Origin of the sequence: Glutamicibacter sp. MCAF14 (assembly GCF_052114325.1) — a bacterium.
GTDB classification, from domain to species: domain Bacteria; phylum Actinomycetota; class Actinomycetes; order Actinomycetales; family Micrococcaceae; genus Glutamicibacter; species Glutamicibacter arilaitensis.
On sequence record NZ_JBFREO010000003.1, the window covers coordinates 283,454 to 341,124 of the forward strand.

Annotated in this window: 43 protein-coding genes, 1 tRNA gene and 2 pseudogenes (2 of these 46 running past the window's edge); 18 read left to right on the top strand and 28 right to left on the bottom strand. The window is 61.1% G+C overall.

All coding sequences use genetic code 11. The annotated features are described in order from the left end of the window. The 9 genes in view from AB4Y71_RS06775 to AB4Y71_RS06815 are tightly spaced (at most 49 nt apart) and all read right to left on the bottom strand, a layout consistent with a single transcriptional unit that may run on beyond the window. A protein-coding gene (locus tag AB4Y71_RS06775; RefSeq protein WP_441718981.1) for a hypothetical protein crosses the window boundary here: on the bottom strand, nucleotides 1-612 show its 5' portion. Its footprint begins 90 nt before the window's first position; the window shows 612 of its 702 coding nt (coding positions 1-612); the start codon lies at nucleotides 610-612; the stop codon falls past the left edge of the window. Nucleotides 613-621: 9 nt separating this feature from the next. Further along, the gene (locus AB4Y71_RS06780) at nucleotides 622-2,181 is read right to left on the bottom strand and encodes a protein kinase domain-containing protein (RefSeq protein ID WP_441718984.1); all 1,560 of its coding nucleotides are present in this window, start codon (nucleotides 2,179-2,181) and stop codon (nucleotides 622-624) included. Further along, the gene (locus AB4Y71_RS06785) at nucleotides 2,178-3,998 is read right to left on the bottom strand and encodes an FHA domain-containing protein (protein ID WP_441718988.1); all 1,821 of its coding nucleotides are present in this window, start codon (nucleotides 3,996-3,998) and stop codon (nucleotides 2,178-2,180) included. Before AB4Y71_RS06785 ends, AB4Y71_RS06780 begins: the two co-directional genes overlap by 4 nt. Beyond that, on the bottom strand, nucleotides 3,995-4,819 hold the full coding sequence (locus tag AB4Y71_RS06790) for a PP2C family protein-serine/threonine phosphatase (protein WP_441718990.1): 825 nt from the start codon (nucleotides 4,817-4,819) through the stop codon (nucleotides 3,995-3,997). The genes AB4Y71_RS06785 and AB4Y71_RS06790 overlap by 4 nt, the downstream gene beginning before the upstream one ends. Beyond that, complete coding sequence (locus AB4Y71_RS06795; RefSeq protein WP_441718993.1) at nucleotides 4,816-5,913, bottom strand: RDD family protein; 1,098 nt, start codon at nucleotides 5,911-5,913, stop codon at nucleotides 4,816-4,818. The genes AB4Y71_RS06790 and AB4Y71_RS06795 overlap by 4 nt, the downstream gene beginning before the upstream one ends. Further along, nucleotides 5,904-8,258 carry a DUF4129 domain-containing transglutaminase family protein gene (locus AB4Y71_RS06800; protein ID WP_441718995.1) on the bottom strand — a complete coding sequence of 785 codons (2,355 nt, stop codon included), beginning with the start codon at nucleotides 8,256-8,258 and terminating at the stop codon, nucleotides 5,904-5,906. The genes AB4Y71_RS06795 and AB4Y71_RS06800 overlap by 10 nt, the downstream gene beginning before the upstream one ends. After that, nucleotides 8,255-9,574 carry a DUF58 domain-containing protein gene (locus tag AB4Y71_RS06805; RefSeq protein ID WP_441718998.1) on the bottom strand — a complete coding sequence of 440 codons (1,320 nt, stop codon included), beginning with the start codon at nucleotides 9,572-9,574 and terminating at the stop codon, nucleotides 8,255-8,257. The genes AB4Y71_RS06800 and AB4Y71_RS06805 overlap by 4 nt, the downstream gene beginning before the upstream one ends. After that, complete coding sequence (locus tag AB4Y71_RS06810) at nucleotides 9,574-10,584, bottom strand: AAA family ATPase (protein ID WP_441719001.1); 1,011 nt, start codon at nucleotides 10,582-10,584, stop codon at nucleotides 9,574-9,576. The genes AB4Y71_RS06805 and AB4Y71_RS06810 overlap by 1 nt, the downstream gene beginning before the upstream one ends. 49 nt (nucleotides 10,585-10,633) lie before the next feature. After that, nucleotides 10,634-16,831: an Ig-like domain-containing protein gene (locus AB4Y71_RS06815; protein WP_441719004.1), complete on the bottom strand. Its 6,198-nt coding sequence runs from the start codon at nucleotides 16,829-16,831 to the stop codon at nucleotides 10,634-10,636. 353 nt (nucleotides 16,832-17,184) lie between these two features. Here AB4Y71_RS06815 and AB4Y71_RS06820 point away from each other — a divergent pair, with 353 nt between their 5' ends. Next, nucleotides 17,185-18,852 carry a DUF885 domain-containing protein gene (locus AB4Y71_RS06820; protein WP_441719007.1) on the top strand — a complete coding sequence of 556 codons (1,668 nt, stop codon included), beginning with the start codon at nucleotides 17,185-17,187 and terminating at the stop codon, nucleotides 18,850-18,852. A 54-nt stretch (nucleotides 18,853-18,906) separates the two neighbouring features. Here the strand turns inward: AB4Y71_RS06820 and AB4Y71_RS06825 are convergent, their stop codons facing one another. Then, complete coding sequence (locus tag AB4Y71_RS06825) at nucleotides 18,907-19,296, bottom strand: VOC family protein (protein ID WP_441719009.1); 390 nt, start codon at nucleotides 19,294-19,296, stop codon at nucleotides 18,907-18,909. Nucleotides 19,297-19,509: 213 nt separating this feature from the next. Between AB4Y71_RS06825 and AB4Y71_RS06830 the strand changes: the two genes are divergently transcribed. The 5 genes from AB4Y71_RS06830 to AB4Y71_RS06850 all read left to right on the top strand — a co-directional run bounded on the left by AB4Y71_RS06830 (nucleotide 19,510) and on the right by AB4Y71_RS06850 (nucleotide 26,532). Next, the gene (locus AB4Y71_RS06830; protein ID WP_441719012.1) at nucleotides 19,510-19,989 is read left to right on the top strand and encodes a DUF2975 domain-containing protein; all 480 of its coding nucleotides are present in this window, start codon (nucleotides 19,510-19,512) and stop codon (nucleotides 19,987-19,989) included. Nucleotides 19,990-20,224: 235 nt separating this feature from the next. Continuing rightward, nucleotides 20,225-21,601 (top strand): dicarboxylate/amino acid:cation symporter, encoded by a 1,377-nt coding sequence (locus AB4Y71_RS06835; RefSeq protein WP_441719015.1) that lies wholly within the window; start codon nucleotides 20,225-20,227, stop codon nucleotides 21,599-21,601. A 113-nt stretch (nucleotides 21,602-21,714) separates the two neighbouring features. Continuing rightward, nucleotides 21,715-22,386, top strand: coding sequence for a TetR family transcriptional regulator (locus tag AB4Y71_RS06840; protein WP_441719017.1), 672 nt, complete (start codon nucleotides 21,715-21,717; stop codon nucleotides 22,384-22,386). Nucleotides 22,387-22,390: 4 nt separating this feature from the next. Then, on the top strand, nucleotides 22,391-25,894 hold the full coding sequence (locus AB4Y71_RS06845) for an MMPL family transporter (RefSeq protein ID WP_441719020.1): 3,504 nt from the start codon (nucleotides 22,391-22,393) through the stop codon (nucleotides 25,892-25,894). Further along, on the top strand, nucleotides 25,891-26,532 hold the full coding sequence (locus tag AB4Y71_RS06850; RefSeq protein WP_441719023.1) for a Maf family protein: 642 nt from the start codon (nucleotides 25,891-25,893) through the stop codon (nucleotides 26,530-26,532). The genes AB4Y71_RS06845 and AB4Y71_RS06850 overlap by 4 nt, the downstream gene beginning before the upstream one ends. Nucleotides 26,533-26,587: 55 nt before the next feature. Here AB4Y71_RS06850 and AB4Y71_RS06855 read toward each other — a convergent pair whose 3' ends face one another. Then, entirely contained in the window at nucleotides 26,588-26,791 is a 204-nt protein-coding gene (locus AB4Y71_RS06855; protein WP_013348206.1) for a hypothetical protein, read from the bottom strand. A 25-nt stretch (nucleotides 26,792-26,816) separates the two neighbouring features. Here AB4Y71_RS06855 and AB4Y71_RS06860 point away from each other — a divergent pair, with 25 nt between their 5' ends. Then, complete coding sequence (locus AB4Y71_RS06860) at nucleotides 26,817-27,335, top strand: CGNR zinc finger domain-containing protein (protein ID WP_102598215.1); 519 nt, start codon at nucleotides 26,817-26,819, stop codon at nucleotides 27,333-27,335. Nucleotides 27,336-27,806: 471 nt separating this feature from the next. On the opposite strand, the gene AB4Y71_RS06865 is transcribed toward AB4Y71_RS06860, so the two are convergent. Further along, a complete protein-coding gene (locus AB4Y71_RS06865; protein ID WP_441719026.1) occupies nucleotides 27,807-28,229 on the bottom strand; it encodes a hypothetical protein in 423 nt (140 codons plus the stop codon). Between the two features lie 296 nt (nucleotides 28,230-28,525). Here AB4Y71_RS06865 and AB4Y71_RS06870 point away from each other — a divergent pair, with 296 nt between their 5' ends. Next, complete coding sequence (locus tag AB4Y71_RS06870; protein WP_441719029.1) at nucleotides 28,526-30,310, top strand: acetyl/propionyl/methylcrotonyl-CoA carboxylase subunit alpha; 1,785 nt, start codon at nucleotides 28,526-28,528, stop codon at nucleotides 30,308-30,310. A gap of 73 nt (nucleotides 30,311-30,383) precedes the next feature. On the opposite strand, the gene AB4Y71_RS06875 is transcribed toward AB4Y71_RS06870, so the two are convergent. From AB4Y71_RS06875 to AB4Y71_RS06890, 4 genes are all read right to left on the bottom strand, one after another. After that, entirely contained in the window at nucleotides 30,384-30,839 is a 456-nt protein-coding gene (locus tag AB4Y71_RS06875) for a DUF6176 family protein (RefSeq protein WP_441719031.1), read from the bottom strand. Between the two features lie 91 nt (nucleotides 30,840-30,930). After that, nucleotides 30,931-31,671 (bottom strand): SDR family oxidoreductase, encoded by a 741-nt coding sequence (locus AB4Y71_RS06880; protein ID WP_441719034.1) that lies wholly within the window; start codon nucleotides 31,669-31,671, stop codon nucleotides 30,931-30,933. 181 nt (nucleotides 31,672-31,852) lie between these two features. Beyond that, nucleotides 31,853-33,241: an MFS transporter gene (locus AB4Y71_RS06885; protein WP_441719037.1), complete on the bottom strand. Its 1,389-nt coding sequence runs from the start codon at nucleotides 33,239-33,241 to the stop codon at nucleotides 31,853-31,855. A 333-nt stretch (nucleotides 33,242-33,574) separates the two neighbouring features. Next, entirely contained in the window at nucleotides 33,575-34,984 is a 1,410-nt protein-coding gene (locus AB4Y71_RS06890) for an NAD(P)H-quinone dehydrogenase (protein WP_441719038.1), read from the bottom strand. Between the two features lie 126 nt (nucleotides 34,985-35,110). On the opposite strand from AB4Y71_RS06890, the gene AB4Y71_RS06895 reads away from it, so the two are divergent. From AB4Y71_RS06895 to AB4Y71_RS06915, 5 genes are all read left to right on the top strand, one after another. Further along, on the top strand, nucleotides 35,111-35,911 hold the full coding sequence (locus AB4Y71_RS06895) for a purine-nucleoside phosphorylase (RefSeq protein WP_041649363.1): 801 nt from the start codon (nucleotides 35,111-35,113) through the stop codon (nucleotides 35,909-35,911). Between the two features lie 53 nt (nucleotides 35,912-35,964). Further along, nucleotides 35,965-37,695, top strand: coding sequence for a phospho-sugar mutase (locus tag AB4Y71_RS06900; RefSeq protein WP_441719040.1), 1,731 nt, complete (start codon nucleotides 35,965-35,967; stop codon nucleotides 37,693-37,695). Between the two features lie 59 nt (nucleotides 37,696-37,754). Continuing rightward, nucleotides 37,755-38,441, top strand: a complete 687-nt coding sequence (gene deoC / locus AB4Y71_RS06905; protein ID WP_013348195.1) for a deoxyribose-phosphate aldolase — start codon at nucleotides 37,755-37,757, stop codon at nucleotides 38,439-38,441. Between the two features lie 35 nt (nucleotides 38,442-38,476). Beyond that, nucleotides 38,477-38,734 (top strand): hypothetical protein, encoded by a 258-nt coding sequence (locus AB4Y71_RS06910; protein ID WP_013348194.1) that lies wholly within the window; start codon nucleotides 38,477-38,479, stop codon nucleotides 38,732-38,734. A gap of 84 nt (nucleotides 38,735-38,818) precedes the next feature. Continuing rightward, complete coding sequence (locus tag AB4Y71_RS06915; protein ID WP_441719042.1) at nucleotides 38,819-39,313, top strand: tetratricopeptide repeat protein; 495 nt, start codon at nucleotides 38,819-38,821, stop codon at nucleotides 39,311-39,313. Nucleotides 39,314-39,382: 69 nt separating this feature from the next. Here AB4Y71_RS06915 and mfd read toward each other — a convergent pair whose 3' ends face one another. Further along, nucleotides 39,383-42,997, bottom strand: coding sequence for a transcription-repair coupling factor (gene mfd, locus AB4Y71_RS06920; protein WP_441719045.1), 3,615 nt, complete (start codon nucleotides 42,995-42,997; stop codon nucleotides 39,383-39,385). 245 nt (nucleotides 42,998-43,242) lie between these two features. Between mfd and AB4Y71_RS06925 the strand changes: the two genes are divergently transcribed. Further along, entirely contained in the window at nucleotides 43,243-43,737 is a 495-nt protein-coding gene (locus AB4Y71_RS06925; RefSeq protein ID WP_441719047.1) for a DUF2505 domain-containing protein, read from the top strand. A gap of 171 nt (nucleotides 43,738-43,908) precedes the next feature. Beyond that, on the top strand, nucleotides 43,909-45,258 hold the full coding sequence (nhaA, locus tag AB4Y71_RS06930) for a Na+/H+ antiporter NhaA (RefSeq protein WP_134780798.1): 1,350 nt from the start codon (nucleotides 43,909-43,911) through the stop codon (nucleotides 45,256-45,258). Between the two features lie 78 nt (nucleotides 45,259-45,336). On the opposite strand, the gene sufU is transcribed toward nhaA, so the two are convergent. From sufU to AB4Y71_RS06950, 4 genes and pseudogenes are all read right to left on the bottom strand, one after another. Then, the gene (gene sufU / locus AB4Y71_RS06935) at nucleotides 45,337-45,789 is read right to left on the bottom strand and encodes a Fe-S cluster assembly sulfur transfer protein SufU (RefSeq protein WP_013348186.1); all 453 of its coding nucleotides are present in this window, start codon (nucleotides 45,787-45,789) and stop codon (nucleotides 45,337-45,339) included. Next, complete coding sequence (locus AB4Y71_RS06940) at nucleotides 45,790-47,082, bottom strand: SufS family cysteine desulfurase (RefSeq protein WP_441719223.1); 1,293 nt, start codon at nucleotides 47,080-47,082, stop codon at nucleotides 45,790-45,792. Nucleotides 47,083-47,339: 257 nt separating this feature from the next. Next, on the bottom strand, nucleotides 47,340-47,921 hold the full coding sequence (pth, locus tag AB4Y71_RS06945; protein WP_441719051.1) for an aminoacyl-tRNA hydrolase: 582 nt from the start codon (nucleotides 47,919-47,921) through the stop codon (nucleotides 47,340-47,342). A 42-nt stretch (nucleotides 47,922-47,963) separates the two neighbouring features. Continuing rightward, nucleotides 47,964-48,236: pseudogene (locus AB4Y71_RS06950) on the bottom strand (50S ribosomal protein L25); the annotation flags it as partial. 760 nt (nucleotides 48,237-48,996) lie between these two features. On the opposite strand from AB4Y71_RS06950, the gene AB4Y71_RS06955 reads away from it, so the two are divergent. Then, a complete protein-coding gene (locus AB4Y71_RS06955; RefSeq protein WP_441719226.1) occupies nucleotides 48,997-49,347 on the top strand; it encodes a DUF2127 domain-containing protein in 351 nt (116 codons plus the stop codon). A gap of 545 nt (nucleotides 49,348-49,892) precedes the next feature. On the opposite strand, the gene AB4Y71_RS06960 is transcribed toward AB4Y71_RS06955, so the two are convergent. From AB4Y71_RS06960 to AB4Y71_RS06970, 3 genes are all read right to left on the bottom strand, one after another. Then, entirely contained in the window at nucleotides 49,893-50,873 is a 981-nt protein-coding gene (locus AB4Y71_RS06960; protein ID WP_013348166.1) for a ribose-phosphate diphosphokinase, read from the bottom strand. A gap of 72 nt (nucleotides 50,874-50,945) precedes the next feature. Beyond that, the gene (gene glmU, locus AB4Y71_RS06965; protein WP_013348165.1) at nucleotides 50,946-52,397 is read right to left on the bottom strand and encodes a bifunctional UDP-N-acetylglucosamine diphosphorylase/glucosamine-1-phosphate N-acetyltransferase GlmU; all 1,452 of its coding nucleotides are present in this window, start codon (nucleotides 52,395-52,397) and stop codon (nucleotides 50,946-50,948) included. Between the two features lie 132 nt (nucleotides 52,398-52,529). Continuing rightward, nucleotides 52,530-52,604 (bottom strand) — tRNA-Gln (locus tag AB4Y71_RS06970). A 197-nt stretch (nucleotides 52,605-52,801) separates the two neighbouring features. Here AB4Y71_RS06970 and AB4Y71_RS06975 point away from each other — a divergent pair. After that, nucleotides 52,802-54,592: an ABC-F family ATP-binding cassette domain-containing protein gene (locus tag AB4Y71_RS06975; protein ID WP_102598242.1), complete on the top strand. Its 1,791-nt coding sequence runs from the start codon at nucleotides 52,802-52,804 to the stop codon at nucleotides 54,590-54,592. 109 nt (nucleotides 54,593-54,701) lie between these two features. Further along, complete coding sequence (locus AB4Y71_RS06980) at nucleotides 54,702-54,980, top strand: putative quinol monooxygenase (protein WP_441719054.1); 279 nt, start codon at nucleotides 54,702-54,704, stop codon at nucleotides 54,978-54,980. A 43-nt stretch (nucleotides 54,981-55,023) separates the two neighbouring features. Here the strand turns inward: AB4Y71_RS06980 and AB4Y71_RS06985 are convergent. The 4 genes and pseudogenes from AB4Y71_RS06985 to AB4Y71_RS07000 all read right to left on the bottom strand — a co-directional run. Then, nucleotides 55,024-55,491: pseudogene (locus tag AB4Y71_RS06985) on the bottom strand (GNAT family N-acetyltransferase); the annotation flags it as partial. Next, the gene (locus AB4Y71_RS06990; RefSeq protein ID WP_013348161.1) at nucleotides 55,484-55,663 is read right to left on the bottom strand and encodes a hypothetical protein; all 180 of its coding nucleotides are present in this window, start codon (nucleotides 55,661-55,663) and stop codon (nucleotides 55,484-55,486) included. The pseudogene AB4Y71_RS06985 and the gene AB4Y71_RS06990, both read right to left, overlap by 8 nt. Nucleotides 55,664-55,694: 31 nt before the next feature. Then, nucleotides 55,695-57,065 carry an NAD(P)/FAD-dependent oxidoreductase gene (locus tag AB4Y71_RS06995; protein WP_441719228.1) on the bottom strand — a complete coding sequence of 457 codons (1,371 nt, stop codon included), beginning with the start codon at nucleotides 57,063-57,065 and terminating at the stop codon, nucleotides 55,695-55,697. A 154-nt stretch (nucleotides 57,066-57,219) separates the two neighbouring features. Then, nucleotides 57,220-57,671 carry the final stretch of a 4-(cytidine 5'-diphospho)-2-C-methyl-D-erythritol kinase gene (locus AB4Y71_RS07000; protein WP_102598244.1) on the bottom strand. It continues 481 nt past the right edge of the window, so only the last 452 of its 933 coding nucleotides appear in the window; the start codon falls outside the window, past its right edge; its stop codon occupies nucleotides 57,220-57,222.

The window sequence follows — 57,671 nt, forward strand, 5'->3', positions numbered from 1 at the left end:
CCGTCGGTTGGTAGCCAGTTTTCCTGGTCCCCCGCGCAGTCCGGCAACGCCGGCCTTGTCCAATTTGTCGCACACGTTATCGAGTTTGCGATTGAACTTCGTGATGCCCCACCCGAGCCGTGCGGCGGCCGCCGCGCTGGTGGGGATCGAACTCAGCCCGGTGCCTTCGCGGCGCAGCATCGGTTCAGCCAAGACCACGACCAAAGCCCGCTGGGAGCTGGTCAGCAGCACCGGGCCAATGGTGGTTTCGCCGCAAGCATCGTATTCCATGTAGTCCTGCCGGAATGCCGGCTGCGCGACATGAACCGACAGCTCATAGGTGGTGGGACCGGCAGTGAACACCACGCCCACCCGATTGAGCACCAGCGGCAGGCTCGATTCTGGCGATAGCCACGCTTGCAGGCCGCCCGTTCGATCAGCAATTGTCGCGGTCAGCCGGCTGCCCACGTTGTTGAGCCACCAGAGCCCGCTGTGCTTGCTAATTGTCAAGAAGTGCCGGTGCAGATACGGATTGTCGTCGATGGCGAGGTCGCCTTCACGTCCGATGGTAAAGGGCTTGTCTTCCTGGACAGGAAAGTACTGCCCGCAGTACTCGATAGTTACTTCGCTCATCGCTTATGCCTACTTTGCTGAACCTGCGCCGGTGCAGAACCGTGCTCCATCCGAGATACGTCCATCATCGCGCACGAGCTTGACCTCGATGCAGGTTTGCCCGCCTTCGCCGATGCCGGTAGTCGCGCTGGGAGACGTCGTCTGCTTGAATTCTCCCGTTTCCGTTGCGGTAATGGGAGCCCAACGGTAATGGTCATCCTTATTCGGTTCCGGGTTGGACCAGCGGAAAGTTACCGTTTCTCCCACCGTGGAGTACTCGAAATTATCCACCATCGGCACGTTGCCGCCAACCAATGCGTCCTTGGGACCGTCCGTGGGCGTAATGGGCGGACCGGAACGCTGCGCAGCATCCTGCTCCGGCACGAACATGTTGGCAATGAAAGCGCCACCTACCAAGAGGAACAGCACAATGCCCACAGCAATGAATACCTTCGGCAGGCCTTGGCGCTGCTTCGGCTCTGCCGGCTTCGCCGACGGCGTTCCCGCTTCATCTTGCACTTCATCTTCCTGGCCCGGAGCCGGCGCAGGTTCCTTTGGCATGTGCAGGCGAGGTATCGGAATTGAGCGTCCTGGCCGTTGTGGCTGCTGCCCGGGAACGGAAGAAATCATCGGTGCAGAAGGCAGCGGACGCTGCACGTCGCTGATCGAAATGACATTGCGAACGCGAGTGCTTTCACCGCCCTCGTCCTCAACCGCTTCGGCAGGTTCTTCAATGACCTCAAAAGGGGTGACCGAGAAGCCCAACTCAATCTGGATTCGTTGCAGTGAGCGGGCGAATTCGGCGGCCGAGCCGAATCGCGAAGCCGGGTTCTTCGCCATGGCTACCGACAACGCCTGGTTCAGCGACTCGGGAACGTCAAGCCGTTCCAACGGCTTCAACGGAGAATTGCAGATCCGCTCGATGAGCACTGCCTGCGCATTGTCCTGTCCGGGGCGGACGAACGGCGAATGCCCTGCCAGAATCGTATAGATCGTGGCACCGAGCGAATACACATCCATGCGCACGCCCGGAGGCGTATCGCCACTGAACGCTTCCGGGGCTGACCATGGCACCGACAGGCCTGCGGTATGCGATCCGATAGTGCCCGAGATGCCGAAGTCGGTCAGCGCCGGCCTGTTGTAGTCGGTGGTCAGCACGTTACCCGGCTTGATGTCCCGATGCACAATGCCCGCAAGGTGCGCCGTATGAACAGCTGAGCACAATTGGATGGCCAAGGTCAGCGTTTCATCAATGCTCAAGACGCCGCGACGGTAACGGGCATCCAACGAAGGCCGGGAGCAATACTCCATGGCCAGATAGGAACGACCGTCCTCGGTGATCTCCGCTTGGTAGATCGTGACGATATAAGGATGGGTGGACAACTGGGCCATCAAGTTGGCCTCAGCTTCGAAGCGTTGGCGGGCTTCTTGGTCACTGACATCTGCCAGCAGCACCTTGACCGCCACCATGCGGTTGGGCCGCTGCTGTTCGTAGAGATAGACATCGGAGAAGCCGCCGGTACCTAGGGGCTTGACGTAGACGAAGCCGGGTATTTCCGGTGCCGGAGCGGGCGCGCGCCGTGGGCTCACGGCAGATCCTCGAAGCGGATGCTCACGCCGTCGCCCAAATCAGCGACATCGCCGTTGATCAGCATGATCTCCTGATGACGGGACAGGCGCCGTGGCCGCTGCCCTTCGCGCAGCAGCACGGTGCCGTTGGTCGCACCCAGGTCAACCAGTTGCACATGCCACCCCTCCACATGCACGTGCAGGTGCGAGCGGGAGATGTCGCCACTAGGGCTGTCCACCTTCAGCAGGCGGGGTTCGGTGTCGGATTTGACGGCCGCCGCGCTTGGTTGGCGTCCGAGAACCACCGAGCGGTTCAGCTCGTGGGCGTATTCGCGGGTACCGCCGTGGTCGCTGACAATCATGCGTCCCATGGCAGGCTTGCGAACTTGCTGCGCCTGGGCAGTCAATCGCTCGCCGCATTCCCTGCACGTCGAGGCAGTTGGCGGATTGGCGTGCCGCTTGGAGCAAGAGCGGGCCAAGATGAATTCATTCAGGGACACCGAGTTTTCGGTACCGTCCTTGGCGTCCAGCCCTGATGAAGGCCTGGATTTCGGAATACTGGAGCCGCGGATGATCGTGTGCTCGTCGTCAACTGGTTCGGTGAGCGGCGCCGCAATGGCAGGACCTGCCGGGCGGGGCTTGATAATCGTGTCCTGGTCATCGCCCTGGCCGGTATCGTAAACGGTCTCTGCCGCGCCTCTGGCTCCGAGCAGCTGCCCAGCAAGCGATAGTTCCTCCGAGAAAACTTCCTGCTCGTACTGCGCTGGATCCTGGGTTGCTTCTGAGTCAAAGGTCCCGTCATCCTCGGCATCCTTTGCCGATGCCTTCGCTGACTTGGCCTCATCGGCCGCCTTGGCAGCGTCGGCTGCCCGTGCCAGCACATCAGCTGGGCCCTTCGGATCTGCAGCTTCCTTGGCTGGTGCACCGCTCGTTGCAGCAGCTGGTTTGGCCGTATCAGATGCAGAAGCATCCTTAGCCGGAGCAGAGACTGGCTTGGCCGCAGCCGGTGCAGGATCTTTTGCTGGCGCCGCAGCCGGCTTAGCAACAGCTGGCGCAGGATTCTTCGCTGGCGCCGCAGCTGGTTTGGCCGCATCAGACGCAGGAGCAGCCGTAGACGGAGCAGAGGCAGGCTTAGCCGCAGCCGGTACCGGGTCCTTTGCCGGCGCCGCAGCAGGCTTAGCAGCGGCAGGCGCAGGGGTCTTTGCCGCAGTCGGCTTGGCTTCGGCAGGTGCAGGAGTCTTTGCCTGAGCTACCGCAGGTTTTGCAGCATCGGATGCTGCAGCGGGCTTAGCCACAGCGGGAGCCGGAGCCTTCGCCGGAGCAGCGGCAGGCTTGGCATCAGCTGGTGCCGGGGTTTTGGCCACGGCAGGGGTCTTTTCCGCAGCGTCGGAGTCCTCTCCTGCGGCCCATTCCAGGTGCGATACCCGTACGATGCCTTCGCCAATTGGCAGCGCGAACGTGGCTGCAGCTTCCGTCGAACCGGTGTTCAAGGTCCACGACTTCGACTCCCCCAGCTTGCGTTCGGCCCAGGTCGCGATTCCTGCGCCGCTCACCTTCTCCTCGCCGGCTGCCGTCCGGGCGATGAATTCCGGGGCACCGCGCAGGATCAGATGCGGTGCGCTGCCACGGGCAATCAAAGCGAAGTTCGGCAGTTCGGCAATGTTCATCTGGTACATCGGCAGCAGCTCCGAGAGCAGTGCCTCCACCGTGGACTTGCCAGCGAGCTTTGCCCACAAGCCATTGACCTGTTCTGCACTGGCGCTGGCAGGAAGGAGGACAATGTGCTGGCCATTGACCAGGGCGTACCAGTCTCCGGGAAGGTAACGCAGGCTGTTCATGATTTCTCCTCTTGGTGGCTCGTAGTCGATATGCGCGGAATAGTAATGCCAACATCATCGGGGTGCCCATGCTCCACATCGGCAACGATCACGCTGATATTATCGCGTCCCCCGGCATCCAGGGCAGCTTGGACCAGTTCTTCGGACGCCTGCTGCGGATCCGGGAACCGCGCAAGGATTTCCTGGATTGCGGCATCGCCGACTTCGCTGCTCAGCCCATCTGAACAGACCAGAATGCGCTCCTGCCCTGCCAGCGGCACCAGCCAGTAATCCGGTTGGCTATTGGCGTTGATCCCCAATGCGCGCGTGATCACATGCCGGCGTGGATAGGTGGCTGCCTGCTCGGCGTCCAGCTCTCCGATATCCATCAATTCCTGCACCTCGGAGTGATCTACGCTGACCTGTTGCAGCACTCCCTGGGTCCACAAGTAGGTGCGCGAATCGCCGACATTGAACACCAGCAGCTGGGGTTCTTCCGCCCGCCCGCTGGCGGCGCCTGCATCAATCAGCACGGCCCCGGCCAGGGTGGTGCCGGCTCGACCCGAGACCGCCTCCACGATGCTGCGATCAGCTTCGACCAGCAGGGTATCCAAAGTCTCCGGATCCAGCTGCGCGCCGGCATCCATGAATCCATCGCCCAGGATCTTGAGGCACAGGGCGCTGGCTATTTCACCGGCTTCATGCCCTCCCATGCCATCGGCAATGGCCAGCAGCCGTTCCGAGGCCAGCAAGCTGTCCTCGTTCAGGGCGCGGCGCAGTCCACGGTCAGTTGCCTGGCCGTGGCTGAATCTGAGGCTTGCCCCAGGGTTGAGATCTGTCACGGACGTTCCACCCGGAAATAGCGGACGCCAAAGTACACGGTATGGCCAATCATTGCCTGCTCCGGCTTGCCCGGAACAAGTTCGCGCACGTTCCCGTCCTCGTCGACAATGCACGAGCCGTTTCCCGAATCACGGTCGGTCACCCAGACGCTGCCTACTCCTGGCTGGATCAGCAGATGCGTTTTGGAGACCGTGCGTTCCGGATCATCCACCGCAACCAGGTGAACACCTACATCGCCATCTGCGTAGGAAGGGTTGCGTCCGATCAAGATGCTGCCGGCAAGGTCAAGGCACCGGCTATCGTCAAAGAGCAGATGCAAGGCATCAGGCGATTGCGAACGAATCTGTGTATGCCCAAGATCTGCATCCGGATCCGCATCGGCCTTGGACGACGGGACCTCAACGATCTTCGCCTCCGGCTTAGGCTGCGCCGCAGGACGGGGGCGAGCCGCTTTCTGCGCCTCAGGCGCATTGGTGCGCACGGCACCTGGCACCGAATCAATGACTCCCGAGGACTTGCCGGGCACTTCTTCTGGCTCGCCCACGAAGCGACGGCCCGGAGCATACTGCTGCTGAGGCGCGAAAGACCCTGGTCCCCCGGTACCTCCGGTAGTCAGCGGATCCCGTCCAGCTTTGATATCGAGTACCAGCGTACCGGCCGCTTTGTCGTGCCATCCCTGCTTCTTGCCATTCGCGTCGAATTGATTGGAGATCACCATCAGCACCGATCCTAGGATCGGAACGATACCTGCGACGGCTATCAGCAAGCGGCGAATAATGGTTTTGCCCCAGCCCGGGCGCTCACCTGAAACAGTAGTGGTGCGCAACCCAAGGAGCACATTGCCAAGGGTCTTTCCTGCAGTAGCTTCCCACCACCACAAGAAAACCGTGCAGGCCAGAGTGAGGACGCTGTACAGGATGTACGTTCCGGCGATCTCGCCCATGATCTGCGGAGCATTCAGCGAGGTCACCATCTTGGATGCGATCATCGGCAGGAAAATAACCGAGAGGACCAGTACTGGCAGGAAGTCGACGAGCCACGAGAGCAGTCGCTGCGTAGTTCTGGCATCTACCAGGTCCATCTTTACCGCCATGGCTTGCTCCCGTTTTTCCGTTGCAATGTTCGTGCCGTCTTGACTGTTTTAGCTGCCAATTCGTGTATCAGAGAGCGTGGAGAGTATTTCACGCGCATCTTGCCGAAGAATCCTAGCGGTTCCTGCATTTTCTGGGTATGCGCAATGACATCCTCCCAGTACTTCCGCACTTGTTCTTCGGTCGGTTCTTCATGCGAGAAGTTCGCCGCATCCGCACGCTGTGCCAGGGACTGCACCGGGCTGGACAGCGCTGGGAATCCTTCAGCCAGCACGGTAGCACTTTCTCGCCGGGTCGCACCGTTGGCCGTAGCGATTCGGTGATCAGTGGCATGGCTGAGCAATTCCTGCCAGCCGCCGCTCATGCGATCCCCGGTGCTGCCGGTCTTCGAACGCTTCTCCCGGCGGCGCAGCTTCAGCAAGGCAACCAGCAAAAGCGGCGAAAGCAGAAGCAGCACCGAACCCAGCGAAATACCGGCGACAATGATGGCCTTGCCCCAGAGTTCCCAGAAGGTTTTCGGTTCCTCCTCGACTTCCTGCGGCTCCGGTGCAGTTTGCGGAGGCAAGTCCGCTTCTTCCTGCGCCGGTGGTGGTGGTTGCAGCACCTGCGGCTGCGGCACAGCCTTGGGTTCCTGTTCCGGAGGAGTGGGCTGCTCGTCTTCATTCGGGGTCGGGTTGAAAGCAACCCAGCCTACTTCTTCAAAGGCGATCTCCACCCAGGCATGAACATCGGACCCCTTGATCTCAACGGCCTTCCCCGGCGCGTATTCCTCGGGGTAGAAACCCATGACCACGCGCGCAGGAATCCCCTGCTCGCGAGCCATCAGCGCCATCGCGACAGCATACTGCTCGTCATCGCCAATCATCTGTTCGGCATCGAGCAGGCTGGTGATACGCCCCGCTCCGTGCCCGGAGAGCGAGGGAACCTGGCCCTCGGTGCCGTTCGAGAAGAATCCGGTTCCGGAGAGCATTGCTTCAATGCTCCGCACGCGCTGCAGGTCCCCGCGTGCCGAACCGGTGAATTCGGCCGCTTTGGCTCCCGCCGTGGCTGGCACGTTGGCCAGCTCTGGCATGCGGAACTGCGCCAAGTCCAGTTCATTGAGCTGGTCATCGCTTGGCTTGGCGGGGAAGAGCACCCTAGCCGTGTAGGAATCGCCCTTCGCTAGGCCAATGGAGCTCAGGGCACTTTCAGAGGTATCGCTGTAGAACAGGGAACGGGCCAGTTCATCTTCACGCCCACCGGTCAGGTCCAAGCCCATGAGCTTGCCGCCGGACGGAACCCACACGCCTTCATAGTCCTGGATTGAGATTTCAAGTTCAGCCGCTTCGCGGCCTTCCACCGTCTCGGCAGAACGAATATCACTGGCATCACCCACCGGGGCAAAACTGCCACCAGCGGAAGGATCCACATTGATGACCATGCCGTTGTATGAATCCAATGCGGCCAGGCGAATGCGCTCGTCCTTGGGCAGGCCCTTGACGGTCAGCAGCGTGTCGTCAGCCATGGTTTTCACGTATTTGCGGAAACGCGTCAGCGGGCTTGGATAATCGTAGAGATCCACCGGTGGTTCCAATGCATCGCGCAACACCTGGCGCGGGGTTTCGGGGGCCAGCAGCGGAGTGGCCGCCGCGGTCGCTGCGCCGGCTCCGGCCAGCACCAGGGCTCCGGCGATGATGCGGCGCAGCAACATCTGCTGTCCGCCATGGGAATCAAGCTGCTCGTGGTTCACCGAGCTGAATCCGCCGGAAATGCGCGTATCGATAAAGCGTCGCCAGGCCAGCCAACCGACCAGCACCGCAATAAAGGCGACGCCACGGGCGATAGGCATCGGCACGTCGCGGGTGCCGAAAACAATGCCCAGCACGAACATGGCCAGCAGCGGCAGCAAGGTCCAGTACGGCGAGCGCAAATGCCAGGCGGCCAAGCCGGCCAGCAGTGCGGTGAGCAGCGCGGAAAGGAAGGCCACGATCAGTACGCCCCCGTAGGAACCTACCGGTGGCGCCACGGTGAGCATGTCTTTCCAGCTGAAGACCAAACCGGTCAGCAAGGTACGCAGGGATTGCCCGGTGGGCAAGATTCCGAAGGCAGCCTCGCGTGGAGTCGCCAACGGCGTGCCAAGCAAGAGGTACAGCAATGCGAACAGGCCCATGGTTCGCCAGGTGCCCAGCTTGAAGTGCACATTGGCCCAGGCCAAGGCAAGGCCGGCAATAATTCCGCCAACGGCTGCGAGGATGAAGTTCAGGCTCGCGCCGTAGGCTTCCAAAAGGCCCAGCGCGCCAAGGACCAAGGCCAACCCCAGGCAGGCCGCGTCAACGCCGAAGCGCCATAGGGGCAAAGTCTGTTTCATCCCACGGCCTTTCGCAGCATCAAGCCGAGTTCTTCCAGCTTGCCCAGGCTCAGTACCGTCAGCTCGCCAATGTTCGAACGCGTCGGTTCAATGCCCGTCTCGCACCGGATAGCGATGGCGCGCACGCCGGCAGGCACATGCATCCACGCTTCACGCAGCGACTTGGCGCTGGTCTTGGTGCCGGTGAGGAAGAAAATCACCGAAGCGCCGGGCACGGTATCGGCGGTGTGGCGAACCACCTCCACCAGGTTTTCGCGCTGGCCGGCGGCTGCTTCGATGCGGGTCAGCCCGTCCATCATCATGCGGCCGCTGTCGGTGCGCACCGGACCTTGCTGGGTCAAGATAGCCAGCTTGCGCTGTTCCGCCACGGCCTGCTGCCCAATGGAGGCAGCGACCGAAATGGCAAGTTCGAAATCTTCCTCGGCGTGCGCCTCGCTGTACTCGTCCAGATTGGTGCTCAGGCTCAGTGCCAGGTGCGAACGCCGGGTCTCTTCGAACTGGCGGACCATTAGTTCACCGGTACGCGCCGTCGACTTCCAGTGGATATGGCGGCGGTCGTCTCCGGACTGGTATTCGCGCAGTGCGTGAAAGGACACATCGGAGTTCGAGAGGTCGGAAGTGGGCATGCCTTCGAGGTCGCGGATGAAACCAGCAGAGGAACCATCCAGCGCGGTGGTGCGCGGATGGATGAACAGCTCGTAGCGCTCGGTCCATTTCACCTGCCGGCGGAGAATTGCGAAGGGGTCCTGGCGGACCGAGCGGACCGGGCCCACATCCAGCACCTGGCGGCGCTGGGTTGGGATGGTGAACAGGTCTTCGTGCGTTCCTTGCGGCTCCAGGCGCGGGATCCGGAACTGGGCGGCACCATGGCCTACTGGTAGTTCCATCATCACCGGCGCTGCACTGCGCGAGGCTTTGTTGGTCACCTGCAGGGCGCCAACGGCGCGGTCCCCCACAGCCACACGGGTGCGGTGCAGGTCCAGGTCAACACTGAAATCATTGCGTCCCAGGATGAATCCGACGGAAGCCAGCAACAGCAAGGTGGCCATGAAGGCACCCAGCAGGGCCTCCTGCCAGCCGAAACTGGCGCCAAGAATCCACAGGAGAATCGCTGTACCCAGCAGCACGAAGCCCAGGGGGGAGATGACCGTGGTGATCGGTGCGAGGAAACAGGCACTGAATTCTTTGACCCGCGCTGCTGCAGGGCGCAGGTATTCGCGCAGCACCTGCATTGCTTCGCTGGCCATGGTCAGCGACTTTTCGGCCCTGCGATTCAGCTTGGTGCTCCGTGCAGAACGCTTAGCTCGTCGGCTCATTAATGCTCGTCCTGGTCCTTGCCGGCGGCCGGAGCGGAGTCTTCGTTGCCACGGCGGGTTGGGGCTGGGACCTTGCGCAGCACCGAGGTGATGACCTGCGCGGAGGTGGTGCCGGTGAATTCCGCTTCAGGGTCCAGTACCAGGCGATGGGTGAAGATATACGGCGCCAATTCCTTGATGTCATCTGGCAGCACGTAATTGCGGCCCTGGCTGGCAGCCCAAACCTTGGCCGCGCGCACCATCGCCAGGGCACCACGGACCGAGACTCCCAAACGTGTTTCCGGGACTTCGCGGGTCGCTTCGCACAGGGCTGCGACGTATTCCAGCACGGCGGTGTCCACGTGCACGGTGGTTGCCAGCTCGGCCATTTCCACCACTGCCTCGGTGGTGATGATGGCATTCAGCGCGGCCGAGCGGTCACGCTGGGTACTGCCCGAAAGCAGCGCCACGGTGGCTTCACGGTCTGGATAGCCGATGGAGGTCTTGATCAGGAAGCGGTCCAGCTGCGCTTCCGGCAGCCGGTAGGTACCAGCCTGCTCGATCGGGTTCTGGGTGGCGATCACCATGAACGGGCGGGCCTGCGGGTAGGTGGTGCCATCGACAGTCACCCGGCCTTCTTCCATGACTTCCAGCAGCGCCGACTGGGTCTTGGGCGAGGCGCGGTTGATCTCGTCGGCCAGCACGAGGTTGGCGAAGATCGGCCCGTGGTGGAAGTCGAATTGGCCGCTGCGCTGGTCGTAGATGGTGATGCCGGTGACGTCCGAGGGCAGCAGGTCCGGGGTGAACTGGATGCGCGAGTTGCTGCCGCGCACGGTGGCGGCCAGCGAACGGGCCAGCATGGTCTTGCCGGTGCCCGGTGCGTCCTCCAGCAGCACATGCCCTTCGCTGAGCATGGCGGTGAGCACCAGCTTGATGGTCTGCTCCTTGCCCAGCACGGACTGGCCGACGTTGGACACCAATTTGGCGAAGGTATCGCAGAACCAGTTGGCCTGCTCGGTGCTCATGGTCATGGCAGTGTTTGTTCTTTCTGTATGTCTTGATGCCCGGCCGATGCCGCGCTTATCTGAAATTAACGTGGTCGGATTCGGTGCCGTCGATTCTCGCGAAGTACGGCTGGGAGTATCCCGGTTCGATCACGCATGGCAGGTCCTTCGAGGCCCGGCCATTGCCGTCGACGTTGAAGGTCACGTAGTTATCCGAGAACATCCCGCCGGAGTGGTAGCACTGGGCCAAGTAGGTGTGGGTTCCCGGGGCGAAATTGTAGAGCTCCACGTGGTACTTGTAGCAGTTCGGCGGGCAGGTCGAATTCGCGTAGCCGTTGTACATCGGCCCCTCGGACAGCTTCACCGATCGCGCTGGCTTCGGGTTGGTCGTCTCCGTCTTGGACCAGGATTTGGTTTGGCCTTCGGTATCCGTTGCCACGATCTTGATGGTGCGGCTGGTGGAGTAGCCCAGGCCGTTGACCTTCTGCGAGCCGTCGTTCTGGGTGTCATTGCCGCCGATCTTCACCGTCTGGGTGACCTTGCGCCCGTTGGATTCCCCGGCAGCCGCATTCCAGCTGAAGGAGATCCAGTCGTTGCCGTGCGACGCGGAAATCTTCGCGTTGTCGCGCAGCGGACCGTAGGCGCTGGTCTTGTTGCTGGCCGGGCTGGCGGTACCGGCGCCGGCGGCGTTCAAGGCGCGCACGCGCCAGGTGTGCGCGGTGCCGTTGGAACCGGTGTCGATCACCGAGCCCGGTCCGCCGAAGGACTGCCAGCCTCCGCCGTCGGTGGAGTACTGGTATCCGGTGATCTTCGATCCGTTCGCGGCAGGGGCCTGGAAGTCCAGCCGCACCATGCGGTTGGCTCCGGTGGCCTTGGCACTCACGCTGGATACGGCCTTGGGCCGTCCATACGGGGTCACCGCCACCGACTTGGAGCTCTGTTCCGAGCTGCCCTTGCGGTTGGTCGCGGCAATGGTGAAGGTGTAGGAACCGGAGGTGCTCAGGCCGGTGACCGACTGGCTGGTCTGGTTGGCGGGAATCGAGCCGATGGTCTTCTCCAGGGTGCCGGACTTGAAGACGCGCAGGGTGTAGCCGGTGATCGGCGCGCCGTTGGTGCCCGGAGCGTTCCATGCCACGTTGACCACGCCGCCATCCACCGCGGAGTCCTTGCGGGCCGCGGTAGGCGCCGCTGGCTTGAACGGCTTGCCCGCCGGGGTGACCGCTGCCGAGTAGGCGCTGAACGCCGATGGCTTGGAGGCCTTGTTCACCGCGCGCACGCGCACCTGGTAGTCGGTGCCGTTCTTCAGGCCCTTCCAGGTGTAGGAGGTGCCGGTGATGCCGGTGACCTGGGTGACGCCGTTGGCCGGTGCCGGGGAAATCTCCAGTGTGTAGCTCTGGATGGCCGAACCGCGGCTGACCGGGGCGGTCCACTTGAAGGCGGCCTGCTGGTCGCCATCGGTGCCGGTGGGAGCGGCCGGCTGCTCGGGTTCCACGTCCGGACGGGCGTCGGCAGATTGCGCCGAGGCCGGGGATTCGCCGATCTCGTTGGTGGCGGTGACGGTGAAGTTGTACACGGTGTCGTTGGCCAGCGGGGTGATCGTGCAAGTGGTGGTGGCGCACTTCTGGGTGTGCCCGCCGCCGCGCACGGTGTAGCCGGTGATGTCCGAGCCGTTATTTGCCGGTGGATCCCACTGCAGCACGACCTTCTGGTCGCCGGTGGACTGGACGCGCGGCAGTCCCGGGGCTTCAGGGGCGCCCTTGACGTTCAGCGTCACGGTACCGATGACGTTGCGTGCCACGTCTTCGGTGACATCGCCAATGGTGTATTCCACCCGCATGGTGCCCACGAAGTCGTCCTTCGGGGTAATTGCCACCTGGTCGCCGCGCTTTTCCACCGTCCCGGTGTCTTCCAGGGCGCGGGCGTTGATCAGGCGCAGCGGACCTTCATCCGCGTACGGGTTGTGGTCATTGGCCAGCACATCGACCACTTCGGTCTTGCCCTGGGCGGCATCCGGGACGTTGTCGGCCACGGCTACCGGCAGCTCGCGCACCGAGCCGGTGACGGTGATGGCCATGGCGGCCGGGACCGGCGGGTTGACGCCGTCGCTGACCGTGACGGTCACGCTGCCGGTGGTGCCCTTCGGGGTCGATGCTTCGGCGCTGACCTTCAGGTTGTGCCCCTCGACCAGTTCGGCCCTCACGCCCTGGATGTCCACCGAGGCAATGGCGAACTTCAGGTTCGGGACGTCCTCTTCATTGGCATCGCCGGCGGCCATGCGCAGGTCCAGGAAGGCAGGCTCCTCGCCCTGGCCCACCGCTAGGGCATTGGCCTGCAGGGTCGGTGCGAAGTTCTCCTCGTCGGGCTGTTCCTCTTCCTCTTTTTCTTCGGGCTCGTCTTCTTCCGGCTGGCCTTCCTCGTTCTGGTTCTGGCGTTCCTCGGAATCGTTCTGGCGCGGCGCCGGGGTGACGTTGATCGGCAGGGTCAGCTTGGACTTCAGCCCCTTTTCATCGTCAGGGCCGGTGCCGTCGGTGACTTCGAAGCTGACGGTCGCCGAGCCGTCGAAGTCCACCGGGGCGCGGAAGGACAGCTCGGTGGCGGACTTGACCAGTTCGCCGTCGTTCTGCGGCATCGAGGTCACCGATTCCTCGGTGGTCAGGCGCGGGGTGCGGCCATCGCGCACGAGGACCAGGTCTTCCAAGTTCAGCGGCAGGACTTCTCCCGCCTGGACCTGCAGGTTCAGCCCGCTGCGCAGGATCGGCCGGGCTCCGGCGCTGCCCGGCACGTGGACGAAAGCAGTTGAGGTCAGTTCGTCCGGGTCGGTCAGGGTGTAGGCAATGATCTGCGCCTCTTCGGTGGCGGTGACGACCAGGCCGTCCTCGGTCACCTGTGCGGTAGCCGGGCTATCCGGCAGGCTGATCTCCAGCTCGCTGGAGCTGCCGTCGGGGTCCTCATCATTGCGCAGGATATCGACGGTCACCTGCTCATCGGCAATGACTTCCTCCAGCGACACCCGGTCGTCGCGGGCAATCGGGGCGAGCAGCTGCGCCTCGGGATCGGACTTGACGCTCAGCGTGCCCGCCGCGGTGCCGCCGCGGCCATCGGAAATCATGTAGCGGATCGACACGTTGCCGTCTTCCGGGGGCGAGGTCAGGGTGACGCGGCCGTCAATTACTTCCACCTCCGTGCTGGATTCGGTGGAGACTTCGCTCATCAGGGCGATCGGGTCGCCATCTGGGTCGGTGTCGTTGTCCATCACGTCCACGGCGACCGGGCGGTCCGGGCGCACGGTGAGGAAATCGTTGACCGCTACCGGGGAATTATTGGATTCGGCCAGCGGCGCCACGCCGATCTTGATCGTGCCGGTGGCGCGGGCACCCAGGCGGTCTTCCACCACGTAGCTGAATTCGTCGGTGCCCGAGGCATCGGTGTTAGCCGTGTAGTCGATGGAGGCCCCGCGGATCTTCGCGGTGCCCATGCGCGGCGAATCGCCGAATTGCACGAGGGACACCGAGTCGCCATCGGGGTCGATGGCGTCAATCGGGACCAGCACGTTGGTGCTGGATCCGGCGAACACGCGCCCGGTGACCGGTTCAGGGTTCGGCGGGCTGTTCTTCTCCAGGTCGTTGGCTTCCGCTTCGGGCAGCACGTTGAAGGTGACGCTGGCGCTGGTTTCCTGACCGTCGGGTCCGGCCACGGTGTAGACCGCGGATACCTGCTTGGCCTTGCCGCCGAAGTCGCCGGCACGGAAGCGGATCGTCTCATCGGCGACCGAGATCAAGGATCCCTCGCCCAGGTCATCGGCTTCTTCCAGGTCCGGGCGCAGGATCAGCTCTCCGCCGTTGGGGTGGATGTCGTTTTCCAGGACCTTGACGGTGGCCACGTCGTTTTCGCGGACGGTGACGGTGTCGGGGTTGGCCTGCGGCGGATCCATGCGCGGCGGGGCCGGAATCGGGATCACCCGGATGGAGCCGGTCGCTTCGCGGGAGCCGTTGGAGACGGTGTAGCTGATGGTGGTGGGGTCGGTCAGGCCGCGCACGTCGGTGATGCGCACGAACGTATTGCGTTCCACCGAGGTGGAGAATGGCTTGTCGCTGGCGGTCTGCACGCCGGTGACCACCAGCACGCCGCCGGCCGGGTCGGTGTCGTTGCCCAGCACGTTGACCAGCACATCCTGGCCGGCAGGCAGTAGGGCTACATCGCGGACAGCGATCGGGTCCTCGGCCTTTTCCTCCGGCTTCTTGATGTCGATGCGGGCCAGGCCGGGGGCGCTGGCCGGGCCGTTGGTGGCCATGTATTCGACGTAGTAGGTACCGGCGCGTTCGGCGCGGGCGGTCACGGTTCCGGTCTGCGCATTGGTCTTCAGTTCCAGTCCGGGCACATCGTCCACGCCGGCCAGGCGCAGTCCTTCTCCGGTGGGGTCCGTGTCATTCTCCAGCGGGGTGAAGCTGGCGGATTCATTGATGGTGGCCACCACGTGGTCGGTGGCGGTCACCGGCTTGACCACGGAGTCGGCCAGGACCTCGATCAGCACCCGGCCCTTGGTGCCTTCCTGGCCGTCGGAGACCTGGATGGCCAATTCCTTCTGGCCCAGCTTCTTCCCGTCGTCCTGGAAGGTCAGGGTGCCATCGGGCTGGACCCGGATGACGTCATCACCCTCGGAGGTGCCGCCGAGCAGGCGCAGGTCATCGCCTTCCGCGTCGGTCCAGTCGGTGAGCACGTTGTGGCTGACCGATTCGCCCTGCTGCACGCGCAGCACGGTGGTGCGCTGCTGTTCCGGGGCCTTGTTGGTGTCTTCATCCACCACGTTCAGCTTGACCCGAGCGGTGTCCTGTCCCCCGCGTCCGTCCTTGGTGGTGTAGGCGAAGCTCGCCCCGCCCTTGGCGTCCTCGGGAACCACAATCTGGAATCCGGTGCCGTCATGGACCGGCTGCACAGCTCCGATCGAAGGCGCAGCGCCCTCCAGGTTGGCAGTCAGCAAGTCGCCGTCCGGGTCCACGTCGTTGTAGAGCACCGGGAGCAAGGTGGTGCGGCCGGGGCGCACCGAATAGGTGTCGTCTTCGGCAATCGGCTTCTTGTTTTCTTCGGTGCGGTTGGGCAGCTCGATGGCGTCGGTGATTTCCTTGGTTTCTTCTTCCTTGGCCTCGCCCTCGCCGGCAGGCGGTTCCAGATCGCTCCAGTTGCTGACGATTTCCATGCCTTCATTGGCCAGCCAGACCTGTCCCGAATGCACATCGTTCAACACGACCACGTCGCGGTTGACGCGGAATGCCAGTTCAGCGCCCTCGGCCATTTCCGGGATTTTGGTGTTCTGGTTATCGGCCGGGTTGTCGCAGAAGCGAAGGTACTCGCCGCTGGTCTGCCAGGCCGCGTAGGTGCAGGATCCCACGCGTACCGGCTGGATTGGAGTGCCGGCGGTTTCCAGCTGCTCGTAGTTGGTGTCCTTGCCGGACAAGCTCACCGTGGCCAGCGACTGGTCCAGCGCGACGGCAATGGTCTCGGCTTCCGGACCCGGGGACTGGATTTTGGCGTTGGCCGGGTTCTCCAGTACCGCGGATCCGCCTTCGGAGGTGACCAGCTGGCCGCTGGCATCATCGAAGACCACGCCGACCTTGCCCACGGCCGAGAGCTGCGGCTTCTTCATTTCGGCCAGTTCGGGAATTTCGATTTCCTCGCCGAGCTCGGCTGTTCCCTCGTCGTCCAGGGTGAAGCTGGACAGGGTTCCGGCGCCAATGTCTGCGGCCCAGATGGTGTCATCGGCGCCAACCACGGCGGCGACTTCGCCCTTGGACTCGATCAGCGGTTCGGCGCCTTCGCCTTTGAATTCCGCGATCTGCTCGAGATTGCTGGCATGGACGGTACCGTGTTCTGCGTCGGTAACTGCGACAACTGAGGCGCCGAAAGAGAAGGACGAGTTGGCAGGCAGGTTGTTGTCGCCGGCGAATTGCACCATCGCGGGGTCGATGGTGGTCAATGATGCCTGTTCAATGTTGCGCACCAGCACGCTTTCCTCATGCTGGACCAGGTCGTAGTTGGCCAGAGGGGTGGCGACGCCGCCGTCAATGGTGCGCGACTGGTAGTTGACATGCCCGATTTTGCCTTCGGACTGATTCACCACCCAGACGCCGCCGTCGTTCAGTTCCACGTCAGCGGTTTCGAAGCCCGGATAGATAATGGCACCGGTTACGGCAAGCGCCGCCACCACTGGAATAGCAGTCACCTTGAAGCCGGTGCTTTTGAGCAGTCCGGTCCATCCGGTCGAAGCGGCTTTTGCCATCTAGAGGTCAGTCCTTGTTTTGCTGGTACGAGTGCGCGCTGGAATCCGGCCTTATTCCCCAAAATCAGATTCGGCGCCCTCCAATTCTAACGAACTGACAAAACCATCGCCATGGAGAGTTCTCCCCATGCAGGCTGACTAGGCGGTTCGGCAACGCAACACAATCCGGAAGGCCGTTCATGGCTTACCGCGGATCACTGCTTTCCAAGGTGTTGCACACACATCCATCGCTGGCAACACTAGCGATGCAGCCCTCACCCTTTGAATGCCAGCTTGGGCGAGGGATAAGTAATAGAGAATGAACCCGCGGAAAAGTCTTCAACAAATCTTTCATATCAACTACTGTTAGCTACATGACATCCCCCGCACCGCACCGCGATCCGTCGGCCATCGACCAGATCGCCGAAGATTTCTTCGCCAAATCCCTTGAACTGACCCCGGAGTGGGGAGTTTCCCTTGGCATGCCAGGTTACGAAACCGCCTACGGCGACTATTCCCCTGCCGGCACGACCCAGATGATCAGCTTGCTGCGCGAGACCTTGGGCGCATTGGCCAACTCCATCCCGGTCGACGCCATTGACGAGGTCTCCCTCGATGCGATGACCGAGCGGTTGAGCCTGGAATTGGAAATCCTGTTCACCGGGCGCACCGAACTGAACAATATTGCCAGCGCGGCCCAGGAAATCCGCTCGATCATCGATTTGATGCCGCAGGATACCTCCGCGGATTATGCCTTCATCGCCCAGCGGATGTCGAACATCCCTGCCGCGATTGACGGCTACATTGCGTCCCTGCGAGATTCCGCCTCGAACGGCTTGGTCGCCGCACAGCGACAGGTCTCCATTGTGATCACGCAAACCACCGACTACGCCAAGGACGGCGGCTTCTTCGACCAGCTGGCCGTCTCCGGCACCACGGTGGATGCCGCATTGCAGGAACAGCTTCAAGCCGGTGCAGACGCCGCAAAGACGGCCTACCGCAAGCTCACCACCTACCTGCAAGATGAACTCCTGCCGCAGGCACCAGCCGAAGACGCGGTGGGCCGGGAGTACTACTCGCTGATGTCCCGCCGCTTCCTGGGCGCAACAGTGGACCTGGAAGAGACTTACGCCTGGGGAGTCGGCGAGCTCGATGCCATCATCGCCGAGCAGCAGCGCGTCGCCGAGCAGATCAAGCCGGGCGCCACGATTGAGGAAGCCAAGAAGATCCTCAACGAGGATCCGGCACGAAAACTGAAAGGCACCGACGCCCTGCGCGAATGGATGCAGGGCAAGGCGGATCAGGCCATGGCCGATTTGTCGGGCACGCATTTCGAGATCCCGGCACCCATGGACCGCATCGAGTGCATGATCGCCCCAACCCAGGATGGCGGCGTGTACTACACCGGGCCGTCGGAAGACTTCAGCCGTCCGGGCCGGATGTGGTGGTCGGTTCCGCCGGGAGAAGATGAATTCACCACGTGGGCCGAACTGACCACCGTGTACCACGAAGGCGTGCCGGGCCATCACCTGCAGATTGGCACCGCGCAGATGCAGGCAGCTACGCTGAACAGCTGGCGCCGATTGATGTGCTGGGTTTCCGGCCACGGCGAAGGCTGGGCACTGTATTCCGAGCGTCTCATGCACCAGCTGGGCTACCTCGACGACCCAGGCGACTACATGGGCATGCTTGACGCGCAGCGCCTGCGCGCAGCTCGCGTGGTCTTCGACATCGGTGTCCATTTGGGCTTGGAAGTCCCCGCGCAGTGGGGCTCCGGCACCTGGAATGCCGAAAACGGCTACGAGTTCCTCCAGAAGAATCTGGACATGTCCAAGGGGCAGCTGGACTTCGAGTACAACCGCTACCTCGGTTGGCCGGGCCAGGCCCCGTCCTACAAGATCGGCCAGCGACTCTGGGAGCAGATACGGGATGATCTCGGAGCGGCCCAGGGCGAGAACTTCTCGCTCAAGGATTTCCACACCGCGGCATTGCAGCTCGGTTCAGTGGGCCTGGATACCCTGAAGCGCGCACTGGTCAAGTAGCTTCCAGCAATTCGAATTGGCGGCCCTGCAATACTGCAGGGCCGCCAATTCGCATTACGCCTTGTAGCTGGAAATCTGGATCAGATTGCCGCAGATGTCATCAAAGGTCGCCACCATCACGGGACCTGCGTCCATTGGCTCCTGGGTGAACTCCACTCCCAATGAGCCCAAGCGCTCGAATTCCGCCTGGACATCATCAACGGCAAAAGACGTTGCGGGGATGCCATCGGCTTTCAGTGCCGCGCGATATGGCCCGACAGCTGGATGCGCCGCCGGCTCGAGGAGGACTTCAGGACCATCCTCCTGGTCGGCAGCGACGAGGGACAGCCAGCTGTACTCGCCGACGGGAATGTCGTGCTTCACCTTGAAGCCCAGCACCTCGGTATAGAACGCCTTGGCTTTCGCCTGGTCATCGACGAAGACACTCGTGATGTATACGCGCATTAGTTTCCTTCCTTCCGCTCCAGAATGGGCAACGGCAATAAATTCGCGCCGCTTTGCTGGCTCCTACCTTTCCACAAGACACCGGCAGGTCAAGGCTGGCAGGCCCTGCGTGTGAGATCACCGCCCCGAATCACGGAGTCCAGTAGCGTGAAATCGCGATGCGCTCGGCAGATCCTATTGATAATCGATAGATTATGATTGATAATCAATCGTATGACGAATTCTGCCATTGCTCTGCTTCGGGCTTCGCTGATCGCTATCTTCCTCGGCGCACTCTTGGCCCAGACGCTGATTTTGCCGATGTTTATCGCAGAGTCCGTCAGCATCCATCCCGAAGTTGCCTATCTGGCCACCCCATACCGATGGGTGGTGACGGCGGGAATCATATGCCTGCAGGTTGCCCTGGCCTGCATCTGGATACTGCTGTCAAAGGTTCAACGCCAGAGAATCTTCGAGAATAGTTCATTGCGCTGGGTCACCACCATCATCTGCGCATCCGCGATCGCCACCTTCTTGGTCCTGGGATTGGGATTTCACTTGCTGGCGATCGTCCGCGCCGGCGGTCCCGGCGTATTCTTGATGGTCGCTGGCACCGTGGCGTTCGGCAGCGCCGCCACCTGGCTGCTGGTTGTGATGCGCAATCTGCTCGCGTCGGCAATAGGACTGGAAGCCGAGATGCGTGCAGTGATCTGACTTTCCGTTGCACAGTCAAGGCAAATAGTCCAGAAACAATGAACGACACGCAGAAATTCCCAAATGGCGAACTTTGTTTCGGCGCCCAAGGAACCCTTCATTTCTCGCGTAGTTTCGCCGGATTTGTGACCCCCGGCACCGCTTTGGAGTGCAATGAAGCACAAACAACGAAATATCGTCATGTTCAGTAACATTGACTGCTGCCCAAGCAGGTGAGCACCCTAATCTTGAACGCATGTCTACTAACGCACCTGCATCTAAGCTTCCCCGCTGGATGACCAGTTTCGGACCGCAGATCATTGCGGCACTGATTGTCGGTCTTCTTTTGGGCCTCGTGGCCAAGTACACCGGCAGCACCGCCGAAGAGCCCAACGGCCTGGGTGAAGCCCTGTCGATCATTGGATCCAGCTACGTAGCCCTGCTGCGCACCGCGGTAATCCCGCTGATCTTCTTTGCAGTTGTCGCCTCGATTGCCAACCTCGCCAAGGTCACCAATGCAGCACGGCTCGCATGGCAGACCCTGCTGTGGTTCGCCATCACCGCTCTGGTCTCCGTCGTCATCGGCATGGTCCTCGGCACCGTTTTCCGCCCCGGAGCGAATACCGGCCAGGACATACCGGATGACTACACCGGCAAAACCGGGGACTGGCTAGGCTTCCTCACCGGATTGGTCCCAGCCAATTTCCTGGGCCTGGGCGCCAGCACCAAGCTTGCCGATGATGCCACCGCCACCACCTCGATCAGCTTCAATGTCCTGCAGATCCTGGTGATTGCCATTGCTGTGGGCATCGCCGCACTCAAGGTCGGAAAGGCAGCAGAACCCTTCCTGGCGTTCTCCACTTCTATCTTGGCGATCATCCAGAAGGTCCTCTGGTGGATCATCCGCATTGCACCGATCGGCACGGTTGGCCTGATCGGCAACGCTGTCGCCACCTACGGCTGGGACACCATCGGCGCGCTGGGCAAATTCACCGTAGCGATCTATGTCGGCCTGGCACTGGTGCTGTTCGCGCTGTACCCGGTCCTGGTCCGTGCTCATGGCCTGTCCATCAAGCAGTACTTCTCGGGCGTTTGGCCAGCTGTGCAGCTGGCCTTCGTCTCGCGCTCGTCGATTGGCACGCTGCCATTGACCCAACGCGTCACCGAACGCAACCTCGGCGTGCCTTCGGGCTACGCTTCCTTCGCGGTGCCGTTGGGCGCCACCACCAAGATGGACGGCTGCGCTGCCATCTACCCTGCGATCGCCGCCATCTTCGTTGCCCAGTTCTTCGGCGTCGAGCTCTCGCTCACCGATTACTTCCTGATTGCCCTGGTCTCCGTCTTGGGCTCGGCGGCAACCGCAGGCACCACCGGCGCCATCGTGATGCTGACGCTGACCCTGTCCACCCTGGGCCTTCCGCTGGCAGGCGTCGGCTTGCTGATGGCAGTTGACCCGATTATCGACATGGGCCGCACCGCGGTGAACGTCGCGGGACAGGCACTGGTTCCAACCATTGTCGCCAAGCGCGAGGGCATCCTGGACATCGACATGTACAACGCTCCACGCAATGGCAATCCTTTTGCCGACGAAAGCATCTCGGCTCCAGATGCTGAGGCAGCCGCGGCCAAGTAGGCATTGCTGGTGATGATCGGCGCACGGGCATTTTCGCCCGTGCGCCGATTTCTTGTTTAAGGTCACACCCACTCCTTTTGCACAGAGTGCAACTTTGCACGTAGTGTAATCATGTGACTTCTCCAAGTACCGGCACCCGCCGCGAACTGAACAAGCAGGCGACGAAACAAGCCATCGTCGAAGCCGTCGCGGATCTGCTCCGCCACGGCTCTGGCACCGCGCTCACTGCGACCCAGATCGCCGAGGCGGCAGGAATCTCCCGGCGAACGCTCTTCAACTACTTCCCCTCGGTGGATGCGGTCTATTCCTATCCGCTGCATCAGGTTCTGGGAACCATGGTGGATTCCATCAGCGACCTTACTGATTCCATGCCATTGGTGGAAGCGATCATCGAAGCGCTCAAGTCCGATGATGTCGCGCGGCTGCTCGGACAGGTGGCTCACTTCGGTGCGTTCTTGCGGACCGAAGGGGCCAACTGCGGCTTCCCCGCCATGATGAATGAATGGCAGACAGCCGCCACTGAAGTCATCGAGAAGGTGGCCCGACGCTATCCGCACGCCAATACCTTCACCGTCAGGGTCTTCACCCATGCGCTGCTCGGCGCAGGCCAAGCCGCCTTCGACGAGTGGATCGAACGTCTGCCCGCCACCGAAACTGTCGGCATGGACATCTCCCCCGAACTCATTTCCGTCTTCCATTGCTTGATTACCCAGGCCATGGAAACCCTTGACGAGGGTTTCAAGGCCTTGCCGCTTTCCAGCACTAGCACCTTGAAGGACATCTAAGCTCATGGCTTCCCTCCTCTACCGCCTCGCGCGATGGGCGCACCTGCACCGCTACCGCGTCATTTCGATGTGGCTGGCAGCCTTCATCTTCATTGGGCTGTGCGCCAGCTTGTTCATGGGCCAGCTGTCCAATACCTTTACCCTTCCGGGAACCGAAACCCAGCGCACCCTGGACCGGATGAAGGAAGAACTTCCGGATCTCGCCGGCGGTTCCGGCTCCATCGTGTTCCGCGAAAGCTCGGACCGGCCGCTGAATGAAACCCAGAAGCAGGCCATCGTCGAGTCCTTGGACCAGTTGGGCATGCATTCCCAGGTCATCGAGGCCATGAGCCCCTTCGAATTGCAGGAACAGCTCGACAAGGCGCAGCCTGAGCTGGACAAGGCGCAGCAGGAACTGGTTGACGGCCAGAAAAAGCTGGACGATGCCAAGGAGCAAATTGCCGACGGCAAGGTGCAGCTCAAGGATGGCCGTGAGGAGCTCACCGAAGGCTGGGCCCAGTACTTCGACGGGCAGAAGGAAATCCAGGATGCTGAACCGCAGATCGCCGCAGCCGAAAAGCAGCTGGCCGATAGCCGCGCACGGCTGGATGCCGGGCAGCGTGAGCTGAACTCCGGCCGCGAGCAGCTGGAGGCTGGCGAAGCGAAGTACGAGGCCGGATTGGCCCAATACAAGGACGGCAAGGCCGAATACGACGCGGGCCGGGAACAGTTCGAGGCTGGCGAGAAGAAGCTCGAAGCCGCGGATGCCAAACTGGCCGCGGGCGAAAAGGAATACCAGGCTGGCATGGACCAGCTGCTCGGCGACTCCTCCCGCAAGGAATTCGAGGCAAACCTGTCCGACGGCAAGAAGGAAGCCACCGCGGGCCTGAAGGCTGCCGAGGACGGACTGGCCAAGGCACAGGCAGGCCTGGCCGAAGCTGAAGCGGCGATCAAGGACCTGACGGCCGAGATTGCCGGCGTGCAGCAGCAGCTCGATGCCGCTGAAGAAGCCGGCGATGAACAGAAGATCGCCGAATACACTGCTACCCTCAACGCCCTGAAGGAAGGCCTGGCCAAGGCCGAGGCCGGCAAGACCGCAGCCGAATCCGGCATCACCGAAGCTACCGCCGGCAAGAAGCAGGCTACCGCCGCGCTGGAGCAGATCGCCAAGGCAGAGGCAGGCCTGAAGCAGCTTGAAGCCGCGCGCAAGGAACTCGACGCCGGCCAGGCCCAGGCCAAAGCCGGCCACAAGGAACTGGAAGCCAACCGCGGCCAGCTTGATGCCGCCAAAAACCAGCTGGATGCAGCCAAAGCGCAGCTGGATGCAGCCAAGAAGGAAATCGCCACCAACAAGGCGAAGCTGAACCAGGGCCAGGCCGAGCTCGATGCCGGCAAGGCCAAGCTGGAAGCCGGGCAGCGTGAATTCGATGCCAAGAAGGCCCAATTCCTTGAAGGCAAGGCCGAACTGGCAGCAGCCAAGAAGCAGCTTGAAGACGGCGAAAAGACCATCAAGGAAAAGACCGCCGAGCTCGAGCAGGGCGAAAAGGATGTCGAGCAGGGCCTGAAGGACCTGGAGTCCGGCCGTGCTGAGCTGGAATTCGCTTCCCGACAGGTGGGCGCGAGCTCCGGCATGCGTTTCGTTTCCGAGGACGGAAGCACCGCAGTTTCGCAGGTAAGCTTCAAGGTCCAGACCGATGCCCTGACTCCCGATGACCGCGAGCAGATCAAGGCCATCGCTGCAGGGCCGCAGGCCAACGGGGTTCAGGTGCTGTTCTCCAAGGAGATCATGCAGGACATGTCCCAGGTCTTCGGCGCTTCGGAAATCGTTGGCGTGGTGATCGCCGCCATCGTCCTGCTGGCCATGCTCGGCACCTTGGTTGCCGCCGGCTTGCCGCTGCTGCTGGCGATCCTCGGCGTTGGCGCCGGCGTGGGCACCACCATGGCGTTCTCCTCGCTGATCGACATGGCCTCGATTACACCTGCCTTGGCGCTCATGCTGGGCCTGGCGGTGGGCATCGATTACGCGCTGTTCATCATCCACCGACACCGCTCGCAATTGCTCGGTGGCATGGAGGTTGGCGAATCCATTGCACGCGCAGTGGGCACCAGTGGAAACGCAGTGGTCTTCGCCGGACTGACCGTGATCATCGCCCTGGCGGCCCTGGCTGTTCCAGGCCTTCCGTTCCTGACCATCCTGGGCCTGTCTGCGGCATTCACCGTATTCTGCTCGGTCATCCTGAATATCACCTTGCTTCCGGCGCTGCTGTCCTTGGCCGGAAACAAATTGGTGTCCAAGCGAGCCCGCAAGAAGGCTGCTGCGCAAGCAGCGAATCCTAAGATCAAGGAATCCTTCTCCATCCGCTGGGTTCGCATGGTCACCAAGATTGCCGTGCCGGTAACCTTGCTGGTTGTCGTGGTACTGGGTGCCATCGCCTTGCCGGCCACCCAGATGCGCACTGCCCTGCCCGATGGCAGTGCAGAACCTGCTGATTCGCAGGCCTTCCAGGCCTACGAACAGACCAGCGATAAATTCGGCTCCGGCTACAACGGTCCATTGCTTGTCCTTGCTGATCTGCCTGCTGGGCTCAGCGAGCGCCAGTCCGATGAAATGAGCCTGGACGTTGCCGACAAGCTGCGCGAGTACAGCGGCGTGGTAGCGGCGATTCCGGTCACCATGACCGAGGACCGCACCTTGGCCGCCATCCAGGTGATCCCTACCGACGGTCCGTCCTCGGAAGCCACCGAAGCGCTGGTGCACCAGCTGCGTGCTGACTACGCGAAGTTCTCCGAGGCTACGGGTGCCGATATCGCCGTGACCGGCCAGGTTGCCGCGCAGATTGACGTGTCGGAGAAGGTCACCGCCGCATTGGTGCCATACCTGAGCATTGTGGTTGGCTTGTCGCTGATCTTGTTGCTGCTGGTCTTCCGTTCGGTGGTCGTTCCGTTGCTGGCCACCGGTGGCTTCCTGCTCTCGCTCGCGGCTGCATTCGGTGCCAGTGTCATGGTCTACCAGTTCGGCTGGTTCTCAAGCGTCTTCGATGTCAATGTTCCAGGTCCGCTGCTGAGCTTCCTGCCGATCCTGCTGACCGGCATCCTGTTCGGCCTGGCCATGGACTACCAGGTGTTCCTGGTTTCTGCGATGCGCGAGCGCTTTGCCCACGGCGAGCCGGCCAAGGAAGCGGTCCGTTCCGGCTTCTCAATGGCCGCTCCGGTGGTTACGGCCGCTGCGCTGATCATGATCTCGGTCTTCGCAGGCTTCGTGTTCTCGCATCTGGCGATGATCCGCCCGCTGGGCTTCGCCTTGGCATTCGGCGTGCTCTTCGATGCGTTCATCATCCGCATGACCTTCATCCCTGCGGTCATGCACCTGCTGGGCGACAAGGCCTGGTACCTGCCCAAGTGGCTGGATAAGATCCTGCCGGACGTTGATGTGGAAGGATCGAAGCTGAACGAAATGCTCGAATCCGGACATGCTGATTCGGATGCTGGCTTCGAGCCGAACCAGACCAAGGAGAACGCCGCCGTATGAGTGAACAGCTGAAGACCGAACCCAGCCTGCTGCTGGCTTCGGCATCATGGGGGCGCAAAAAGGTGCTCACCGATGCTGGGCTGAAGTTCGCCACCCAGGTTTCGAACGTGGATGAGGATGCAGTGCTCGCAGCAGCCGTGGCCGCAGACGGCGAGCAGAGTCCGGCACAGACCGCGCTGCTGCTGGCCCGGGCCAAGGCGGAGGACGTCGCAACAGGCGGCCATGCGGCAGGAACCGTGGTGCTGGGCTGCGATTCAGTCTTCGAGCTGGAGGGCGTGGCCTACGGCAAGCCGCACACCGAAGAGGTCGCCCGCGAACGCTGGGAGCAGCTGAGCGGATCCACCGGAGTGCTGCATTCGGGCCATTGGCTCATTGATCCAGCCCACCCGGACCAGGCCTGTGGCCAGGTTTCCTCCACCGTGGTGCATTTCTCCACCGTGAGCGATGCCGAAATCGAGGCCTACGTCGCCAGCGGGGAGCCTTTGCCCTGTGCCGGGGCATTCACCATTGACGGGCTGGCTGCCGCCTTCATCGAGTCCATCGAAGGCAACTTCCAGAACGTGGTCGGTCTCGACGTCTTTGTCCTGCGAAGCCTGCTCGCGCAAAGCGGCATCAGCATCGTGGACCTCTGGAAATAGACTGGTTCCCGGCACGAAATGGTGCCTTCCGCTTGCATTGCGGGAGGCACCTTTTCTATGCTTGCAGCTCCTTGCTCAGGAGCATCTGCTCGTCTCCGAACCCGCGCTGGCGCATGACATGTCGCCGGCAGCGGCGGCAATAGAAGTATTCGACAAGTCCAGTGGAAGTTTGATGGCTTGATTCAACTTCCCAGCAGTGCTCGTGCGCATCGGTTGCTTCTCGGGATTCAGTGGCTTGGCTATGCTGTGTCGTGGTCATGGCTCAAGCATGATGTAATGCTCTTATGCAACTCAACCCTTACGGTGAATATGCGGTGCGGCTCGCCGCGTCGCTGGCAAACGACTGGCCTTCGAACCGCGACGGCATCGAACAGCGCACCCGGGATGTCGGCATGACCATGCCCTTTCCTCGGCTTGCCTCGGACTACGCGCAGACCCGCTGCGTGGTGGACGACTGGCTGGGCATCGTCGATGCTCCTTCGGATCCTGAACGCGCCATGCTGCTCAACCTGCAAATGGCCCGCGCCTCAGCCTATCCGCGGCTCGTGGACCACGACGGAGAGGGATGGCACCTGCACTACCGCGATGACGGCCAGAGCATGCCGCAGGTTCTGCGCTCGGTGATCTGCGTCGGCACGGCATTGCACTTGACAACCAGGGGCATGCACCGGCTGCGGCGCTGCGAGGCAGCGCCGTGCGGCAAGGTAGTCGTGGATGTGACGCGCAACGGACGCCAGCGGTTCTGCTCAGTGCGCTGCGCCAATCGCGCGGCAGTTCGCCGTCACCGCGAACGGCAGGCGTAGCCGCCGGTCCGGCCAGTTCCAGCTTGCTCGGGTGCGATAGGGAATCCTGTATCGGCGGCACGCGCTGCCCAGGCATTCCGAAGGCATCCCCTTCCTTGGTCCGGCGTCTGCCTCGCAACCGCAGATCCAATTGGGCCAGCCGTGCGTCGCTGCAACGAATATGCCCGCTGCCTGGCCTGGGCAAGCGGGAGGAGAATGCCAGCTCATGGGCGATCGCTTGGGGATTGCTTCCGGAATCCGGTTCCCGCAGCGGTCGGCGAGCACCTGGCATTCTGCCGTTCTCCGGGTCATTGGATCAAGCGCTGTACGGCGTCTTGGCTCGGCACGGATTTCGCCCTTGCACTGCAAGGATTTCGCCCTTGCACTGCAAGGATCAGAAGCAGGCGCGCCGTGCTTGGCCAGGATGATCCGCAACCTTGCAAATCCGACGATGCCAGGAGACCGTCGGGAAATCCCATGGCCCCCACGCAGCTAGAACACAAGGATATTCTCGTGGATCCTGGCCCAGCCTTCGCCCTCCAGCCCCATGGTGTCTGCGTCAGCGCGGACCAGGATCATCTTCGCTCCAGGAGCACTGACCTCCACAATGGCATCCGAGCCGCCGGCTGCACCGCATCCTCCGGCAGCACCGCCCTCCCCTACTGGGAATTTGAACAGGCAGGCTGCTTTCCCGTCTGCAGAAGTGGCGGCGAAATAGTCAGCATTGCCGTGCGAGACCAGGAAACGCACGGATTGCCTGTCGAGGCCCTCCAGCTGGCTCTTGTCTCCCGGCCACTGGTCGGTTCCCACCGGGCCCCGGTCCAAGGCCGGAATGCCTGTTCCGCTGGAGCAGCCGGCCACGGCGGGCATCACGGCAGCCAGCAATCCGAAGAGCGCACTTCGTCGATGCCGCACGGGGACCCCCTATTTTCCATCGTTCCGACAGCCTGGCCCGGCTGAACGTGGAAGAACAGGAATAGCGAGCCGGCACTAGCGCCCAAGCGGAGAATAAGGTTCCTGCCGGGGTCGGAATGCTGGAACACCCGGTGGTCCGCGCGGGCGGGTTCCGCGATGCCTGACGCTGAGATATTTTGTAGGATTCCTCCAAAATTTTTAGGCAAACACCCGGGTTCGACGGCTTAACTACATATAGTTCCCACAAAAACGATAGGCTCCTACTTGAGAAACCCTATTTTTAAAAGACAAGGTTCATGATGAATCCATTGACGAAGGTGCTGATCGCCAACCGTGGCGAGATTGCAGTGCGCATTATCCGTGCCGCACGCGATGAAGGAATCGAGTCGGTAGCGGTCTACGCTGACTCGGATCGCGATGCCCTGCACGTGCGTCTGGCAGATGAAGCCTACGCATTGGGCGGCACGACCGCCGCTGAATCGTACCTTCGCATTGAGAAGATCCTGGACGTAGCCGAACGCTCCGGTGCCGACGCGATCCACCCGGGCTATGGATTCCTCGCGGAGAACGCCGACTTCGCCCAAGCGGTCATCGATGCCGGCCTGACCTGGATCGGCCCCGGCCCGGAATCCATCGACCAGCTCGGCGACAAGGTCAAGGCGCGCCACATTGCCGAAAAGGTGGGCGCTCCCCTGGTTCCGGGCACCAAGGACCCGGTCGCATCGGCCGAAGAGGTCTACGCTTTCGCCGACGAGTTCGGCCTGCCGCTGGCCATCAAGGCCGCCTACGGCGGCGGCGGACGCGGCATCAAGGTTGTCCGCAACCGCGAGGACATCGGCGAACTCTACGACTCCGCCGTGCGCGAGGCCGTTGCGGCCTTCGGCCGAGGCGAATGCTTCGTCGAGCGTTTCCTGGATGCACCGCGCCATGTGGAGACCCAGTGCCTGGCCGACAGCCACGGCAACGTCGTGGTGGTTTCCACTCGCGACTGCTCGCTGCAGCGCCGCAACCAGAAGCTCGTCGAAGAGGCTCCGGCCCCATTCCTGAGCGAAGAGCAGGTCACCCGCCTCTACGAGTCCTCCAAGGCGATCCTGCGCGAGGCCAACTACACCGGTGCCGGCACCTGTGAATTCCTCGTCGGCCAGGACGGCGTGATTTCCTTCCTCGAGGTCAACACCCGCCTGCAAGTCGAGCACACGGTCTCCGAAGAAGTCACCGGGCTGGATCTGGTCCGCGAGCAGTTCCGCATCGCCCGCGGCGAAGAGCTGGGCTACGAGGATCCTGAGGTCCGCGGCCACTCCTTCGAATTCCGCATCAACGGGGAAGACGCAGGACGCGGCTTCGTTCCGACCCCCGGCACCATCACCAAGATGAACCTGCCATCGGGTCCGGGCGTGCGCGTTGACTCGGGCATCGAGCAGGGCGAGAGCGTCTCGGGCAACTTCGACTCGATGATTTCCAAGCTGATTGTCACCGGCAGCACCCGCGAGGTCGCAGCCGCTCGTGCTCGCCGCGCACTGGAAGAATTCCAGATCGAGGGCATGGCCACCGTGCTGCCGTTCCACCGCGCCGTGATGAGCGACCCTGCTTTCGTTCCAGCTGAGGGCCCATTCAAGGTGCACACCCGCTGGATCGAAACCGAATTCGATACTTTCATCGAGCCTCACCCGATGCCGGTGGGCGGCCAGGACGCCGCCGAGGATGAGCGCACCAGCGTCACCGTCGAGGTTGGCGGCAAGCGCTTGGAAGTCACCCTTCCATCGTCGCTGGGCTCGGTAGCCTCCAACGGCGCCGAGAAGTCTGCAGGAAAGAAGAAGCGCAAGCCAGGCCGCAAGGCCGCCGGTGCCGCCGGCGCCAACAGCGCAGAGCTGCGTTCGCCAATGCAGGGCACCATCGTGAAGGTTGCCGTCGAGAATGGCGACAGCGTTGCCCAGGGCGATCTGATTGTCGTGCTTGAAGCAATGAAGATGGAACAGCCGATTACTGCGCACCGCGATGGCGTGGTCAGCGGTTTGGAAGTTGCCCCGGGCGAGACCCTTTCCTCGGGCGCTGTGATCGCTTCGATCGAAGAAGCCAAATAGCACTTTTAGCAGCAACGCCTCAGGGCCTGGACATTTCTGTCCAGGCCCTGACGCATTTTCCAGCCAAGATCGCCTAGCTCGAAGCTTCTGGGTGCTGCGCCCAGTGCATCATGGATGCTTTGAGATGATCGGGCATCAGCAGGAACTTCGGTTCCAGCTCCTCCCAACCTGGCATCTTCGTCTGGCGGCTAGCCGCCTCATGGACTGCATCGATCTCCTGCTGCATATCCAGGCCACTGCCGTTCTCCCCCACCAAGCTCAGATGGTAGATCCATATGGAGCCATCGGCCTCCACATGCCTGAATGTTGCTTCCAGTACGGCCCGTTGCGCTTCCAGGGATGCTTCGCACTCGTCGTAGCGCTCATTGAGCATAGCCATCCACGAACCAAAGTTCTGGTCCTGCCCGTCCTTAATTCGCGAACGGCTCAGTTCCAAGCGCATTCCCTGCGGTACCGATGTCGGCATCGGAAAGCCGGGGAAATCTCGTGGGGTAGGCCGGAAGGGAACATGGGCTTCTTTTTCATCCATGCCGTGATGCTTGCATAACTGGCCAGTTATGTCACGCTAGTTTCGCAGCCACCGAGCGCCCCGGACTCGAGGCGCCATTGAGCGGGCCTCGTTATTGGCGAGCCAGCCAGACCTCGAAAGTTTCCAGACCCAACCGTGCCGAGCTACTTGGCAAGATCCCGCCATCGCGCATGGCCTTGCCCATTGGGCCCGGGATCGGGACTTCCACGACTTTAGGCGACCTGCCTTGGAACTTGAGGTACTTGGCAATCAGATCCGGGGCGTATTCTTCCTGCGGTCCGGCCAGATCCTGCACCAACCCCTGCGCCGGCCCCTGGGCAAGGGCCACCAAGGCCGCAGCGACCTCGTGCCCTGCAATGGGCTGCATGCGCGCCTTAGGCGCCATCTGCACCGGCCCGGCACCAAGCCGGTTGATGTTCTGGCCGATGAATTCATGGAACTGGCTCGTGCGCAAGATCGTGTAGCCTCCGGAGAGCATCTGCAGCATCCGCTCCTGCGCCGCTTTGCCTGCGTAGTAGCCGGAGTCGATGGCTGCCGCACCGATGATCGAGATCGCCACATGGTTTTGCACTCCGGCTTCCCGTCCCACGCGCACGAGGTTGGCGGTGCTCTTGGTGAAATAGCGCATGGATGCAGCCGCGCTGGTGGTGGCGGCTCCGGAGACATCAATGACCGATTGGCAATCGACCAGCCACTTCTCTACTGCATTGATATTGGTCAGGTCGCACCCCATGGACCGTGCGAGCACTATTGGTTCATGGCCTGCTTCCTTGAGATTTTCAACCACGAGCTTGCCGATAACTCCGGTTCCGCCTGCAACTGCAATCCGCATGCGCTGTCTCCTTTGGCTTTAGAGATTCCGCACCTCATGCTTCCACACACCAGCTCTCGATGTAAGGGGGAAGATGCCCCTTTCCAGCTGGCGCCTATCTACCCAATGGGAATGGCAAAAGGCCCGGCGAATCATCATTGTTGATGATCCGCCGGGCCTTCAGCTCAGCAATGCGCTCGAATTACTCGACCCACTCTTCCATGTCCATGTCCGTGGTATCGCGGGTCATGAACAGGGCGATCAAGGTCAGCACAGCACCCAGGGACAGGTACAGGCCAACAGTCAGCGTGTTGCCTCCACCGGCCTTCCACAGAGCTACTGCAACGAAGGATGCAGGAGCTGCGCCGATCACCGAGGACAAGTTGTAAGCCACGGCCGAACCGGTGTAGCGCACGTTCGACGGGAACAATTCAGGCAGGTAGGCGGCCATTGGACCGAAGGTCATGCCCATGAGCGCGAAGCCCACGATCAGACCGGCCATGGCAGCTGCCTGGCCAGGACCGAAGAACAGGGTCCAGGTCAAGCCGAAGACCAGGATGCCGGAGGTAACCCAGATCAAGAACTTGCGGCGGCCGAACTTCTCTGCCAATGGGCCGGAAACCACGGTGAAGATGCCGAAGAAGACAACGCCGATGATCAGCATGGTCAGGAAGGTCGGACGCTCGATGCCCAGACCCGGTACGAAACCGGTCGCGTCGAAGGTCTTGTCCTTGGCTTCTGCCGCTGCAGTGGCCTGCTCAACGGTGGCCGGCTGAGTGCCGTAGGTCAGCGTGAAGGAGGTCATCAGGTAGAACAGCACGTAGGTGGCCAGCATGATGAAGGTACCGGCCAGCGTTGGACGCCAGTGCTTCTTCATGGTTACAGCGAAAGGCGACTTGACGACCTTCTTCTGATCCAGCACCTTCTTGAAGGATGCGGATTCGACCAGCTTCAAGCGTACCCACAGGCCAATGACGACCATTACTGCGGAGAAGTAGAACGGAACGCGCCAGCCCCAGGCCATGAACTGCTCTGGGGTGCAGAAAGTCTGCAGGGCGACGAACAGCAGGTTGGCGATGATGAAGCCGATTGGAGCGCCCAGCTGAGGGAAAGTGCCGTAGATGGCGCGCTTGTTCTTTGGAGCGTTCTCGGTGGCCAGCAGGGCCGCGCCCGACCATTCGCCACCCAGCGCCAGACCCTGCGCGAAGCGCAGCAGCACCAGTGCGGTCGGCGCCAGCACCGTCCAGTGGCCGGCAGCTGGCGGCAGGAAGCCGATCAGGAAGGTCGCGATGCCCATCAGCAGCAGCGAGGCAACCAGGGTTCCCTTGCGACCCATCTTGTCACCGTAGTGGCCGAAAATGATCGAGCCCAGCGGACGGGCTACGAAGGCCACACCGAAGATCGCGAAGGAGGAAAGGATCGCGTTGATGGTGGAGGCGTTGGGGAAGAACAAGGCCGGGAAAACGAGGACCGACGCGGTGGCGTAGGCGTAGAAGTCGAAGAACTCGACGGTGGTGCCAATCATGCTGGCAAACAGCACGCGGCCGCGGGTGTTTTCCTTCGGCGCCACTGCTTGGTTAGCCTGCGACATGGAGGCTGCTCCTTAGAGTGAAAGTACGAGTTAAAAGTTCATTTGTGTTGTCATAATCGTAAACCTGCATGACCAGTATTCGGATATTGATGTCCAGCATTTGGACGCGGCATATCGAGGAATCCGGCGGCCGACCATAAATTACCGGCCTACTTGCAGGAATGCATGCTTCCATATAATGAGACATGACATGAGGAAACAGTTTTCCTACTTATATCAGAGCCAAGCACCAAAGTGAACGGCATCACAAAAATTTGTATTACGCCGGGCGAGCAGAAGGGCGGCATCCCCCTTCAATGAAAGGGAAATGCCGCCCGGGAAAACCTTCAGGACCTACCGATGGCGGTGCAGGCGACGAGCCGCTTCAGCCAGCGATCCAGACAGCGACGGATAGACCGTGAAAGTCTCGGCCACATCGTCAACGTGCAGGTTGTTCTGCACTGCCAATGCCAGCGAGAAGATCAGTTCACTGGCGCGAGGAGCAACCACGACACCGCCGATAACGGTGCCCGAGCCCTTGCGCGAAACAATCTTCACGAAGCCCTGATCCACATTCATCATCTTGGCGCGGGCATTGGTGTTCAGATCAACCTTGATGATGTTGGCCTGGTACTTGCCCTCGGCAACAGCACGCTGGGTGACGCCTACGGTAGCGATTTCCGGAGAGGTGAAGACATTGGATGCCACCAGGTCCAGGTTCAACGGCTTGACCGAGTCGCCGAGCAGGTGGGCTACGGCAATGCGCCCCTGCATCGCTGCTACCGATGCCAGGGCGAAGACGCCCGTGCAGTCACCGGTGGCGTAGATGTTCGTTGCAGTAGTGCGCGAGACGCCATCAACCTTGATATGCCCGGATTCGGACAGCTGCACGCCGGCCTCTTCCAGCCCCAGGTTGGCAGTGTTCGGAATGCCGCCAACAGCAACCAGGCAGTGGCTGCCCTCGAGCACGCGGCCATCGGCCAAGGTGACCAGCACCCGGTCGCCCTTGCGCTCCACGCCTTCGGCGCGGGCCTGGGAAACAACGTTGACGCCGTTCTCCTTGAAAGCATCTTCCAGTACGCCAGCCGCGTCAGCATCCTCGCCTGGCAGCACGCGGTCACGCGAGGAAACCAGGGTGACCTTTGCTCCCAGCAGGTTGTAGGCCGAAGCGAACTCAGCACCGGTCACACCGGAACCAACGACGATCAGGTGCTCGGGCACCTCGTTCATGTTGTAGATCTGGGTCCAGTTGAAGATCCGCTCGCCGTCCGGCTTCGCGGTAGGCAGCTCACGCGGGTGGGCGCCTACGGCAATCAGCATGGCATCGGCTTCGATCTTCTGCTCGGAACCATCTGGGTGCGAAACGGCAACCGTATGGTCATCGAGCAGCCGGCCCTCACCGATCACGATGCGCACGCCGGCACGCTCAAGGGTCGTTCGGATATCCGAAGACTGTTCCTTGGCAAGGTCCAACAGGCGGTGGTTAACCACTGAGAAGTCAGTGACGGCCGAATCCAGGCCATCAACGTGCACTCCAAAAGTCTCGGCATGCTTCACGCGGCGCACTGCGTCTGCGGTAGCAATCAGGGTCTTGGAAGGCACGACGTCGGTCAAGACTGCCGAACCGCCCATGCCGGCACGTTCTACGACGGTGACATTGGCGCCCAATTGGGCCGCCCCCATGGCAGCTTCGTATCCGCCAGGTCCACCACCGAGAATAACTAAACGGGTTGCTTCATTCCTACGATCTGCGCTCACATTCACTATTGTTCACCATGCACGGTGATTGCGCACATCGAAGCACAATCCTGGAACGTGATTTTGGTTCTGAAGCACTGGTTTCACCTGACAAAGCGGCCCGCTGCAGGTAGCGTATTTCCCGTGACTGATATGCATAATGACCCACAGGCCCTGGCTGCACAGGCTGCCCAGGCAATCGCCGAACAGACCGGCGTCGAAAAACACGACATTGCGCTGGTTCTCGGCTCCGGTTGGGGCCAGGCCGCCGAACTCATCGGCGAAACCACCCACACCCTGGATGCCACCTCCATCCCAGGCTTCCATGCCCCGGCAGTACCCGGCCACAAGGGCAGCATCTCCTCGATCCTGACTGCCACCGGCAAGCGCGTACTGGTCCTCGGTGCCCGCACCCACTACTACGAAGGACGCGGCGTGCGCGCTGTTGTCCACCCGATCCGCACCGCTGCGGCCACCGGCTGCGAGCAGCTGGTCCTGACCAACGGCTGCGGCGGCCTGAACCCGGACTGGACCCCGGGCACCCCGGTGATGATCTCCGACCACATCAACCTCACCGCCACTTCCCCGCTGGAAGGTGCGACCTTCGTCGACCTGACCGACCTGTACTCCTCGCGCATCCGCGGCCTGGCTCGCGAAGTCGATGCCACCTTGGATGAAGGCGTCTACGCGCAGTTCACCGGACCGCACTACGAAACCCCGGCCGAAGTCCAGTACGCCAAGGCAATCGGCGCCGACCTGGTTGGCATGTCCACCGCGTTGGAAGCCATCGCGGCCCGCCACGCAGGCATGGAGATCTTCGGCATGTCCCTGGTCACCAACCTGGCCGCCGGCATCAGCCCGGTACCGCTGAGCCACGAAGAAGTAATCGAAGCCGGCCAGGCTGCCGGTCCGCGCATTTCCAAATTGCTGGCACAGATCATCGCGAAGCTCTAAGCTCCGCCATATTTGCGTACCAAGAAGTTAGTAGTGTCCTTGAAGGGAAATCAGTGAATCACACGCAGAAGATCCAGTTGCTTGATGCGGCGGGCAAGTGGGCAGCCCAGGATCCCGATCCGCAAACGCAGGAAGAACTGCAATTGCTGATCCAGCGCGTCACCGAGGGTGACGCGCTGGCCTTCGAGGACATTTCCGAGCGCTTCAGCGGCGTGCTGGAATTCGGCACCGCCGGCCTGCGAGCTGAGCTGGGCGCCGGCCCAATGCGCATGAACCGCGTGGTGGTCATGCGCACTGCCGCAGGCATCGCCCGGTTCCTGAGCGAACAGGCCAACGGACAGTACACCCCAAAGGTTGTCATCGGATTCGATGCGCGCTTCAACTCCGATGTCTTTGCCCAGGATTCTGCCGGTGTCTTCGCCGCTGCCGGCTTCGAGGTCCTGCTCATGCCATCGGCCTTGCCCACCCCGGTCTTGGCCTGGGCCGTACGCGAATTCAGTGCAGAAGCCGGCGTTATGGTCACTGCAAGCCACAACCCTCCACGAGACAACGGCTACAAGGTCTACGTCGGTGGCAGGATCACTGATGCCTCGGGCCGTGGTGCGCAGATCGTCTCGCCGATTGATGCGCAAATTGCGTCCTTGATCGACCATGAGCAGCCCGTGGCCCAGATTCCGCGTGCTCTCTCCGGCTGGCAGGTACTGCCGGCGATTGGCAACGAGGGCGACATCGAAGCCGCATACCTTGCCTCGATCCACCCGATCATCGATGCCCCGAACGAACAGGATGCGGCGCGCAAGAACCTGCGCATCGTGGTTTCAGCGATGCACGGAGTCGGTGGCCACACCATGCGCCAGGCTTTGCTCAACGCTGGTTTCCCTGACGTGCACATGGTCGCCGAGCAGGAACATCCCGATCCGCTCTTCCCCACCGTGAAGTTCCCGAACCCCGAAGAACCCGGCGCCATCGACTTGTCCTTGGAGCTGGCCCGCAAGGTAGGGGCAGACTTGGTCATTGCCAATGACCCTGATGCTGACCGCTGCGCCGCGGCCATCCTCGATGGCGATGCGTGGCGAATGCTTCGCGGCGATGAAGTGGGATGGCTGCTGGGAGACCAGGTTTCCAAGACCTTGCCAGAAGGCAAGAAGCTGGCCAATTCCATCGTGTCTTCGCGCATGCTGGCGGCCATCGCCAAGGATGCCGGACGCGAGCACGAAGAGACCCTGACCGGATTCAAATGGATCTCCCGCGTTGAAGACCTGGGATACGGCTACGAGGAAGCTCTGGGCTACTGCGTAGCTCCGGAGCTGGTGCGCGACAAGGACGGCATTTCAGCGGGTATCGTCCTCGCTGATCTGGCAGCCCAGTTGAAGGCAGATGGAAGCACCATCTCGGTTCGCCTGGATGAACTGGCCGCCAAGCACGGCGTGCACGTTACCGACCAGCTGTCCTTGCGTTTCACCGACTTGGCGCAGATCCCGGTACTGATGGACAAGATCCGCAAGAACGCTCCGGCATCGTTGGGCGGCTCCGATGTTTCCGAGGTCACCGACCTGTCCGAAGGCACCGAGAAGCTTCCTGCGAATAACGCCATGGTTTTGCATACCTTCGCTGGTGCCAGAGTGATTGTGCGCCCCTCGGGCACAGAGCCTAAACTCAAGTGCTACTTGGAAACTATTGAGCCGGTTGATGATCTGGCTGATGTCCCTGAAGCTCGCAAGCGCGCCACCGCCCAGGTCTTGGCCATCAAGGATGAATTGGCAGCTTACCTGAATGCCAACTAGGATTGCCCCTTCGAGACCTTCTTTTGAATTGATTGAAATCTTTATTGTTAGAGGAAATGATGACTGAACTAAGCGCCCGCGAGATCGCAAGCTACATCGATCACACCCTATTGGCTCAGAACGCGTCCCGTGAACAGATCGTGCAGATCTGCGAGGAAGCCAAGAAGTACGAGTTCAAGTCGGTCTGCGTCAATCCGTTGTGGGTCTCTACCGTTTCGCGCGAGTTGGAAGGCTCGGAGGTGCTGACCTGCTCAGTGATCGGTTTCCCACTGGGCGCTTCAGCAACAGACACCAAGGTTTTCGAGACCAAGCATGCTGTAGCTGACGGTGCCAATGAAATCGACATGGTGATCGACGTTGCCGCCGCCCTGCGTGGCGATCGCGATGCCCTGGTCAACGAGATCTTCGCCATTGCCCAGGCCGCCCATGAGGGTGGAGCCATCTTGAAGGTCATCATCGAAACCTGCCTGCTGACCGAGGAAGCCAAGGTCCTGGCATGCGAGGCCGCCAAGGCCGCTGGCGCCGATTTCGTCAAGACATCTACCGGTTTCTCCACCGGTGGCGCAACCGTTGAAGACGTTGCCCTGATGCGCAAGACCGTTGGTCCGGACATGGGAGTCAAGGCTTCCGGTGGCGTGCGCAGCGTCGAAACTGCTCGTGCCATGATTGCAGCGGGCGCAACTCGACTAGGTTCTAGCTCAGGAGTTGCTATCCTAGAAGGAGAGCAAAGCGGTTCCAGCTACTAGGACATCGCACCTATCTGTTTCCTCAAGGAGAAAAAGTGTACTCGAACGGCAAGAACACTGCCCATTCTGGTGAAGGCCGCCTTGTCGGCAACATTGTTACCCTCGTGATCTTCTTTGTGATGTTCGCAGCGGGTATTTACGTTCTGGGCTACTGGACCCTTGAGGTCGCTTGGTGGCCAACCCTGGTTGGCTTCGCTCTGATGTTCCTGGCTTTCGCAATCCCAATGCACCTCATGGGTCGTGCTGAAAAGGCCGAGGATCTGGTTGCAGCGGCTAACGCTCACCAGAACTAGTCAAAACTTCTAGAATCAGGGAAACCCCAATGCGGGTTTCCCTGATTTTCGTTTAAGCACTATTCCCGCATCTAGACTGATGCCATGGAAACTTGGGATCAGCGCGTAGAAGAGTTCTGGAACTGTGCCAAGGGCAAAAGCCCCGAACAACTGCACCACGAATTGGCAGCCCTGCTTCAGGGCAAAGGACCGCAGGATTCGCTAGTGCTTTTTGAAACCGCCTCCTTGCATGACTATCTGGGCGAAGAAGAACTGGCTGTCGGCCCGTACCAGGCCGCGCTGGCTGCTGGGTTGGAAGCGCCCAGGCATGACGAGGCTCAGCTGCAGCTGGCCAGCACACTGCGCAATCTCGGGCATTACGACCAGGCCATCGAGCTGCTGGAGCAGATCAGTTCCGAATCACCAATCCATACAGATGCCCAAGCGTTCCTAGCCATGGCACTGCTTGATTCTGGACAGCCCACCGAAGCAGTCAAGCTGGCCGTCAACGCCCTGGCACAGCATTCCTCGATCTACGCTGGGGCCCTCAGGGCCTATGCCGAAGAACTCGGCTCCCACGCATCCTCAACCGAGCGCTAACGGCCCAAGGGCCAGTCCCCTGCCCTAATGGCAGCAAACTGGCTCCTTTCGCAGATCCTCACAAAGGATTCAGGATTTTTCTGCTGGTGCCGGCGTCGGCTCGAAAATAGCGTAAAGCAGCTTCTCGGCCCACTCCAGGATCTCCCCGTCAGCCAAATCGCGTCCACCGATCGGTGAGGTCTTGGGCTTGGGAATGAAAATCGAATTCAACGCCGGCTTGTTAGCGGCCCCCGGGTACAGGCGTTCCAAGCGCACTTGCCGCGAAGCTGGCAGATCCTCGATCTTCGCCGGCGAGAGCTTGATGTTGTTGCCGATCTGCTGGATGTCATGCAACCCCACCGCGCGGGCACGGATGCGCAGCGCGGCTACGCGCAGCAGATTCTCTACCGGTTCTGGAAGCTTGCCGTAGCGGTCCTCCAGCTCTTCTCGCACTTCGGCGAGCGCCTCATTGGTTTCTGCCTGCGCGATGTTGCGGTAGGCCTCCAAGCGCAGGCGTTCGCCTGGCACGTAGTTGTGCGGCAGATGGGCATTGACCGGCAGGTCGATTTTCATCTCGGTGGATTCTTCTTCGCCTTCGCCCTTGTAGTCGGCGACAGCTTCACCCACCAGGCGCAGATACAAGTCGAATCCGACCCCGGCAATATGCCCGGACTGCTCGCCGCCGAGCAGATTGCCCGCACCGCGCAGTTCCAGGTCCTTCATGGCCAGCTGGTAGCCCGAGCCGAGCTCATTATGCGCGGCCACGGCCTTCAGGCGTTCCAAGGCGACTTCGCCCAAGGGCTTTTCCACATCCCACAGGAAGTAGGCGTAGGCACGTTCGCGTCCGCGCCCCACGCGTCCGCGCAGCTGGTGCAGCTGGGACAGCCCGTAGTTGTTGGCACGGTCCACAATCAGCGTGTTCGCGTTGGAGATGTCCAGGCCGGTTTCGATGATGGTGGTGGAGACCAGCACATCGAATTTCTTCTCCCAGAAGTCCTGGATGATCCGTTCCAGGCGCGATTCGCTCATCTTGCCGTGAGCCACCTCGATTCTGGCTTCCGGCGCCAATTCGCGCAGTTCTGCGGCGACCCGCTCAATGGAGGAGACGCGGTTGTGCACGAAGAACACCTGGCCATCGCGCATCAGTTCACGCTTGATCGCGGCGGAAATCTGCTTATCGCTGTGCGGGCCTACATAGGTGAGCACCGGATGGCGTTCTTCTGGCGGGGTGGCCAGCGTGGAGGTTTCACGGATGCCGGTCAGCGACATCTCCAAGGTGCGCGGAATCGGGGTGGCGCTCATCGCCAGCACATCCACATTGGTGCGCATCTTCTTGAGCTCTTCCTTGTGCTCCACACCGAAGCGCTGCTCCTCATCGACGATCACCAGGCCAAGGTTCTTGAACTCCACGTTTTTGGAGAGCAAGCGGTGGGTGCCGATGACGATATCTACGCTGCCGTCCTTGAGACCGGCCAGGATTTCCTTGGACTCCTTGGCCGTCTGGAAGCGCGAGAGGGTTTTCACGCGCACCGGGAAGCCCGAATAGCGTTCGGTGAAAGTCTGATGGTGCTGGGAGGCCAGCAAGGTGGTAGGAACCAGCACGGCAACCTGCTTGGAATCCTGGACAGCCTTGAACGCTGCACGGACCGCAATCTCGGTCTTGCCGAAGCCCACATCACCGGAAATCAACCGGTCCATGGGGATTTCCTTCTCCATATCGGACTTCACCTCATTGATGGCGGTGAGCTGATCCGGAGTCTCGATGAAGGCGAAGGCCTCTTCCAGTTCGTTCTGCCATGGGGTGTCCGGGCCGAAGGCGTGGCCGCGGCTGGCCATGCGTGCCGAGTACAGCTTGATCAAATCCCCGGCGATTTCCTTGACCGCCTTGCGCGCCTTGGACTTGGTGCTGGACCAATCCGAGCCGCCCATCTTGGACAGGGTCGGCGCTTCGCCGCCTACGTAGCGGGTGACCATGTGCAGCTGGTCCATGGGCACGAAGAGCCGGTCTCCGGGTGCCCCGCGCTTTGAGGACGCGTATTCCACCACGAGGTACTCGCGCTTGGCATCCTTGCCCGAGCCGTTGACCTTGCGGGCCATCAGTTCAACGAACTTGCCGATACCGTGCTGCTCGTGGACGATGAAGTCCCCTGCCTGCAGGCTCAGCGGGTCCACCGCATTGCGCTTGCGCTTGACCGTGAGCTTGCGCCCCTTGCGGTTCGGGTAGGCGCTGGAGCGGCCCAGCAGGTCCGCCTCGGTGAGCAGGCCCAGCTTGAGCTCTTCGAAGACAAAGCCGCGGCCCGCGGTAGCCTGCGTGATCTCGATCAGGCCGGCCGTTGGCGTAGCCGAAATGTCTTCGACCCGGTGGGCCGGAATCTTGAAGTCTGCAAAGAGCTCGGAGAGGCGGGCTGCCGGGCCCGGGCCTTCGGTGGCCACCACAAAGCGCCACTGGTCCTTGACGCGTCCGGCGATGAATTCCATCATGGCTTCAATATCGCCCTGGTACCCAAGGGGTTCGCGGGCCGGGATGCGGATCGTGGAGGCCCCCAGTTCCAATTCCTCATCGGCGCCCATGGAAGTCAGGGCCCACCACGAGACCTTGGCCTGCTGGGCATGCTGCACGGTTTCGGCCAGCGAGGCAAAATCACCCGAAGCCAGCTTCCGCTCGGAATCAGCGGTGTTCAGATCCAGCGGCGCGCTGGCACCGTCGGAGGCCGAAGCCCATGCGGCGGCCAGGAATTCGGCATTCGTTGCATTCAGGTCGTGGGCGCGGGCGCGTACGCGTTCCGGTTCCATGACCAAGGCGATGGAAGATTCGGGCAGCAGCGAAAGCAGCGGAACCATCTGGTCAACCAGCAGCGGGGCCAGGGATTCCATGCCTTCCACTGCGATGCCGCCGGCGATCTTGGTGAGCATTTCCTGGGCTGCCGGGAAGTGGTTCTTCAAGTTGGCCGCACGGCTCATCACCTTCGGAGTGATCAGCATTTCACGGCATGGGGTGGCGATGATCCGCTGCGGGCCGTCCTCAGCGGTGGAGCGCTGGTCGGCAATGGAGAAGTAGCGCATGGAGTCGATCTGGTCACCGAAGAAGTCGATGCGCACCGGATGGTCCAAGGTCGGAGGGAAAACATCGATGATGCCGCCGCGCACTGCGAATTCACCGCGGTGGGTGACCATGTCCACCCGCGCATAGGCCGCAGCAGCCAAATCCTTGATTACCGCGTCGAAGCCCGGCTCATCATCAAGTTCCAAGCGCACCGGGCGCAGCTGGCCTAGGCCTGCTACCAGCGGCTGGAGCACGGCACGGATGGGCGCGATGATGATGTTCAGCGCTTGGTCGCGATCATGCAGCCGGCGCAGCACTTCCAGTCGGCGTCCGACGGTGTCGCTGCGCGGGGAAAGGCGTTCGTGCGGCAGCGTTTCCCAGGACGGGAATTCAGCGATCTGCTCTGCGGGCAGGTAGGCGCCCAGCGAAGTCGAAATTTCCTCGGCTTCGCGGCCGGTCGCGGTCACGATCAACGTCACCCCGGGGTTCTTGCTCTCCCCCAGCGCTTGGCTGATATGGGCCGAGAGCAGCGAGCGCATGCCCTGGGGTGCTGCGATCTCCAGCGCCTCACTGCGCGTTGCATATTCGTGGGTTGCACTTTGGCGGATGCGCCTGAAGGAAGGCTCCTCGCGCAGGAAGTCATGAAGTCCGGTCAGGCTCATGGTTGCTTGTGTATCCTCTCGTGCAGACGTTCCCATTGGCAGGTTGAAGCCGTGGTGCGCCGATACGACACCACGAACACCGACCGCAAAGTTTTTCCGCGGCCGGATCAATGCCAATATGTAGTTTTCGGTGCAGTCCTAGCCTACCGAATGCCCTGCACCAGATAGGGTTATTACTGTCCGTTGCCGGGCATGAACTGCTTGTTCACCCGGCCACTCAGATTTCCAGATGGGGATTAGCTTCCATGGCATTGAACGCAAGCACTCAGATCGCTCACCCGGCTGAACAGGTCATCGCAACGCTGAGCGATCGCGGCTTCGCCGAGCACCTTACCAAGGTCGCCAACGGCACTTTGAACGACTTCACGGTCAACGGCGATACCGCCGGCGCCTTCACCCTGACCACCGTCCGCTCCGTGCCTACCGACCGCGTTCCCGATATGGCCCGCAAGTTCGTTGGCGCGACCATCGAAATTACCCAGGTCGACAAGTGGAGCGCCCCGGATGCCGCCGGCAACCGTACCGCCAACGTGCAGATCACCGTGGCCGGCGTCCCGGTGACCGTCAGCGGCACCGAGCAGCTCAAGGCCCAGGGCCAGAACAGCGAGTTCGCCATCGACGCGAAGGTCTCCTCTTCGATTCCGTTCATTGGCGGCAAGCTGGCTTCGGCTGCCGAGCCTTACTTGGGCAAGGCACTGAAGCTGCAGGCCGATCAGGTTAATGCCTGGCTGTCGAAGTAAGCTAGCGGAAATATAATTACGCTCACTGTTAATCCCCGGACGTGCGATTTCTCGCAAAGCGTCCGGGGATTTGTGGTCTGAGGCACGGTTCGCGCTAGGGTTGAATACAGGTGTGCCGGGAAGTCTGGTCGGCGATAAATATTCATTTAACGAAGTAAGCGAGTTAAACGCATGAGCCAAACTCCGTCTTCGGGTTCCAGCAAGAACCTGTTTTCGCGCCCTAGCTACAGGGAGTCCGTGCGCATCGGAGATATTCTGCGCAAGGAGACCGTCGGTGGCATGGTCCTCATCGCCGGCGCCCTGCTGGCCTTGGTCTGGGCCAACACCCCGCTGCGCGAATCCTATTTCGCCTTGCGCGACTTCCATTTCGGTCCTACCTTGTTCGGTGTCGACCTGAATCTGTCGATCGGACACTGGGCAGCTGACGCCCTGCTGGCAGTGTTCTTCTTCTTGACCGGTCTGGAGCTGAAAAAAGAATTCGTCATCGGCGACCTGCGCAACGTCAAGACAGCCGCTGTTCCGGTAGCCGCGGCCTTTGGCGGCGTGCTCGTTCCGGCATTGATCTTCGTAGCCATCGCCTCGATGTCCGGCGGCGGCGAGCTCTTGCGCGGCTGGGCGATCCCTACAGCAACTGATATTGCCTTCGCGGTAGCCGTGCTGGCCGTAATCGGCTCGGCACTGCCCACTGCGCTGCGCATCTTCCTGCTGACTCTGGCCGTGGTCGATGACCTGATTGCGATTGTCATCATTGCTTTCGTCTTCACCGACGAGTTGAATCTGGGCTACCTGGGCCTGTCGCTGATTCCAATCATTCTCTTCACCGTGCTGGCCCGCTATTTGGGCAAGTTCTTCGCCAAGCGGCGTTGGGCTGCTTGGGCAATCCTCTTGCCATTGGGCGTCATCACCTGGATTTTCGTCTTCGGTTCTGGCATCCATGCCACCATCGCCGGCGTGGTCTTGGGCTTCTGCGTTCCGGTCAAGCGTACCGATGGCAAGGAAGGCATCGGCCTGGCCGAACGCTTCGAGCACCGTTTCCGCCCGCTCTCCTCTGGCTTCTGCATCCCGATCTTCGCATTCTTCGCCGCCGGCGTGACCGTAGTTTCGCCTACTCCAGGCAGCGGCAGTGTCCTGACCGATCCGGTCGTCTGGGGCATCGTGCTGGGCCTGGTGCTCGGCAAACCGATCGGCATCCTGGGATTCACTTGGGTACTGACCAAGTTCACCAAGGCTTCATTGGATAAGGATGCCGGCTGGGGCGACCTGTTCGGCGTCACCCTTCTGGCAGGCATCGGCTTCACGGTCTCGCTGCTGGTCTCGGAGCTGTCCTTCGGGCTGGAATCCCCGCACTACGAGCATGCCAAGGTCGCGATCCTCGCCGGTTCGTTCATTGCAGCCATCCTCGGCGCACTGTGGCTGATTCCGCGCAACCGCCGCTACAAGGTCCTGCAGGAGCGCGAGACCCGCGATGCCGATAAGGATGGCATCCCGGATGTCTACCAGCAGGGCGACGAGCAGATCTAGCTTGCCCGCTGGGTGCTGAAACGACTGCGGCGCTTGCTTTCACTTAGGTGAAAGCAAGCGCCGCAGTTGTTTACCAGGCTATTTGCCGGCTCCGAGCATGGCCGCTTCAGCAGCCACCCAAGCGAGCATTGCGCACTTGACGCGGGCTGGGAACTTGGAGACGCCGACGAAGGCCGCAGCATCTTCCAGGACTTCTTCATCGGGTTCGAATGTGCCCTTGGAACGCATCATTTCGCGGAAGATCTCCAGTTTGTCCAGGAATTCGTCCTTGGATAGTTCCGGGAGCATTTCGCTGAGGACCGAGGCCGAGGCCATGGAGATGGAACAGCCATCGCCTTCCCAGCTCATCGAGGTGAATTGTCCGTCCTCGCCCAGCTCAACGCGCACGCGGATCTGGTCGCCGCAGATGGGGTTGTGCTGGTGCGATTCGCCGTGCAGCAGCCCTTCGGTGTTCTCTACCAGCGGCGAACCGACGCGGCGCTTGGCGTGGTCCAGGATGACCTGTTGGTATAGCTGATCTAATTCGTTCATTTAGACTCCAAAGTATTCGCGCACGGAGCCCAAGGCTTCTAGCAAGGCCGTGATGTCGGCTTCCGTGTTGTACAGGTAGGTGCTGGCGCGGGTCGTAGAATTCACGCCCAGAGCGCGGTGCAATGGCTGGGCACAGTGATGGCCTACGCGCACCGCGATGCCGCGCGAGTCTAGGTACTGGCCTACGTCGTGCGGGTGTACGCCAATGACTTCAAATGGAACCGTGCCGATGCGCGGTGCATTAGCCGGGCCGAAGACGCGTACGCCTTCGATTTTCGAGATTCCTTCATAGAGCATCTGCCCCAAGTGCTCTTCCCAGGCCGCAATGCGGCCCATGCCGATTTCATCAAGGTAGCTGACCGCAGTAGCAAGTCCATGGGTCTGGGCAATGCGCTGGGTGCCGGCTTCAAAACGCTGCGGCGATGGCATGTACTCTGCATGCTCCATGTCCACCACGGTGATCATCGATCCTCCGGTGAGGAAAGGTGGCATGGCGTTGAGCAGTTCTTCGCGTCCGTAGAGTGCGCCGATGCCGGTGGGGCCGAGCATCTTATGTCCGGAGAAGGCCATGAAATCCACGTCCAGGGCTTTAACATCTACCGGCAGGTGCGGCACCGACTGGCACCCGTCCAGCACCGTCAGGGCGCCAACCTTGCGGGCGGCGTCAACGAACTTCTGGGTGTCGGTGATGGTCCCCAGCACGTTGGAAACGTGGGTGAAGGCAACCAGCTTGGTGTTTTCGTTGACCAATTCGTCGAGCAGGTCGTAACGCAGTGCCCCGTCTTCGGTGATCGGCACGTAACGCAAGGTTGCACCAGTGCGGAAGGCCAGTTCCTGCCATGGGATCAGGTTCGCATGATGTTCCAGCTCGGTGCTCAGGATCTCGTCGCCTGGCCCTAAGCGGAAGCGCGCTGCGGCTTCTCCCCCGCGACCCAGCGAGGCGTTGGACATCGAGTAGCTGATCAGGTTCAGCGCTTCGGTGGCATTCGCGGTCCAGACAAGTTCATTGGTACGTGCACCGATGAACTTGGCTACCTTCTCGCGGGCTTCTTCATAGATCTCGGTGGCTTCAACGGCCAATGAATGCGCCCCACGGTGAACAGCGGCGTTGGCGTTCTCGTAGTAGTGCTGCTCCGCTTCGTAGACGCAGCGCGGCTTCTGGCTGGTGGCACCGGAGTCCAGGTACACAACGTCAACTCCGTTGACTTGGTGGTCCAGAATCTCAAAGTCGGCCTTGATGCGCGCAACTTCTTTAGCAGTCAGCGCTTCAAGGGCTTCTTGGTGACCGGTCATCGTGTGCACGTGGGCCTCCGAATAATTATCATGGTTGCCTGTCCAGCTATGGCAATCAAAGGCCACAGCCCTATTAGGCAAGGGGTACATTGGGTAATTATTCCACTCTGGGCCTCGAAGCACATCTAAGTTAGGCCTTAGTAAGGAACACCTCGCTCCATAGCTTTCCTAATTTAAAAAAGTTGAGGACCGTTGCGAACTCGCTCAGTTCACAACAGCCCTCACTTTGCTTCAATGCAGCCCCGTGGTGGGAACAGTCAGCTGGTATGGAATTTAGCCTGGGCCGCTTCCAAACCTGAGGTCATCAGCAATTCCACGGCATCCGCGCAATTGTCGATCAGAAACGGAAGATCCGCTTTTTCAACTTTGGAAAAGTCCTGCAAAACCCATTTGGCGGTATCCATGCGGCCGGGTGGACGCCCAACGCCGGCACGGACGCGCAAATAGTCCTTGGACCCCATGGCCTTGGAGATATCGCGCAGGCCATTATGTCCGCCTTCGCCGCCACCTCGCTTGAGCTTGATGGTGTCGAAGGGAATATCGATCTCGTCATGCACCACAATCAGGCGATCGACACCAATGCCGAAGAATTTCGCCGCGTTGGCCACTGGCCCGCCCGAAAGGTTCATGAAGACCGTCGGCTTGGCCAGCACGATGCGCGGTCCGCCAACACCCATGCGCCCCTCTACGATCTGCGACCGTGAGGCGTGGGTCTTGAATTTGGAGCCGACCCGTTGGGCCAGCTCGTCGAGCACCATCTGCCCAATATTGTGCCTATTGCCAGCGTAGCCGGCCCCGGGGTTCCCGAGTCCGGCTACGAGCCAAGTGCCATCACTCATGATGCTCAGCTAAAACCTAGTTCGCTGGAATTAGGCAGCGATGATCAGGTCCATGTGATCCACGGTGCGGTTCAGCGCGTGAATCTGGATGTCCTTGATGGTGGTCTTTACGGTCTTGCCTTCGATGTTCAGAACCAGCTCAACACCGCGGTCGCGAACGGCCAGGGTGGTTTCGCGTGCTGGAAGCAGTACGTGCTGTGGCTCGGAGCCTGCACCGTAGACAACTGCTGGGATCTGGCCGTCGCGGCGAGCCTGGCGAGCAGCGCCCTTGCCGAAATCGCTACGTACAACGGCGTCAAGGTTGACAGATGCCATGATAATTCTCCTTAGGAAATAATTGCTTCGTTTAGGCCCTTGCGTGGACTCGGGAAGCAATCAACATCTAGGAGATGAGAAAACTTGTCCGGCCTTGTCGATAACGGTCCCACCATTGCTGGTGTTTCCCTCGCCTGGGCACAGTCCACAATTCTACCAGCTGAAATCCCCAACGAGAAACCCTGTAGCGAACGCCACTAAACCCTGATTACAATTCAACGGCACCGGAAAACAAAGGTATCGGCTAACGCAAAGGCACCCACTTGAATCTTTCAGACATGCACCCATTCTCCACAAGCTCCGTGAGTCATCCCCCAACGAACGTTCCGTATCGCGTTCCTCTTTCGGGACACCGCTAACGATCGATATTGGTCGATCATAAAGAGGTGCCAGATGCCTTCGGCAGGGCGTTGAGCAGCGGAACACACTACATGGATTTCGCCCTTCAGCCTTCCTCCATCTGAGCCCATGAAGAGTTTCGCAGTGTACGTTCAAATCAGGACGTAACAGCGGCTTCTTCTCTCCTTTGAAAGTAGGGTTAGCTCATCGGCGGAGAAAACTCGCAAGGAATGAGAATGAAAGTGGGCGACAGTCTATGGATACTTCCGGGCGTTCGGTTCAGATTCGTCACCGACGCTTGCTTGATCGCAGCTTTTATGTGGGCCTAATCTTTAAAGGACTCAACGGCTTGGCAGAGCTGATCAGCGGAACGGCGCTTTTATTCACTGGACCCGCCAAGATTGCATCATGAATTAGCGTCCTGACCCAACACGAGCTCAGCGAAGATCCCCAGGACTTCATCGCTCGATCATTGGTCAACTTGTCTGAACGACTGGATGTTTCAGCGACACTATTTGCCGCCTTTTATTTGCTGATTCATGGGCTGGCAAAAGCTGTGCTTTTGTGGGCAGTGCTCAAAAACCGGTTATGGGCCTACCCCTGGCTTATCGGCTTCCTATTAGCGTTCATCCTCTATCAGGACTATGAACTGATCGTTAACTTTAGCTGGGTGTTACTGGCTCTCACTGTCTTTGATGTTGTGATCGTTCTGCTGACCTGGCGTGAGTACCAATTGCGTCGACTGCCAGACCTCCAGAATCAGAACGAATGATGCTGTTAGTGCAATGACTAAACGAAACTGAATTCTAGAAGCGAAAACGACCGTTTGCGGTGTCCCGTAAGAGGAACCCTCCGCGGGACGCCTGCTACCGTGTACATTGGCTGGCCTGCATTGGTCAGTCTCAGTACCGTCGGGGCGTCCACCCCGATGGCAACATGCCCGTGATCTTTCGCCGTTCAGAATCAGCATCGGCGGACCAGCCTTGCGCTGCCTGTGCATCATCGAAGGCGCCCCTGCCAAGCGCAGACCAAGGTCTGGGTGGCTCATCTCAGGCGCACCACCCCGACGCGTCGAAGCACGCACGCTCCACGATTTATCAGCGAAACCTCCCCCGCGGAAGATCTGATATTCTCCGTAGCGGGCCGGATCGAGTTGCACAGCAATACGTTTTCAGTCATGTCGACCATGTAATTCTCAAAGGCTGATCGACTGCCCCGCAGAGCGTTCTCTCTAAAAGGCTCCTTGGATGTTTGTCTAAACGCCTCTGGCCGGCACCCATGCGGGTGCCGGCCAGAGGCGTTGCGAAACGAGGGCTGCTAGGCGCGGCCGTCAAACAGGTTCGTAACCGAACCTTCGTGGAATACCTCGGAGATGGCGCGAGCGATCGTTGGAGCGATCGACAGCACGGTCAGGTTCTCGAAGCGCTTCTCTTCCGGGATCGGCAGGGTGTTGGTGACAACAACTTCCTTGGCACCGCACTCGGCCAGGCGCTGCGCGGCTGGATCCGAGAACACTGCGTGGGTCGCGGCGATGATGACATCCTTGGCGCCGGCTTCCTTCAGCACGCGCACAGCACCTGCGATGGTTCCACCGGTGTCGATCATGTCATCGATCAGGATCGCGGTGCGGCCCTCGACCTGGCCCACCACGGTCTTGGACTCGGCCTGGTTAGGCACGGTCAGATCGCGGGACTTGTGGACGAACGCCAGCGGGGTGCCGCCCAAACGGTCTGCCCACTGCTCGGCGACGCGCACGCGGCCGGTATCAGGGGAAACCACGGTGACTTCATTGACGTCTACCTTGGACTTGATGTAGTCAGCCAGCAGCGGGAAGCCGAACAGATGATCCACTGGACCATCGAAGAAGCCCTGGATCTGCGCGGTGTGCAGATCGCAAGAGATCACGCGGTCAGCACCAGCGGTCTTGAACAGGTCCGCGACCAGGCGGGCCGAGATCGGCTCGCGGCCGCGGCCCTTCTTGTCCTGGCGTGCATAAGGGTAGAATGGCGCCACGACGGTGATGCGGCGAGCCGAAGCGCGCTTCATCGAGTCAATCATGATCAGCTGTTCCATCAGCCAGTTGTTCAGCGGTGCCGGGTAGGACTGCAGCAAGAAGACTTCCTTGCCGCGAACCGATTCATCTGAACGGACGTAGATCTCGCCATTGGCGAAGTCGTACGCGTTCAGCGGCAGCAGTTCGGTATCAAGTGCCTTGGCGACCTCGGCGGCCAGCTCGGGGTGCGCACGGCCGGTGGCCAGCACCAGCTTCTTGTCGACGTTATGGCTGATTTCACTCATGGGGTTTGCTTTCTCGCTCGCTTCGCTATCACGTATGAGGTTGTTGTCGAGGAAATGAAGTCTGTAGCTGAATTACTCGGAGGCCGAAGAGTTCAGTGAGGACTTGAACGCTGCGTCAGCCGAGGAAGTGCCCGGGCGCTTTTCAAGCGTCCAGCCCTCGGAGTTGCGCTGCGGTGCCACAGACAGTGCTAGGGCACCGGCCGGGACGTTCTTGCGGACGATGGCTCCGGCTCCGGTGTATGCGCCGTCCCCGATTTCAACCGGGGCAACGAATACGGTGTTGGAGCTGGTGCGCACATGCGAGCCGATCTTGGTGCGGTGCTTCTTTTCGCCATCGTAGTTTGCGGTGATGTTGCCGCAGCCGATGTTGGTGAATTCACCGATTTCAGCATCTCCGGCGTAGCCGAGGTGCGAGAGCTTGGAGCCACGGCCAATCGTGACATTCTTGGTTTCGTAGAAGGCACCGATCTTGCCATCTACACCGAGGTCGGTGCCCGGACGCAGGTAGGCGAACGGACCTACCGACGCGCCCTCTGCAATGCGCGAGTCGGTGGCGTCGGTGCGCTTGACGGTGGCGCGCTGGCCGACCACGACGTTAGTCAAGGTGGTGTCCGGGCCGACGGTCGCGTTAGCGCCGATGATGGTCTCGCCGTGCAGCTGGGTACCTGGCTTGATGGTGGCGTCCTGGCCGATCATCACATCAGCGTCAATCCAAGTGGTGGCCGGATCAACGATGGTCACGCCCTGGCGCATCCAGAATTCGGTCTTGCGCTCGTTGTAGATGCGAGCCAGGTTGGAAACCTGCACGCGGTCGTTGGCCCCTTCGATCTGCCAGCGGTCCGCGATCTGCGAGGAAGCCACACGGCCACCGCGTTCGCGGGCAATTGCCAACACGTCGGTCAGGTACATTTCGCCCTGCGCGTTCTCGGTGGTGACCTCGGTCAGCGCCGAACGCAGGATCTTGGCATCGAAAGCGTAGATGCCAGAGTTGATTTCCTTGATGAGCAGCTCGTCAGCCGAAGCGTCCTTCTGCTCGCGGATCCCTGCAACCTCGCCCTTGTCATCGCGCAGGATGCGGCCGTAGCCATTGGGGTCATCCAATTCGGTGGTCAGCACGGTGACCGAATTGCCGTTGGACTCGTGGGTGGCGACCAGATCCTGGAGGACTTCACTGGTGAGCAATGGCACATCGCCGTAAGTCACCACAACGGTGCCTTCAAGTGCCGGGTCCACAACTTCCAAGCCCTGCTGGACTGCACGGCCGGTGCCTGGAATTTCATCCTGGTCGGCAATGGTGATGGAAGGGAACTGGCTCAGAATGTGTTCTGCAACCAGGTCGCGCTGGTGGCGGACAACCGCAACCAGGTTTTGCGGCTGCAAAGCTGAAGCCGCATGAAGCGCATGGCCAATCATGGACCGACCTGCGATTTCATGCATGATTTTCGGCTTCGCCGACTTCATGCGGGTACCAGCCCCGGCGGCTAGGACGATGACAGCTACTGGTGCGTTGACCTGATCACTCAAGTGCATTCTCCTGCAAATTGGATTCAAGGTTTTGGGCAGAGAAGTAAAACCTCAAAGCAAGTCTATCGCGAGCTCCGGGATGCGCTGAACTGGTCAAAAAATAAAAGCGCCACATGCGTGACGCTTCTTGATTGGTTCCGCCCCTAGGATTCGAACCTAGAATGCACAGCTCCAAAGGCTGGCGTGTTGCCATTACACCAGGGCGGAAAATGGCTTGTGCAGGTCATACCCAACAAGCACGCTAATTATTCTGCCATGATCAGCCCGATGTGCGAAATCGCAAAACACCGTAGCTAAACTCACTTTTATTCTCTGTTTTATTCTCCTGCCGCTCGCTGGCCCCGCGCGGACCCCATGTGCCCTGCCGCGATCTCGATTTGCCCCCGGAACGTAAAATAGAAATCGTGGCACATTTACTCGGGGGCGAAGCCCTACATCTGGAATATCCCACCCACGTCGTTTTCGACTCGGTAACCATCGGAATTTCCGATGGCGACCGCATCGGCTTGGTGGGCCGCAATGGCGAAGGCAAGTCCTCGCTGCTTGGCATGCTCAGTGACAAGATTGAACCGAACTCCGGGCGTGTTACCAAGCGCAATGGCCTGCGCGTGGGTGTGCTTGACCAGTCAGACACCCTGGACCCCGAAGCAACGGTGCACTTCAGCGTGGTCGGAGAGATGGATGATCACCAGTGGGCCGGCGAAGCCCGCATCCGCGACATCATCTCCGGGCTGGTCGCTGATCTGGACTGGGAAGCGAAAATCGGAACCCTCTCCGGCGGACAGCGCCGCCGCGTGGCACTGGCGGCTTTGCTGGTGCAGGACTGGGATGTCATCATCCTGGACGAGCCGACCAACCATTTGGATGTCGAGGGCATCTCCTGGCTCGCCGAGCACATCAACAAGCGCTGGTCCAAGAGCTCCGGCGGCTTGATGGTAGTCACCCACGACCGCTGGTTCCTGGACGCGGTCTGCACCACGACTTGGGAAGTCCACGACCGCTTGGTCGAGCCTTTCGAAGGCGGCTACGCCGCGTACGTGCTGCAGCGCGTGGAACGCGACCGCATCGCCGCGGTTACCGAAAACAAGCGCCAGAACATGATGAAGAAGGAACTGGCCTGGCTGCGCCGCGGCGCCCCGGCCCGTACTTCCAAACCGAAATTCCGCATCGAGGCCGCTAACCAGCTGATTGCCGATGTTCCACCGGCCCGCAACCCGCTGGAATTGCAGAAGATGGCCACCAGCCGCCTGGGCAAGGACGTCATCGACCTGCTGGATACCGAGGTGTCCTTCGGTGCCAAGCAGGTGCTCAAGCCGTTTACCTGGCGTATCGGCCCGGGCGAACGCACCGGCCTGCTCGGCGCCAACGGCGCCGGCAAATCCACCTTGCTGGGCCTGATCGCCGGCACCGTGGAACCGACCGGCGGCAAGATCAAGCGCGGCCAGACCGTGAAGCTTGCCGTGCTGGACCAGCAGTTCCGCGAATTGGAGCAGATCGGCCAGGACAAGGTCCGCGAAGTCCTGGCTCGCTACCGCACCACCTTCAACGTCGATGGCAAGGACCTGACGCCAGCACAGCTGCTGGAGCGTCTGGGCTTCTCCTCGGCACACCTGTCCACCAAGGTCGCCGAGCTCTCCGGTGGCCAGCGCCGCCGCCTGCAGCTGCTGATGATCCTGATGGACGAGCCGAATGTGATGATCCTCGATGAGCCGACCAACGATGTCGATACCGACATGCTGGCCGCCTTGGAAGACCTGTTGGATTCCTGGCCGGGCACCTTGATTGTCGTTTCCCACGACCGTTACCTGCTTGAACGCGTCACCGACCAGCAGTACGCCATCTTGAACGGCCACTTCCGCCATGTGCCAGGCGGCGTGGATGAGTACTTGAAGCTTCGCAGCGCCGAGGGCTCTACCGGCGGTTCCAATCCTTCGCAGGCTTCCTCCGCAGCCCCGGCTAAGCCTGCCGGCCCCTCGGGCGCCGAGCTGCGTGCCGCGCAGAAGGAACTGAACGCCAACGAGCGCAAGGTAGGACAGCTGGAGGAGAAGATCGCCAAGGTCCATGCCAAGATGGCAGCTCATGACCAAAGCGATTATGAGGGCCTGGGCAAGTTCACCGCTGAGATCAACGAATACCAATCGCAGATTGACCAGTTGGAAGAACGCTGGCTGGAACTATCCGAGCTGCTCGGATAGCACCTGATCTGTGGCTCGCGCCGATGGCTCGGAAATTTATTTCCGAGCCATCGGCTTTTCTTTAGGTAGCTTGTCCGCTGCATGCCGGGATCATGGCAGACTTTCCAGCATGGGAACCGTGATTTTGGAGGGGAAGCTGCTGTGCAAGGATGCGGCCGAAGTCGAGCTGGTGAAGAAATTACTGCCGGAGCATATTCGGCTGACCAAGGCTGAACCCGGCTGTTTTTCTTTCACAGTCACGCAATCACAGGATCCCTGGGTTTGGCTGGTGAACGAGGAATTTGCAGACGGCGCTGCGTTTGAAGCCCACCAGCAGCGGGCCACGGCAAGCACGTGGGGCCGCAGGACTTCCGGATTACAGCGCAGCTACGAGGTAACGGGCGTCTAGCAAGGCGCATTTTGAAGCCCACATGCGACGGGATGAATCCCAACCTCTGGTCGAAGCGGTGCGCTTCCTGACGCTGCGCATCGCTTGTCAGCTGGATGAGTGAAATGCCCTTGTGTTCCGCTTCGCAGATAGCCCAGCGGATCATTTGCGTGCCCAGTCCGCTTCGGCGCGACTCGCTGGCCACTCGAACTGCCTCGATCTGCATCCGTTTCGCCGCTCGGCGCGCAAGACTCGGCAAGGTTGTCAGCTGCATCGTGCCAACAATTTTTCCGCCCTCGCCTTCCAGCACAATCAGCGCATGCGCGGGGTCAGCATCAATTTCACCGAATGCCTCCAGATAGTGTTCCGGCCCGCCGGCTGCCCCAGAATGCTCTGCACGGCGTATTTCATCCTGTTCCATCAAGGCAATGACCTGTTCAAGATCCTCTATTCGCGCTTCGCGCACGAGGTAGTTCCGGCCCTGTACCGATAACTTGCCGTCGTTCAGGAGCATTTTGCCTCCCTCAGGCATGAGTCTGGGGCCTGCTGCGGGCGCCGATGGCGAAAGCCGAGAGAATGATCCCCGCGCCTTGCAGCAACCATCCCAGAATTCCGACCTGCATCAGCGTGATCATCAAGACACCAGAAATAATAAGAACTAGTGCTGCAGCCCATAGATAGAATCCACGCGTTTTCCGTCCCATGGCCACAGTCTATGCCCGCCGCTGGAACCCTTCAAGGTTTTCCGGTGATCCTATCGGCAAGCACCGCTAGTGCAGAGGTGCTTGTCCTGCCCTTGAGCTCGCTTCGGTCGGCAGCGCCGTAGGCGGCATAGAGTCCTTTGGTTGCCAGCCAGCGCAAGGGTTCGGGCTCCCATTTGCGCACCCGGTGGTTTACCCATGGCAAATTGGTCAATTCAGTCTCGGCCCCGAGGATCAAGTCGCGCAGGGTGCGTCCGGCCAGGTTCGCCGCGCCAACCCCGGTTCCGACATACCCTCCGGCCCAGCCCAGGCCGGTGTCCGGATCCAGCCCGACGGTAGCCGCCCAGTCCCGTGGCACGCCAAGGACCCCGGACCATGCATGCTCGATCCTTGCTCCCCGGGTTTGCGGGAACATCCGGTGCAATATTTCTTGCAGCCCCTGCATCGTTTTTTGCGGCGTCACGCCATCGGTATCCGTGCGCGAACCATACTTGTACGGCACGCCCCGTCCGCCAATGGCAATCCGATCATCGGCAGTATGCTGCGCATACATGTAAACATGGGCGTAGTCCCCCAGCACCTCGCCATGCTTCCAGTTCAGTTCATCCCAAATGGATGACGGCAGTGGTTCGGTAGCGATCAAGGACGAATTCATCGGCAGCCACAAGCGCTTGTGCCCGGCCAATCCGGCGGTGAATCCTTCGGTGGCCCGGATGACGTACTGGGCCTTGAGGGTACCGGCTTCGAAGTCGACGTGGTGCGGCTGCAGTGCGGTAGCGCGCGTGTCCTCATGGATTTTCACTCCGAGCCGTTCCACGACTTCGGCCAGTCCGCGCACCAGTTTGGCCGGGTGGATCCTGGCTGCATGCGGATGGAACAGCCCAGCCCGGGCATTGGCGACATTGATCTTTGCCTGCGTTGCACCGGCTTCCAGCAGGACGGTATCCGAATGCTCCCATCGCGCGTCGGTCATCGCATCGTCCCGCAGGCGTTGCTCCTGGGCAGCAGTGTAGGCAACTTCCAGTTCCCCGCCTTGCTTCAGGTCCGCATCGATGCCTTCGGCTGAACAAACGGCAATGACCTCGGCCACGGTCTGGTTCATAGCCAGCTGGAAGTCGTTGACCGCTTGCCGGCCATGGGAAGCCAGGTAGCGGTCGCGGCCAGCGGTGATGGTATTGGTAAGCCATCCCCCGTTGCGCCCCGAGGCGCCATAGCCCACGTGCCGGGCTTCGAGGATGGTGATATCCAGCTTCGGATTGGCCTTGGCCAAATAGTAAGCGGTCCACAATCCGGTGAATCCTGCACCGACGATCGCGACATCAGCGGTGCTATTGCCGCGCAACTGCTCGCGTGGCGCTGGCAGTCCGATTTCTTCCCACCAGTGCGAGACTCGTCCGTTGAGCATGTTGTGTTCCGCCCCAGAATCAAAAATGAATGGCACTCAATAAGTGTCTTGGGATTCAGCCTAGGGCCAGGCTGGAGGCGCAACAAGACCCCAGGGGCAAATCAGCAAAAGAAATCCCTGCCTGCATCGATGCAGGCAGGGATTTCCAGACATGTCATTCAGACAAGATGATGTGCGCACCGGCAGCTGGAGCAGTGACCGGGATGGTGGCAACGCCTACCTCGTCACCGAGCTGGGCCATGACCTCTTGGGCATGTTCTCCATCCTTGACCAGCAGCGCCAGAGTTGGCCCTGAGCCGGAAACCATGGCACGCAGGGCGCCGGCACCTTCCGCCATATCGCGCATGGTGCCCAGTTCTGGAGCCAATGCCAAGGAAGCCTGGGTCAGGTCGTTGGCGAGCACCTGGGATAACGCTGGTGCATCCGAAGCCATCAGCGCTTCGATAACCGCTGGGTCGATTTCTTGGGGGACTTCAACTTCGGTGCCTGAACGCAGGCGATCAAGCATGCCGTAGACTCGCGGAGTCGACAGGCCGTAGCTGGCTGGGATCAGCACCCAATGGGTCTTTGCCCGGGTCAGCAGCGGGGCCAGTTTGTCCCCGATGC

Bases quoted from the DNA above. Each gene is read 5' to 3' on its own strand.
- AB4Y71_RS06785 (WP_441718988.1), bottom strand. From the start codon at position 3,998: ATGAACAGCCTGCGTTACCTTCCCGGAGACTGGTACGCCCTGGTCAAT.
- AB4Y71_RS06795 (WP_441718993.1), bottom strand. From the start codon at position 5,913: ATGGCGGTAAAGATGGACCTGGTAGATGCCAGAACTACGCAGCGACTG.
- AB4Y71_RS06800 (WP_441718995.1), bottom strand. From the start codon at position 8,258: ATGAAACAGACTTTGCCCCTATGGCGCTTCGGCGTTGACGCGGCCTGC.
- AB4Y71_RS06805 (WP_441718998.1), bottom strand. From the start codon at position 9,574: ATGAGCCGACGAGCTAAGCGTTCTGCACGGAGCACCAAGCTGAATCGC.
- AB4Y71_RS06810 (WP_441719001.1), bottom strand. From the start codon at position 10,584: ATGACCATGAGCACCGAGCAGGCCAACTGGTTCTGCGATACCTTCGCC.
- AB4Y71_RS06815 (WP_441719004.1), bottom strand. From the start codon at position 16,831: ATGGCAAAAGCCGCTTCGACCGGATGGACCGGACTGCTCAAAAGCACC.
- AB4Y71_RS06820 (WP_441719007.1), top strand. From the start codon at position 17,185: ATGACATCCCCCGCACCGCACCGCGATCCGTCGGCCATCGACCAGATC.
- AB4Y71_RS06825 (WP_441719009.1), bottom strand. From the start codon at position 19,296: ATGCGCGTATACATCACGAGTGTCTTCGTCGATGACCAGGCGAAAGCC.
- AB4Y71_RS06830 (WP_441719012.1), top strand. From the start codon at position 19,510: ATGACGAATTCTGCCATTGCTCTGCTTCGGGCTTCGCTGATCGCTATC.
- AB4Y71_RS06835 (WP_441719015.1), top strand. From the start codon at position 20,225: ATGTCTACTAACGCACCTGCATCTAAGCTTCCCCGCTGGATGACCAGT.
- AB4Y71_RS06845 (WP_441719020.1), top strand. From the start codon at position 22,391: ATGGCTTCCCTCCTCTACCGCCTCGCGCGATGGGCGCACCTGCACCGC.
- AB4Y71_RS06850 (WP_441719023.1), top strand. From the start codon at position 25,891: ATGAGTGAACAGCTGAAGACCGAACCCAGCCTGCTGCTGGCTTCGGCA.
- AB4Y71_RS06855 (WP_013348206.1), bottom strand. From the start codon at position 26,791: ATGACCACGACACAGCATAGCCAAGCCACTGAATCCCGAGAAGCAACC.
- AB4Y71_RS06860 (WP_102598215.1), top strand. From the start codon at position 26,817: ATGCAACTCAACCCTTACGGTGAATATGCGGTGCGGCTCGCCGCGTCG.
- AB4Y71_RS06870 (WP_441719029.1), top strand. From the start codon at position 28,526: ATGATGAATCCATTGACGAAGGTGCTGATCGCCAACCGTGGCGAGATT.
- AB4Y71_RS06875 (WP_441719031.1), bottom strand. From the start codon at position 30,839: ATGGATGAAAAAGAAGCCCATGTTCCCTTCCGGCCTACCCCACGAGAT.
- AB4Y71_RS06880 (WP_441719034.1), bottom strand. From the start codon at position 31,671: ATGCGGATTGCAGTTGCAGGCGGAACCGGAGTTATCGGCAAGCTCGTG.
- AB4Y71_RS06885 (WP_441719037.1), bottom strand. From the start codon at position 33,241: ATGTCGCAGGCTAACCAAGCAGTGGCGCCGAAGGAAAACACCCGCGGC.
- AB4Y71_RS06895 (WP_041649363.1), top strand. From the start codon at position 35,111: ATGCATAATGACCCACAGGCCCTGGCTGCACAGGCTGCCCAGGCAATC.
- deoC (WP_013348195.1), top strand. From the start codon at position 37,755: ATGACTGAACTAAGCGCCCGCGAGATCGCAAGCTACATCGATCACACC.
- AB4Y71_RS06915 (WP_441719042.1), top strand. From the start codon at position 38,819: ATGGAAACTTGGGATCAGCGCGTAGAAGAGTTCTGGAACTGTGCCAAG.
- mfd (WP_441719045.1), bottom strand. From the start codon at position 42,997: ATGAGCCTGACCGGACTTCATGACTTCCTGCGCGAGGAGCCTTCCTTC.
- AB4Y71_RS06925 (WP_441719047.1), top strand. From the start codon at position 43,243: ATGGCATTGAACGCAAGCACTCAGATCGCTCACCCGGCTGAACAGGTC.
- nhaA (WP_134780798.1), top strand. From the start codon at position 43,909: ATGAGCCAAACTCCGTCTTCGGGTTCCAGCAAGAACCTGTTTTCGCGC.
- sufU (WP_013348186.1), bottom strand. From the start codon at position 45,789: ATGAACGAATTAGATCAGCTATACCAACAGGTCATCCTGGACCACGCC.
- AB4Y71_RS06940 (WP_441719223.1), bottom strand. From the start codon at position 47,082: ATGACCGGTCACCAAGAAGCCCTTGAAGCGCTGACTGCTAAAGAAGTT.
- pth (WP_441719051.1), bottom strand. From the start codon at position 47,921: ATGAGTGATGGCACTTGGCTCGTAGCCGGACTCGGGAACCCCGGGGCC.
- AB4Y71_RS06960 (WP_013348166.1), bottom strand. From the start codon at position 50,873: ATGAGTGAAATCAGCCATAACGTCGACAAGAAGCTGGTGCTGGCCACC.
- AB4Y71_RS06980 (WP_441719054.1), top strand. From the start codon at position 54,702: ATGGGAACCGTGATTTTGGAGGGGAAGCTGCTGTGCAAGGATGCGGCC.
- AB4Y71_RS06990 (WP_013348161.1), bottom strand. From the start codon at position 55,663: ATGGGACGGAAAACGCGTGGATTCTATCTATGGGCTGCAGCACTAGTT.
- AB4Y71_RS06995 (WP_441719228.1), bottom strand. From the start codon at position 57,065: ATGCTCAACGGACGAGTCTCGCACTGGTGGGAAGAAATCGGACTGCCA.